This is a genomic window from Actinomadura rupiterrae (assembly GCF_024172125.1).
Taxonomy (GTDB): domain Bacteria; phylum Actinomycetota; class Actinomycetes; order Streptosporangiales; family Streptosporangiaceae; genus Spirillospora; species Spirillospora rupiterrae.
Window position 1 is genome coordinate 1 of record NZ_JAMZEA010000001.1, and the last position, 57,671, is coordinate 57,671.

A 57,671-nucleotide genomic window follows, 5' to 3' on the forward strand; every position below is an offset into this window, starting at 1 on the left:
TGAGTGCCAGCGTCAAGCCCCGGCTTGCTGGCCGGCAACCCTTCGTCCGCGATGGGGTGCCCCGGGTGAGGACCAGGCCGGACGCCACCGCGTTCCGGCAAGCGCGGATCCCGTAGATCCAGGGCACGGCCCTCGGGATCCCTGATCCCGGAGGAGTCCAGTATGTCCGCTATCGCCCTCGCCACCGCCCCGGCCCCGGCCCCGCTTGCCGTCGCCCCCTCGGTCATCGGCTCGGACGCGCCCGTCCCGCTGGAGGACGGACGCCGCGTCCCCTATGCCAACTTCGACTACGCCGCCAGCGCGCCATGTCTGTCGGCGGTGCAGGACGCGATCTCCGCCGCACTGCCCTACTACAGCAGCGTGCACCGGGGCGCGGGCTACGCGTCCCAGGTCACCACCGCCGCGTACGAGAAGGCGCGGGAGACCGTCCGCGAGTTCCTCGGCGCGTGGCGGCGCTCGTCGGTGGTGTTCACCCGCAACACCACCGACGCGATGAACCTGCTCGCGCACTGCGTCCCGTCCGGGACGACGGTCGTGGTCTTCGAGACCGAGCACCACGCGACGCTGCTGCCGTGGCGGCGCGCCGTCCGGCTGCCCGCGCCGTCCTCGCCTCTGGAGGCCGTCGCCGCCGCCGACCGCGCGCTGGCCGAGTGCCCCGGCGGGCCGCGGCTGCTGGTCGTCACCGCCGCGTCCAACGTGACCGGCGAGGTGTGGCCGCTGGCCGAGCTCAGCGCGGTCGCCCGGAAGCACGGCGCGCGGATCGCGGTGGACGCCGCCCAGCTCGTCCCGCACCGGCAGCTGGACATGACCGCGCTCGGCCTCGACTACGTCGCGTTCTCCGGGCACAAGCTGTACGCGCCGTTCGGCGCGGGCGTGCTGGCCGGACGCTCCGACTGGCTCCGCGCCGCCGACCCCTACCTCAAGGGCGGCGGTGCCAGCGCGTCCGTCGAGGACCACGGCAACCGCGCGCACTGGCACGCCGACCCCGAGTCCCGGCACGAGGCGGGCACCCCGAACGTCCTCGGCGTCATCGCGCTCGCCGCCGCCTGCGAGACGCTCGCCGCGACCGGCTGGACCCCGCTCGTCGAGCACGAGGAGCGCCTCCTCGCCCGGCTCCGCTCGGGACTCGCCCGGATCCCCGGTGTGCGCGAACTCACGCTGTGGGCGGACGGCTCGCCGCGCGTCGGCATCGTGTCCTTCGTCGTGGACGGCTGGGAGGCGCGCGACCTGGCCCTCGCGCTCTCCGGCCAGTACGGCATCGGCGTCCGGGACGGGAAGTTCTGCGCGCACCCGTTCGTCCGGCACCTCCTCGGCGCGTCCGACGCCACCGGCGGCACCTGCGCGGACGGGCAGAGCTCGGCCGTCCGCGCCAGCTTCGGCATCGGCACCACCGAAGCCCACGTCGACCGCCTCCTCGACGCCATCGCCCGCCTCGCCCACACCCGTTAATCCGTCCGGACCGGCCCGCTCACGCTGACCCTGCGCAGGACGACCCGCTCCTACCGACCCCCGCGCGGGCGGCCCGCTCCTACCAACTCCGCGCGGGACGGCGCGCTCCTACCAACCCGTCCGAGGCGCGCCCGCTCCCGCTTCCCCGTGCGGGAACGGCCCGCTCCTGCCGACCCCGTGCGGGACGGCCGCTCCTGCCGACCCGTGTGGGACAGCCGCTCCTGCTCCCCCGTCCGGGGCGCGCCCGCTCCTGCTGCTCCGTGCGGGACGGTCGGCTCCTGCTGGCCGTCCGAAGGCAAGACCGTGCGGAGCGGGCGCGCTTCGGCGCTCGACGGGAAGCCTCGTGGCGGGCGGTAAGGTTCTCGCCCGGCCGACCGATGGTGTGGCCGGGCCGGGCGGGAAGGCGCACGTCGGCTTACCGTGGGGAGGTACGGGTCGGGCGCGGGGGTCACGGTTGGTGTTCGGGGGCGGGGGTAGGGGTCCGTCGCTTCGCGAGTGCCGGGGGGTTCCCTGGTCCGGTGGGCTTCGGCGAATGGCGCGGAAGAATGTCACCGACCCGCGCCATACTGGCGTGAGGGTCGTCCGCGGACTGGTCGAGTGGGCGCTTTGGCTCTGTTCGCCCATGTAGCGTAAGCAGGTCCGTAAGGTGCCCGACGGGCCCGCCTCCCGGCGCCGGGGTCGGGCGGGGGATGGTCTTGGGCGGGATGAAACAGGGGGTGGCGACCGTGGCCGACGCCTGGCGGCCCACGTCGGAGCTGGAGCACCGGCTGGGGGACGCGGTGCGGAGCGGGGACCAGGAGGGCTACTTCCGCCTGCTGGCGGAGAGCGAGCTCGTCGTGCCCGTCCCACCGGACGTGATCGATGACGTGCTCGCGAACGAGCGGCAGCCGACCTGGCCGACGCAGGCCGAGGACGACCGCACGTTCGTGCTCGTCTACACCTCCCCCGACGCGATGCGCGCGTGCCTCGGGCCGTCCTACCGGCACTACATGCGGCTGCGCTTCACGGACCTCGCCGCGTCCTGGCCGGACGCGCGCTGGTGGCTCGCCGTGGACGTCCCGTCGTCCGCCGTCCAGGACGTCTCGCTTCCGATCGAGGGACGCCTGCCCGCCTGGTTCGTCCAGCAGCTCGCGCAGGGCGACGCCCGCCCGCCCCTCGCCGGCAACCACCCACCCGCGTCCGCGCCGTCCGACACGACCGCGCCTTCAACCCCGTCCGCGCTGTCGAACCCGGCCGCGCCATCGGATGCGGCCGCCTTTGCGGACCCGGCTGCCTCTGCGGGACCGGCTGGCGTTGCTGGTCCGGCCGGGTTTGCGGGGCCGCCTGCGCCTCCGATGCCGCAGGCCGCGCCGGGCTCCTACCCGCCCGCCGCGCCTGGGCAGGACGCGCCGCACGCGCCGCCGCAGCCTTCCGCCTACCCGCAGGCTTCTGCATATCCGCCCGCCCCTGCCCAGCCTCCCGCAGCGGACGCGCCGCAGGGCGAGGCCGACGCGTCCCGGGTGCAGCGCGAGGGCGACGTGCCCTTCCCGCCGGCCGCGCCGGATCAAGGATTCGCGTCCGGCCATCCAGAAACCGGACGTCCCGGTAGGCATGCGGGAACGCCTCACGCTCCCGAACCGGGGACGGCCGCCGGAGACGCGCGTCCCGCCGGGTCCGGCCCGGCAGACGACGAAGGTTCTCGCGAGGACGATCCGACCGCGACGATCCGCGACCTTTCCATATATACGGACGCGGCGCAGGACCCTCGCGTAACGCAGGCGATGCCGACCGGAGACGTCCCGCCGCCCACGCTCGCGGACGAACCGGGCGCCGGCTTCGACACCGAACGTCCGCTGCCGCCCGGCACGGCGAACATGCCTCCCGTCCCCGAGCCGCACGCCCAGCCCGTCCCTGCAGATCAAACCGCGCAGCATCCGCAGGCCGCTGAGCCCGCGAAGCCCGAAGAACCTGCACCAGGCGCGCCCGACGCGCAAAAGCCGCAAGGTGCGGAAGCCGAGCAGCCTGCGCAGCCCGAACGGCACGTGCAAGACGCGCCGGGTTCGCAGAGCACCCAAGCTGTACCGGACGAGCGGCTAGCGCAGGGCCCGCAGAGCGCGCTGGGCCCGCAGGCCGAGCAACCCTCGCAAGGTGCGCAGGGCGCAGCGGGTGCGCAGGACCAGAAGGGCGCGGCGGACGGGCGAGTTGCACACGGCTCGGAGGCTGCTGGGCGAGGGGCGGACGGGGCGCCTGGGGCTACTTCTGTGGACCCGATTCCGGTCGTCAAGCCGCGTTCGGACGCGGACGCGCCGTGGGAGGAGTTGCAGGGGCAGCACCGTGAGCTGCCGCGTCCCGAGCCGCGTCCGGAGTTCCAGCCCGCCAACGAGGTCGAGCGGTCCCTGATGCGGGCGGCGACCGAGAACGACCACGATCTCTTCCTGCAGACGCTCGCGGACGCCGAGGTGCTGCTTCCGGTCGGTCCGGACACCGACTTCACGCTGCGTCCCGGACGCGCCGGGTTCCAGTGGCAGACGCGCGAGGCGGACGGCGCGACGCTCGTCCAAGTGTTCACCTCGCCCGAGCGGCTGGCGGAGGCGACACGTTCCGGCGGCCTCGGCACGGACTCGATCCGCGTGCCGTTCCCGCTCGTCCTGCGCTACTGGCCGGAGGACGCGAACGCGCTCGCGGTGAACCCCGGTTCCAAGGCGGGCGGGACGATCCTGGCCGAGCAGCTGCCGGGCCTCGCGACCTGGGCCGACCAGCGCGCCGCGCGCCGCATGTCGGAGGAGTTCGAGGCGCAGAACGAGGTCGAGCAGCGGCTGTTCGACGCCGCGCTGCGCCGCGACACCGACGCGTTCTTCAAGGTGCTGCTGGGCGCGCAGGTGCTCGTCCCCGCCGATCCCGAGACGCCGTGGGGCATCACGCCGGACGATCCGGAGTTCCCGTGGCGTCCGGCGCGTGTCCACGGACGCGTCGCGATCCAGCTGTTCACGTCGCTGCGCTGGATGAACGAGGCGGTCGGATCGTCCCGGTTCGTGATGCCGACCTTCCTTGAGGTCGTCGCGGCCTGGCCGGACACCGACTGGACGCTCGTCCTCAACCCGGGCACTCCGGTGGACGCCGCGATCCCGGGCGAGCAGGTCCGCGCCCTCAGCGGTCCGGCCGAGCAGCCGATCGACGAGCCGTCCCCACCGGTCCAGGAGCCGTCCGCCGAGGCGGCACCCGCACCGGCTGCGGCTGCGGCTGCGGCCGAGCCGGAAGCGGAGAGCGGGCCTGAGCCGGAGTTCGAGCCCGGCAACCGGATCGACCAGGAGTTGTTCGAGGCGGCCCTCGCCGGTGACTCCGACGCGTTCCTCCGGGTGCTGCTCGCGGCGAACGTGCTCGTCCCCATCCCGCAGGACGCGCCGCTGGAGGTCACGCCGACGCAGGGCGAGTTCCGCTGGGAGGCGGCGCTGCGCGGCGCGTCCGCTGTCCAAGTGTTCACGTCCCTCGTGCGCCTGCGCGAGGTGCTGCCCGAGTCGCGCTTCGTGTACGCCGACTTCCGCGAGCTGATCGCGGCGTGGCCGCGCGACGACTGGGCCATGCTCCTCAACCCGGGCACCCGCATCGGCGCGTCCCTGCGCGGCGACCAAGTGCGCGCGCTGAGCGAATGGGCGGTCCGCGTCGGCCTGATCCAGCCCGCCGCCGAACCGGACCCGGACCCGTACGCCCCGCCGTCCGCCCCCGAGTCCTTCGCGCACTCCCAGGACGCCGCCGACCCGTCCGCCTACGCCGAAACCCTGAACGCCCCAGGCGGACCCGGCCCGGACGGCCCCGGCACGCACCAGGGCAGCTCTACGCCGAGCGTGGGACTCCCGGGCACGGTTGAGGGCGCACCTCGCGCAACCGCAGGCGGCCCGGGGACGAGTGCGGACGCGCCTGGCGCGAACACGCCTCGGCCCGAGGCCGTCCCCGGAGCAGGCGCAGACCTGCCTGGCACCGGCACGGACGGCTCCGGTGCAAATGTGCCGGACGAGTATCGGGCGCAGGCGCCCGGTGAGTATGCGCCTGGACGCTCAACCCCTGAGACAGGCGACAACGCACCGGACACTTCGGCTGGGCAGGACGCGACCGGCGGATTCCGTGCGGGCGCACCCGACGAGACCGCTGGATACGGCTCCCGCGAGGACGCGCCGCACGCAGCAAGCGAAGGCGGCTCCCAGGCCGTAGACGCATTCGGCAACCCCGTCCCCGCGCAGGACGCGCCTGGCCGGCAGACGCCCGGCGCATACGAACCCGGCCGAAACGCGCCAGGAGAGTACGCGCCTGGCGGACAGGAAGCACCCGCCCAGTACGAGCCCGGAACCCCCGGCCAGTACGAGCCCGGACGCAGAGCACCGGGCCAGTACCAGCCGGGCCAGGACGGCGGCGGTTTCGCGCCTGGTCGAGAGGCACCCGGCGAGTACGCGCCCGGACGGTCCGGCGGATTCGGCGCGAGTGCGCCCGACGGCGCTGCCGAAGAGTTCGGCGCGGGTGCGCCGGGCGTGGCCGGGCAGCGGCCGGGCGTCGGAAGGCAGGAGTTCGCCGCGTCCGGTGACCGGCGGGCGGAACCGGGAGCCGACGGCGAGCCCGGAGCCGAGCCGACGATCATGCAGAAGGTCGTCCCGCACGCGCACGTCGCCTGGTACCTGGAGCAGGGATACGACCGGGTCGGCGGGTTCGTCCACCCGACGGCGGACGTCGCGGAGCTCCAGACGCCCGCGCAGCTGTACGAGGCCCTCGGCCTGCTGTACGAGGACACGCCGTTCTCGACGGCGGACGACTCGGTGCACGTGATCCGCTGGCCCGCGTACTGCCCGGACCTCTACAAGGTGCCGTTCGGCGGGCAGACCGAGGCCGAGGTCGACGCCTGGGGCGAGGCCGGCTGGGTGCTGGAGCGGCCGCCGTTCGGAGGGACGGGGTTCGCGCCGGGCAGCGCCGGCTCGATCCGGGAGTACAAGGTCGACAGCGTCCGGCTGCCGTTCGGCGCGGAGATGTACGCGCTCGGCCGGGACGGCTCGGAGACTTTCGTCGCGGTCTACGATCCCGACCGGCTGGCCTGGCTGCGTCCGGAGGGCGCGACCCCGGCCCGGCGGACGGAGGCGGCGCGGTGAACCGGGACGGGTACGTGGCGCGGTGGCTCGGGCGGGAGTTCGAGGCGGTGCCGGGTGCGGACGGGGAGATCCGGCTGTACACGGCCGAGCCCACGGACGGCTTCGAGGAGCTGCGCCCGGACCGCTACCGCCGGATCGTCCCGGCCTTCGAACTGGAGTCGCTCCGGTACGTCCGCACGGCGTGCCGGTGGCGGGGCGAGCCGTTCGTGATCGTCGGCGAGCACGACGGCTGGACGCGGGTGGAGTACGCGGGCGGCAGGGCGCCGGTGGCCGAGGCGCTCGAACTCGACCGGATCGATCAGGGCGTGTGGCAGGCGTGGGCCCCGACCGGGGAACTCGAGGACGTGCACGAGGAGTTCATCTGACGGTAGTGTCCCGGATGCTGTGCCGAATCGGACACGGGGTTGATTTCCGTTGTAGTTCCGTGTTCGCATGATTTCGGGAACGAGTCCTGGGGTACAGCGGGTCTCGGGCGTTCGATGACGACGCGACGGAGGTGGCTCGGGCGTGGCTTCCCGGCTGGCAGGCGTACCGGCGATCACAGGTCTCGGAGCGGCGGCGGTGGTCGCCGTCGGGGCCTGCACGGTCCTGACGGCCCCGGCCTTCGGCGACGACTCCCCGACGCCCACCCCCACCACGTCCCCCTCCGGCAGCACCCCGGCCGCCCCCACTTTCACCCTCACCGTGTCCCCCACGCAGGACGAGGCGGTCGCGGGCAACACCCTCACGGTCACCGCCGTGGTGACCAGCAGTGACCACACCTATAAAGGTGTCCAGGTACGGCTGACCACAGACGGCAAACCGGCCTCTCTCCTGACGACGACCTGCGCCCAGGGCCATGCCCTGACCTCCTCGCACGGCTGTGACCTGGACGGATTCGAAGGGAAGTCCGCGTCTCTCCGGCAACGCGTCTCGCTCGCGCCGGAGAACGTGAAGAAGACGACGTCCGTGACGCTGAACGTCGCGCTGTACAACGGCGCCAAGCTGATCGACTCGGGCACGAGCAAGCTGGTCTTCGACCCGAAGCCGAAGCCGACGCCGTCCAGCCCGAAGCCGACGACGTCGAAGCCGGCCGATCCGGGGAAGCTCACCGAGCCGCCCGCGTCGCCGAAGCCGACCTCGTCCAGCCCCACGCCCTCCCCGACCAGGTCGTCCAACGGCGGCGGGGGCGGCGGTGACGACAACACGACCGGGAACGGCGGCGGCTACACGCCGCCGAGCACGAACGGCTCCCTGAAGAACCCGCAGGTCGCGCTGCCCCCGATCAGCGGCAACGCGCCGAGCCCCTCGGTCGCCGCGCCGGACGCGGCCGCGACCCCGCAGAGCACGCTGCGCGCCAACAAGCGTCCCGTCGCGCAGGAGATGACCTTCCAGCGCGTCGCCAGCACGCAGGTCGCGTGGCTCGCGGCGCTGCTGGTCGCCTGCTCGCTGCTGCTGACCCAGCTCCGCCTCGGCCGCCGCCCCGCCACCTCGGGCGCCGCGTCCAAGCGCCCCAAGGGCACCCACCGCCGCCCCCGCAACGGCGCCCACGGCAAGTAACCCGTCCCGCCCGAAGCAGTCCGTCCCGGCACGGCGGCTCAGCGGGAGCGGACGAGGTCGTGGCAGGCGATGGCCGCCGCGGCGACGACGTTGAGGGAGTCGACGCCGTTCGCGAGCGCGGCGTCGCTCATCGGGATGCGGACGAGCCGGTCGGCCTCGTCCATCCAGTGGGACGAGAGGCCGTCGCCTTCGGAGCCGAGCATGAGGGCGGCGCGGTCGCCGAACTCCGCCTCGTCCAGCGGGACGGCGGACGCGTCGGGGGTGAGCGCGAACAGCGCGAACCCGGCGGCGCGCAGGACGCCCAGGTCGTCCCGCCAGTTGGTCATCCGCGCGTACGGGACGGCGAACACCGCGCCCATCGAGACCTTGACGGAGCGGCGGTAGAGCGGGTCGGCGCAGCGCGGCGCGAGGACGACCGCGTCCACGCCCAGCGCCGCCGCGCACCGGAAAATCGCACCGACGTTGCCATGATCAACAAGGTCTTCGAGGACCAGGACGCGGCGGGCGGAGGCGACGACGTCCTTCACCGGTGGGAGCGGGAGGCGTTGCAGGGAGGCGAGCGCGCCGCGGTGGACGGGGAAGCCGGCGACGGCCTCGACGACGGCGTCGTCCGCGACGAAGGCGGGGGCGTCGATGCCGTCCAGGACGTCGGCGAGCGGGTCGAGCCAGCGGCGCGCCATCAGCAGCGACCGGACGGGATGCCCGGTGCCGATCGCGCGGCGGATGACCTTCTCGCCTTCGGCGATGAACAGCCCGTGCTCGGCCTCCAGGCTCTTGCGCAGGTTCACGTCGCGCAGCCGGGTGTAGTCGGCGAGGCGCGGGTCGGCGGGGTCGGTGACGGGAACCTGGTGGACCATCCCCCCATTGTGCCTGTTCAGGGAAGTTGCAGGCGGGCGAAGAGGGCGCGGTGGTCGCTGCCCGGCAGGTCGTAGATCTTCACGGCGCGGACGGCGCAGCGCCGGTCGAGCAGGACGTGGTCGATGGTCAGCGGCGGACGCGGCTGACCGAGCCCCCAGGTCGGGACGAGCCCCTCGCCGGCGCGGTCGGCGGCGTCCGCGTAGCCGCGTCCGATCAGGCGGCGGAGGGTGGCGTGGTCGAGCGTGGCGTTGAAGTCCCCGGCGAGGACGCGGGTCACGCCGTTCAGAGAGGCGGCTGACGCGGAACCGGTGCCGGCTGACGCGGAAGAAAAGGTGTTGCCGGACGGGAGTTCGCCCAGGTCGCGTTTCCAGTCGCCGAGGGACTCGGCGTTGATCGGCGGGACGGGGTGGACGGCCGTGATCTGGACGCGGCGTCCTCCCGGCAGGGTGAACTCGGCGGACGGCATCGCCATCTGGGTCTTCGGCAGCGGCGGCAACGCGCGGAGCGGGTACTTCGAATAGAGGCCGGATCCGGCCGCGCCCCACCGCGTGTCGGTCACCTTGTACGGGAGGAGCTTCGCCAATCCGGCGTTCTCGTACCTGGTCACGGCCTCCGGCGTGAGTTCCTGGAGGCTGAGGACGTCGGCGTCCGTCCGCTTCACGAGGTCGACGATCCGCGCCGGGCTGCCCTGGCCGAACATCAGGTTCGCGGTGAGGACACGCAGCTCAGGGCCGTGCGCGGCGGGTTCGCCGCCGGGAACCGCGCGCGGGACGACGGCCGCGAGCAGTCCGGCGGCGACGAGGCCGGCCGCGACCGCCGCGCGGGGACGCCGCAGCACCAGGGCCGCCACGATCGGGATCGGCGCGGTCGCCGCGACGTACGGGGTCACGGCCAGCACGGGCGCCGCGAAGATCCCGAACCCGGGGACGCGGTCGCCGTCCGTCCAGCGCATGAGCGCGTAGGCGCCCCAAGCCGCCGCTCCGCCCCAGGCCACCCACCCGCGCCAGCGCCCGCCCCGCGCGTTTCCGCTGGTCAGGCCCCCTGGCATAGCCCGCGCGGCCTCGTCCCTGATCACAGGTCGCGAACGCCTGCCTTCGCCTCCGGGCGGTCCGCTCCCGCCGCTGGTCTCGCTCACGTCCGCTCCCCCGGTCGCACGGCTCCGCGGAGCCCCGTCCTGTGAGGTCGTTCCGGTCCCCCATCCTCTGGGACGAACGGAACCGGACGGGAGTTGCCGCGCCGCTCGGTCACCCCTTCGGAACCCTTGGTGCACGGGCGCTCCGGGCGTCCGCGGCAGGTCGCCGGGGGGCCGGACCGAGCCATGAATCAATGGGACATATGCTCATGACCTGCGCCGTCGTCAAATTTTGAGGTCTTTGTAACCTCTGAGCCGTACTACTACAGTGCCGGGGAACATTGACGGGTTTCTGGTGAAACGAGGACTGCCGTGAACGGACGTCATCGCGACGACTTCCCGGACGGGACGCCGGGCGACGGCGCCCGGCCGCCCCACGGCCCTGCCGACGAGGGCCGGGCGTCCTCCGAATGGTTCGGTCCTCGGGCCGGTGGGCCGGACGACTCCGGGCAGCAGCCCGGCGAGTCCGGCGGTTACCTCTTCGGGCCGTCCGCGCCGCCGGGTTCGGGTGGGTATCCGGCCCCGCAGCCGGGCCAGGGCGGCTACCCGTCCGACCCGCACGCGAGCTCCGGGTCCCCCGAGTGGTTCGCGCCCCGGCAGTCCGGGCCCCAGCAGACGTTCGGCGGCAGCGGCGCCAGTGCCGGCGGCTTCTCCGGCGCGTCCGACGCCGGCGGTTACGGAGTCGGCCGTCAGTCGGCCGGGGACGCGTACGGCAGCGGCGGCTACGGCTCCGGCGACGGCCGCTACAGCGCGGAGAACGCCCAGTACGGGCAGGACGAGCGGTACGGGCAGGAGGGCGCTCCCCGTCGAGGCCCCCTCCGGTCCGGGTACGGCGACTCCGGCTACGGCGACGAGTACGACGCGATCAGCGGCTCCGACGAGCGTCCGACCGGGTTCTTCGGCGGACGCGCCGGAGGTTCGGGCGAGGGCGGCTCGGGCGGCTACGGCGGCGGATCCGGCGGCTACGGCTCCGGTGAAGGGTCGGGCGGCTACGAGTACGGGCGCCGCAAGCGGCGGCGCAGCCTGTCCTCGCTGATCGGCCCGATGGCGGGCGCGGTCGGCCTGGCGCTGCTGCTCGGCGTCGGCGTGTACGCGTTCGCCGAGAGCGGCGGCGGCTGCTCGGGCAGCAACGCGATCAACCTGAAGGTCGCGGCCGCCCCCGACATCGAGCCCGCCGTGACCAAGGCCGCCGGGCGGTTCAACGACGCCCGGCACAAGGTCGGCGGGAAGTGCGTCAAGGCGACGGTCTCCAGGACCGAGCCGTACCAGGTCGCGGCCGTCCTGTCCGGGACGGCCGTGGACCAGGGCGGCGACCAGCGCCCGGACGTCTGGATCCCCGACTCCTCGCTGTGGAACTCGCTCGTCCGCAGCGGCCCCAAGGGCGGCCCGGCGCTCAAGCAGAGCGGGACGTCCGTCGCGATCAGCCCGCTGGTCGTCGGCCTGCCCGGCTCGCTCGCCTCGCAGCTGCGCCAGCAGGGCATCACCGCGACGCCGTCGTGGGACAACCTGCTCAAGGCGGCCGGCGGCACGCAGGGCGGCGGCGTCACCAAGAACCAGATGATCCCGGCGGGCGCGGTGAAGCTGCTGGTGCCCGACCCGTCCCGGAACTCGGCGGGCATGGCCGGGCTGATGGTCACCAACACGCTGCTGAACAACGACCCGAACAAGGACTCGATCTTCACCGGGATCGTCCGGACCGTCCGGGAGAGCACGGTCCCGACCGTCCAGGACCAGTTCAAGCAGTTCCACAAGGGCCAGCGGTCGCGGCAGCCGGTCGCGCTGTCCTCCGAGCAGGCGCTCTGGAAGTACAACCGGACCGACCCGTCCGAGCCCGCCGTGGCGCTGTACCCGTCCGAGGGCACGCTGACGTTCGACTACCCGTTCACCGTCGCCACCTCCGACGGCAACCGGCAGAAGGCCGCCGGGCTGCTGGAGCAGGCGATGAACACCGAGGCCACCCGGGCGGACGTCCGGGACCTGGGGTTCCGGTCGTCGGACGGGAAGGCGCCGCCGTCGTTCGGGCCGAAGCTCGGCGTGGAGGCGGGCCGGATCCGGCAGCTGCCGCCGCCGAAGACCGCCGACGTCGGCGAGGTCATGCAGGCGTGGTCGAAGCTGTCGCTGGGCCTGCGGATGCTGACGCTGATCGACGTGTCCGGCTCGATGGTGCAGCCGGTCGCGCCGAACACCTCCCGGATGCAGGCGATCGCGCAGGTCGCGCAGGGCGGGCTCAGCATGATGTCGAACGACACCGAGCTCGGCGTGTGGCTGTTCTCGACGAACATGGGCCGCGGCGGCGTCCCGTACAAGGAGGCCGTGCCGGTCGGGCAGCTCGGTGAGCGCGTCGGGTCGAGCACGCGGCGGACGATGATCCTTTCGCAGCTCCAGCAGATGAAGCCGAAGCCCGACGGCGACACCGGCATCTACCGGACCGTCCTCGCCGCGTACAAGTACATGAAGCGCAGCTACAAGCCGGAGTTCGGGCAGTCGATCCTGCTGCTCACCGACGGCACCAACGACGACAAGAACGGCCCGTCGCTCTCGGAGACGATCTCCAAGCTGAAGGCCGAGATGGACCCGAACAAGCCGATCCAGATCAACATGATCGGCTTCGGCCCGGACACCAACCCGGCCGAGCTGAAGCAGATCGCCCGCCTCACCAACGGCGACGTCGAGGTGGCGCGCACGCCGCAGGAGATCAGCAAGATCTTCCTCGCCATGCTCTCCCGCCGCATCAAGCAGTAACCCCACCGAACCAGAAGCGCCGCATCAGGGCCCAAGCCCTGACGCGGCGCTTCTGTTCTCCGTCCATGACGCCACCGGCACCCGGGCGTGGGCTGTGATGCGGCCGGGTGTACCGGTCAGGACGCTTCTCCGGCGCCAGTCAGGACGCGGCCCGGGGGCGGGTGCGCCGGGTGGAGGGCGGGGACGGGGTGGGGTGGCGGAGGCGTTGGAGGGACGGGGATGGCGGAGTTCGCGCGGGGGCCGGGGTGGCGGTGGCCAGCGCGAACACCCGGCGCCTGAAATCACCGAAATTTCTCTGGCAACCCGTGTCAACCGGACGCGGGGGTCGACCGTCTTTCTGGGTGGAGGCCCGACGGGGAGCGGGGCCGTCGGGCCTCCGCACACTCTCTCCGGCGGGCCTTCCCCGGGGGTCGTCCGACCTCCGCCCGCCCGCGGCGGGACCGCACCGCCGAGCGATCCGCGCCCCCTGGCGACACGGCCCGGCCGCGACCGCCGCCGCGCTCCTCCACCCCATCCCCTGTGCCCGGCCCGCGGGAGGACCTCGTGTCTGGTTGGCCCACGCTCGACCGCCTGGACGACGAACGGCTGGCGCGCAGCCTGGCCAGAACCGGGGCGCACGTGCTGTCCGGGCCGCCGCCGGGCGACGCGACGGCACCGCTGCCGCCGCCCGACACCGACGCCCTCGCGCGCCTGGTGGACGCCTATGCCGCGCGCCTCTTCGACTACTGCCACGCCCTGCTGCGCGACCAGGACCAGGCCGCCCGCGCCCTGCACGCGGCGCTGCTCGCCGCCTACGCGCACGCCGGACGGCTGACCGACCCGGCGCGGTTCCGCGCGTGGCTGTACGCGCTCGTCCGGAACGAGTGCCTGCGGCGGCTGCGCGATCCGGAGCGTCCCGCCGAGCGGCACGAGGCCCCCGAGGTCGAGGACCTGTTCCTGGACGAGGCGGAGCGCACCCGCCGCCTCGCCACCCGGCGGCTCGTGCACGCCGCGCTCGGCGACCTGCGCGGCTCCGAGCGCGAGTCGCTGGACCTGCTGCTCCGGCACGGCCTGGACACCGCCGAGGTCGGGGCCGTCCTCGACCTGCCGCCGCAGCGGGCGGCCGAGCTGACCCGGCAGGCCCGCCGCCGCCTGGACGACGCGCTCGCCGTCGCGGTGATCGCCCGCACCGGACGCGACGACTGCCCCGAGGTCGCCGCGCTCGCCGGCGAGCAGCCGGACGGCGACGCGCCGCTGCCTCCGGCGGCCGTGCGGCGGCTGGTCCGGCACATCGAGACGTGCCCGGTCTGCCGCGAGCGCCGCGGCCGGACGGTCTCGACCGCGCGCCTGCTGCAGGTCCTCCCGGTCGCGCTGATGCCCGCGGACCTGCGTCCGGCCGTGCTCACCGCCGTGTCCGACCCGTCCAGGTTCGACCGGCTGCTCGCCGCCGCCGACCGCGCCGAGCCGTTCGACGAGGACGGCTGGCCGCTGCCCCTGGACGAGCGGCGGTCCGGCGAGGACGACCGTCCGCAGCGCCCGTCCCCGAGGTTCTGGCCCGCCGTCGCCGCGGCCGCCGCCGTCATCGCGATCGTGAGCATCGCCTTCTTCCTGATGCCGGGCACGTCCAGCACGAACGCGAGCAGCACGCCGCACCCGTCCGGGAGCGGCGACCCGGAATCGACGGACTCGCCGACCTCGTCATCCGGACCGTCCGAAACCCTCTCGCCGACGCTGAGCACGTCGCCTTCGCCGTCCGCGTCGTCCCCGACGCCGTCGCCGCACTCCCCCTCGCCGTCCCGTCACTCACCGCGTCCGCCGTCGCACTCCGCCCCGCCGTCCGGCCCCTCCCAGACCGTCCCGGCCGGACGCCTCGCGGTCTCGCCGAGGATGTGCACCCTCTCGCCGGAGACCAAGTCCTGCGACATCACCGTCGCGGCGGTCGGCGGCACGGTGACCTGGAGCGTCAGCGCCCGGTCGCCCCTTTCGGCAGGAGGCGGCGGCACCCTCCACGCCGGCGAGACCGCCCACGTGACCATCTCGCTCGGCTCCTGCAGCGAGGCGAGCGACCAGACCGTGCCGTTCAGTCCCGGGAGCAGCGTCACCGTTTCGTGGACGTGCGGCTAGCTCCACGGGCCCTTGGATGATCTCCGTGAGTGATCATGCAGGTCGGTTCAGGTGAGGGAAACGATCACGCTCGGCGCGGCCGTCGCGACGTTCTGTGGGTATTGAAGGGGCGCTTCCCGGAAAAGGAGATTTTCCTCACATCGGGGTAAACGCGATGGTCAGCGGGGACGCGGGGGCGCGGATCGCGCGGTCGGGGCCGTCCGAAATCCGACACCGCGCCAAACCGCGGGCCGACGGTGGCAAGATCGGTCAACCAAGGACGCCGGTCCGACGTCGGACCGGCGCGGGATGTGACCGCCGACCAACCCCGGAGGCTGCAGTTGACCGGTCGGGCCGTGCCCGGTGCGAGCGACGATCCGCGGCTCGTGGAGGCGCTCCGCACGGGTGACGTCATCGCGCTCAGCGAGGTGTACGACGCCTTCGCGCCGCCGCTGTTCGACTACTGCCACGGGCTGCTCCGGGACCGCGTCGAGGCCGCCGGTGCGCTGCGCGGCTGCCTGTTCGCCGCGCGCGAGCACGTCACGGCGCTGCGCGAGCCCGAGCGGCTGCGCGGCTGGCTCTACGCGATCGCGCGCAAGGAGAGCCTGCGCCGCCGGGACGACCCGTCGCGCAGCACCGGCCAGGAGGCCCCCGAGGCCGGGGCGGACGAGATGTCCCGGCAGGAGCGCGGCCGGCTGCTCGAACGGCGCGAGCTGGCGCACGCCGCGCTCGGCGCGCTGGACGGCCGCCAGCGGGAGCTGCTCGACCTGGCCGTCCGGCACGGGCTGCCCGCGCCCGACCTGGGCAAGATCTTCGGCCTGTCGCCCGCCGAGGCGGACGCGGCGCTGGCCGACGCGCGCGCCGGGCTCACCGACGGGCTGCGCGCCGCCCTGGTCACCCGCCGCCACTCCCGGGACTGCCCCGAGCTCGGCGCGATGCTGCCGAAGTCGTGGCCGCCCGCGCCGCCGGAGGCCCGCACGCTCAGCGCGCACGTCGCGTCCTGCCGGATCTGCTCCGCGCACGAGGTGCCGGACGGCCCGGCCGACCAGGTCCTCGGCTACATGCCGGTCGCCGCGATCCCGGCCGACCTGCGCCTGGACCTGCTGAACGGCGCCGCCTCGCCGGGCCGCGCCGAGGCGCGCCGCTCGGCCGCCGCGCTCGTCGAGCCCCTCGACTCGGACGGCTGGCCGACGCCGTACCGGCCGTCCCGCCGCCAGAAGCGCGGCCGCCGCGGACGCGCGAACGAGCCCATGCAGGCCGCCCCCGCGATGCCCGCCTGGGAGGCTTCGGCCGACCCGACCTGGGACGACTCCCCTCGCCCCGCCGACGCGCCCGCAGGAAGCCACGCGGACTCGTACTCCGCACCCGGCCAGGACGACCACACCAGGCACTCCGGCCCTGACGTCCTCGCGGGGCCGGGCGGGTCCGCCCCGAGCAGCCTCCCCGAAAACGGCGATGTCTCCGCGCTCGGCAACCCTCTCGCGGCACACGGGCACAGTCCCGTCCCTGGCACGGGTGGAGGATTCGCGCCGAGCGACCCGAACGCAGCCACCGGCGTGGGCGAAGGTTCCGCGCCCGGTGCCCCTCTCGCAGGCCACGCGTCCAACGGCGGCCCTGGAATGGGCGAAGGCTTCGCGCCAGGCGACCCGCGTGCGGGGAACGGGCAGCACGCGTCCGGTGGCATACCGGGCGCAAGTGGGCAGGCCGCCCCGGGCGGGAACGGGCAGCACGCCCCTGGCGGGCTTGCCGGTGCCACCGCCGCAGCGGACGGGCCTTCCGGTAGTGCTCCGGATACGACGCTCACGTTCGACGTCGTCCCCGGCACCGACGAGACCGGCCGTTCCGGCTCGCGCGGGCGCGGTTCGTCCGGCGGCGGACGGCACTCGCGCGACGCCGACGACGGGGACGTGCTGAAACCGACGCGTTCCGGACGGATCCCCGAGGACGGGGACCGCTGGGTCGCCGGTGAGATGCGCGCCGCGCGCGGACGCAAGCGGGCCCTGCTCGCCGGGACCGGCGGCGTGGCCGCGGTCGCGTTGATCGGGGTCGCGGCGGCGGCGTTCGCCGGTGGCGGCGGCGGGTCCGGGCACGTGGCGAAGGGCGGCGAGCCGGTGTCGCCCAAGCCGTCCGGAAGCGTCGTGGAACCCTCCATGTCCGCGGCGGGGACGCCGTCGGGGTCGCCGACGCTGCGTGCGAAGAAGACGCCGTCGCCGAGCAAGTCCCCGACCGAGACGCCGTCGACGTCGGTCTCGCCCACGCGCTCCCCCGCCCCGCCGCCGTCGCACTCGCACCAGCCGCCGCGCCCGCCTCGTCCGGGGACGCTGTCGGTGGCGGGCTGCGCCATCGGCTACGGCGACGGCTGCACGGTCACCATCACGGCGACGGGCGGCTCGGTGACCTGGCGGGTCGTCGGGGTCTCGGACGGGCTGTCGGCGTCCGGCGGCGGCACGCTGGCGGCAGGCCAGTCCGCGCGGATCCAGGTCTCGCGCGAGGCCATGTGCTGGGGTTCGCGCACCGGGCAGGTCGCGTTCTCCCCGTCCGGCACCGCCGTCGTCACCTACTGCTGACCGCGGGGGCTACCAGGGCGAGCGCGCGTCCAGGACGGTGTGGGCGCGGCCGAGCAGCACCGGCACGGCCGCGCCGATCTGGTCGAAACCCTCACCGACCGTGGCGTTCTGCAGGAAGCGGGCGTGGATGCCCTCCAGGATGACCGCGAGCTTGAAGCACGCGAACGCCACGTAGTAGTCGAGATCGGCCAGGTCGTAGCCGGTGAGCGCGGCGTACCGCTCGGCGAACTCGCGGCGCGTCGCGAAGCCGGGCGCCGTCGTGATCGTCGCGCCGACCGGGAGCAGCACCGGGTCGGACGCCTCGGCCCAGTACACCAGCGTCAGGCCGAGGTCGGAGAGCGGGTCGCCGAGCGTGGACATCTCCCAGTCCACGACGGCCGCGATCTCCGGTTCCGGCTCCAGCCGCGCGAGCGCGTTGTCGAGCCGGAAGTCCCCGTGGACGAGCCGGGCGGGCGCGTCGGCGGGCAGGCGCTCGGCGAGCCGGGCCACGAGCCGGTCGTATTCGGGCAGGTCGCGAACCATCCCGGTGGCGCGGATCGCGTGCTGCGACGCGTCCCACTGCTTGCCCCAGCGGCGCAGCTGCCGCTCCATGTACCCGGACGGGCGGCCGAAGCCGCCGAGGCCCGCCTTCTCGACGTCGACGGTGTGGATCGCGGCGAGCGCGGACGCCAGCTCCTCGCTGAGGCCGCGCGCCTGCTCGGGGGTGAGGTCGGCGGCGTCCTCGCGGGTGCGCAGGACGCGCCCCTCGACGTAGTCCATCAGGTAGAACCGCGCGCCGATGACCGTCTCGTCCTCGCAGAGCGCGAGCGCCGCCGGCACCGGAACCCCGCTCCCGTACGTCCCGAGCGCGGAGAGGACGCGGTACTCGCGGGCCATGTCGTGCGCGGTGGGGAGGACGTGGCCGAGGGGCGGGCGGCGCAGCACGATGCGGTCCCGGTCGCCGCCGGCCAGGGTGATCGCGTAGGTGAGGTTGGACCGTCCGCCCGCGATCAGGTCGATGCCGCCGATCCGCCCGGATCCGGGCAGCTCGCGGGCCAGCCAGGCGGCCAGGCGGGGCACGTCGATGCCGGGGACCCCGGCCGGGAGTTCAGCGTGTGCGGTCATGACGCCCTATTAGAACGCGGCTCGGTTCATCGTGGGAAGCCCACCCCCGGATCGCCGCGACCGGGCGGTCACCCTCCGGCCGGATCCGGCCACGCGGCGCAACATGGTCCCCACCCTTCCCACCAGCCCCTCACCTGCGCGTACGTCGGGCGTGAAGGTGCGCGCCCCGGATTTCGGTCGGTTCGGACGCAGGAAAGTCGCCGTCCCAGGTGAGAGCGGACGCCCGTAGGGGTAGTCATCAGCGACACAAGGCACGAATGCCGAAAAACATCCACACCGGCCCGAGGGCGGGCCGGCCGGGCGGCCTGTTCCGCCTGGTCGGGCCAGAAGGCAAGGACCGGACCGAGCGGGGCCGTGACCGCACGCCCCATTGGGGGGGACGCACCGTGGCCGACGCATGGCTGCCCGAAGCCGTCCGGCTGCCCGCACGACAGGACGGTGGCGCCCTCCGGGGCGGCGCCCCCCGGGCCGTGTGGCTGACCAGCGAGTCCGACCCGCGCGCCGTGTCGGCGTGGTCGGTGGCCGCCGACCTCGCCAAGAGCGGACGGCCCGCGCACCTGGTCTGGAACCCGGTGTCCGGGGAGGCGGTCCAGCTGATCCCGATCGTCCGCGCGGCCCGCGCCCTGGCCGGGGACGCGGGCGGCGACGCGGGCGGAGGCGGCGGAGCGGTCGGCCGGGAAGGACGGGTCTGCGCGCAGATCATGGTCGTCGGGCACGCCCGCGACCCGTTCACCAACACGCTGCTGACCGGGCTCGACCCGATCATGCGCTGGCTGGACGCGTGGGGCGTGGCCCGGCGCTGGCCCGCCGGGCCGCCGCTGCCGATCCCGGCGTCCTACGAGGCCCGCCGGGAGCGCCGGGCGTGGGCTCGCGGCGGGCATTACGGCGCGTCCCAGGTGCCGGGCGAGGTCCGTCCGGATCCGGGCGGCATCGACGTCCGCCGCGTCACCGGCACCGACACCCCGCTGGCGCCGATCCCCCGTCCCCGACCCGCTCCTCCCGAGGAGAGCCCCCTGAGCAACGGCGGCCCGCGCAAGCCGCTCCTCACCCGCAAGCCCGCCACCGCGGCCGCGGTGCCCCAACCCGTCCCGGCGAGCGCCCGCTGACAGACCGCCGTCAGGCCGTTGCCGCCGCCCCTCCGCTATCGGTAGCGGTGATGAGGCGGCGGACGAGGGCGCAGGCGGCGCGGAGTTCGGTGCGGCCGGAGACGGCGCCGTAGCCGATGACCAGGCCGGAGAAGCGGACCGGCCCGGCGTGGTGGCGTTCCAGGGTGTCCAGCAGGACGCCGTGCCGCTCGGCCTCGGCGGCGATCGCCTCGGCGCGTCCGGGCGGCAGGGACACGGCCAGGTGCAGGCCGGCGGTGTCGCCGACCAGCGGAAGCCCGGCCAGCTCCTCGGTGACGACGGCGCGGCGGCGGGCGTACTCGGCGCGCATCCGGCGGACGTGCCGGTCCAGGTCGCCGCGCTCCAGCAGCAGCCGGACGGCCTCCTGGGGCACCGCGGCGGTCCGGTCGGCGAGGTCGCTCCGGCGGCGCGCGACGGCGGCGGCCAGCTCGGGACGGGCGACCAGCCAGCCGACCCCGACGTCCGAGGTGAGGCTCTTGGCGGTGGTGCCGAGGTGCACCACGATCTCCGGATCGAGGTCGAACAGCGCGGGCAGCGGCGCGACGTCGTACCGGAACTCGGCGTCGTAGTCGTCCTCCACGACCAGGGCGCCGGTGCGGCGTGCCCAGGCCAGCAGCGCCTGCCGCCTCGGCACCGGCAGGACGCCGCCGAGCGGGTACTGGTGGGACGGCGTCGTGTAGACCATCCGCAGGCCGGACGGCAGCGCGTCCACGACGAGGCCGTGCTCGTCCACCGGGCACGGGACGGGTGTCATCCCGCGCGCGGACAGAACGGTACGGGCCCGTCCCCACCCCGGATCCTCGACGCCGACGCGGTCGCCGGGCCGCAGCGCGGTCGCGGCGAGCAGGTCCAGCCCGTTGCCGATGCCGCGCGTGACGACGACGGCGTCCGGGGTGCAGGACACGCCGCGGCTGCGCCGCATGTGCTCGGCCAGCACCTCCCGCAGCGCGGGCCGCCCGCGCGGGTCCGGACGCGCCGACGGGACGGCCGAGGCCGCCATCCGCCATGCGCGCCGCCAGGCCGGGCTGTCCAGGCCGCCGATCCACGGCGTGCCGGGACGCAGGTCGACCATGCCGTCCGGCGCGACCGGTTCGTGCGGTTCCGGCCCGTTCCAGGCCGGACGAGGCGCGGGGACGATCTCGGTCACGTACGTCCCGGAGCCGTGCCGTCCCTCCAGCCAGCCCTCCGCGTACAGCTGCTCGTAGGCCTCGGTGACGACCGTCCGGCTGACGCCGAGCGCCGCCGCGAGCGCCCGCCCGGACGGCAACCGCTCGCCCGCGACGAGCAGGCCGTCCCGCAGGGCCGCGCGCAGCTGGGCGGCGAGCTGCGCGCCGAGCGGCTCGTCGCGGGCGCGGTCCACGGTCAGCGGCAGGTCGAACGTCCCCAAAGTGGTCTCCCGGAATCCCCTCGAAGTGGCTCTTCGCACCAGTCCACTCGGCTCCTAGCGTAGGTCGTCATGAGCACCGCGAAGCCGCCGACCTCCGCCGACCCGGATCCGTCCCGCTCCGCTCCGCTGTCCGGGACCGGGCGCACCCGGCTCGGCCGCAAGCGCGAGCGCGCCCGGACCGACCGCGCCGACCTGTACGCCGTCCTGGACGAGGCGTGCGTCTGCCACCTCGGCGTGGTGGTCGACGGGACGCCGCGCGTCCTGCCCACCGCCTACGGACGCGACGGCGACACGCTCTACCTGCACGGATCGACCGGCGCGTCGTCCCTGCTGGCGGCCCCGTCCGGCGAGGTCTGCGTGACCGTCACCCTCGTGGACGGCCTGGTCCTCGCCCGCTCGGTCAACCACCACTCGATCAACTACCGCAGCGCGGTCGTCTACGGCGTCCCGCGCCCGGTCACCGCCGACGCCGAGAAGCTGCGCGGGCTCCGCGCGGTCGTGGAGAACGTGGCGCCCGGCCAGTGGGACGCCGCCCGCGCCCCGTCCCGCAAGGAGCTCGCCTCCACCGCCGTCCTCGCCCTCCCCCTGGACGAGGCGTCGGTCAAGTTCCGCCAGGGCGACCCCGTGGACGAGCCCGAGGACCACGCCCTGGACGTCTGGGCGGGCGTCGTCCCCGTCCGGACGGCCTACGGCGAACCCGTCCCCGACCCCGCCCTGCGCGCCGGCATCCCCGTCCCCGGACACATCCCGGCCACGTTCCAACGCGGTTGACCCACCGCAAGCCCCGGGGTCGTAAGGTGAACCCATGAATGAGCGGCTCGTGTGGGTGGACTGTGAGATGACCGGCCTCGACCTGCGCCACGACGCGCTGATCGAGATAGCCGCCCTGGTCACCGACAGCGAGCTCAACATCCTGGACGAGGGCGTGGACGTGGTGATCAAGCCGCCGCAGGAGTCCCTCACCCAGATGAGCAAGGTGGTGCGCGACATGCACACCGCCTCGGGCCTGCTCGACGTCCTGCCCGGCGGCGTCACCCTCGCCGAGGCCGAGGAGACCGTGCTGGACTACGTCCGGCGGCACGTCAAGGAGCCCAAGAAGGCCCCGCTCTGCGGCAACTCCATCGCCACCGACCGCTCCTTCCTGGCCCGCGACATGCCCGCCCTGGACGGCCACCTGCACTACCGGATGGTCGACGTCTCCTCGATCAAGGAGCTGTCCCGCCGCTGGTACCCGCGCGCCTACTTCGCCAGCCCGGAGAAGAAGGGCGGCCACCGCGCCCTCGCCGACATCACCGAGTCGATCGTGGAGCTGCGCTACTACCGCGCCGCCGTCTTCGTCCCCCAGCCCGGCCCCGACTCCGAGACGGCCCGCGCCCTCGCCGCCAAGGTCATCGCCGAGTCCTGAAAAACCGGGTGCGCGACCACCCCCCTCGAACCGCTACACTGATTCTCGCCGGGCAAGCCCGGCCATGGTGGGTGTAGCTCAGCTGGCAGAGCACTTGGTTGTGGTCCAAGATGTCGGGGGTTCAAGTCCCCTCACTCACCCCAGCAGAGAGGCCGGTTCCGCACAGCGGAACCGGCCTCTTCTCTTTCCCGGACGAGCCGCGTGGCCCGCTGAAGGGGACGGCGGCCGATCCGGCACCCGGACAGCCCCGACCGCAGAACGGTCGGGGCTCCATGCGGGCTCGGGCGGTGGTTCAGGCGGCCTGGTCGGCGGGGCGGCGGGGGCGGGACACGGCGAGGGCGACGATCTTGCGGGCCAGCCATCGGACGAGCTGCGCGGCCAGCAGGGCCAGACCGAGCACGGGCAGCGCCAGCAGCAATATCTGCAGGACGGAGACGACGGTCTCCAGCGGTCCCGCGGTCGCGTTCGCGGCGAGCGTCCGGGTCATCCGCCAGAGATCGACGACCAGTCCCGGGACGCTCAGGAACAGGATGCCGAGTTGGAGCACCAGGACGGGGACGATCGTCACGACCCACGCGGTGACGATCAGCTGCGGCCAGCGCTTGAGCACGTCCAGCCGGACGTCGGCGGGACGGCGCAGCACGGTGCGGCTCAGGATCGGCCCGATGTACTTGAACAGGTCGGGGATGCCGACCAGGTCGGACATGATGTAGTACCCGTCGAACCGCAGCGTCGGCAGCAGCTGCTGCACGATCTCCATGTTCACGTACAGGGCCACCACCAGCAGCGGTGCGAAGCCGGTCTGCAGGTAGGCCAGCGTGAGCGCGACGATGTACAGGCCGTTGAAGTAGACGCCGCCGAGGTCCGTCCGGAGGCGGGCGCCGCGGCCCAGCCGGTACGACTCGGTGATGTCGGTGAAGAACGCCGGCCAGACGAGGTAGATGCCGCAACCCATCACTCCGGGCCGTTCACCGCCATAACGGCAGGCGGCGGCATGGCCGGCCTCGTGGAACAGGCACGAGAACACCGACAGCGCCAGCACGAGCAGGATCGTGACCGGCCGCATGATGACCTGGCGCAGCGCCTCCGCGGGCGAATGCGAGCCCAGCAGCCAGATCTCGCTCGACGCGACCGCTCCCATGGCAAGGACGAGCACGACCGGGTGGAACAGCCACGCGAACATCCCGGCGAGCAGCCAGGTTCCGCGCTCGGGCAGCAGCGTCATCCTGAACCGCAGCCCCAGGAAGGGGTCTGCCTTGACCAGCGGGGGCGGCCTGCCATCGCTGTAGGACGTGATGCCGAGCGGGGCGAGCTTGGTGTCGGCGATGTACGCGACTTGCTCCCCCGTGATCCGCACCCCTGCCCTCCTGCTGACCGTGGCCGCCGCCTCGTCCAACGCCGCCGCCACCTCACCGTCCCGCGCGATGGCCGTGCCTACTGCGGGCGATGCATCACCCGTTGAAACCGCGTCCGCGGAAGACGGCGGACTTGCGGAAGGCGGGGGGCTTGCGGGGGGTGGGGGTAGATCGCGCAGGGCCTCGGCCACCAGGTAGAGGAGGGGCGCGAGGCGGACGAGCTGGCGGTTCGGCAGGCGGACGAGCCGGGGAGGTTCGCGGTAGCCGGAGTTGCGGTACTCCCCGAGCAGCTCGGCGCCCTCGGCGAGGGTCGGCAGGACGCGGCGTCCGGCGACGGCGTGCTCACTCGGGGACGCTGGGGTGTTCATATCCCTCCATCGGACTGGCCGACGCCCGCACGGGTCGGCGCCTGCACAGGTCGGCATCTGGACAGGTCGGCATCTGGACACGCTGACGCCTGCCGGATCCACGCCTGGCGGATCGGCGTCTGGCGGATCGGCGTCTGGCGGATCGGCGTCTGGGCGAGGCGGTCAGTGCGTGACGATGACCGCGGGGATGCACGTGGTCGTGGAGCGCGCGGGCTCGGCGAGCAGGCCGGTGTTCAGGATCCCGGGCGTGCCGCTCGACCAGGTGTGCTGGCAGGCGTAGAAGACCTCGGTGCGGGGCAGGCGGGGGCTCTGCGTCACGACCGACAGCAGCGTCCGGGGCGGCAGGGCCTCGGCGGACAGGGCACCGAGCTCGGCGAAGGTGGCGGCTCGGACTGGTGCACTGGACATGGCACCCTTTCGCGGGTGGTGGGGGGCCGCGGACGGGCGGTGAAAAGGGAGCCGCGGATCCGCGGGTGGCGAGGGGCGAAGGCAGATGGGGAAGGGCCTACTCCCAGCGGCCCTTCCCCACCGAGGCTCCGGCCTCGGTCGGACGCGGGCACGGAGAAGCCCGAGTCCGAAGGGAGGCCGGAGCGGATCAGTTCATCTGGCGGGCACCGGAGCCCGGCGCCGGTTCGAGGGTCCGGCGGGCCGGGCTCCGGAGCCCGGTGTCAGGCGGGGACCGGGGTCATCCCGCCCGCGGCGATGACGATCAGTGGCCCGAGACGGCGGTGCCGGGGGCGCAGGTGAACGAGGACGCGTCGTTCTGCGCGTGCAGGCCGACCAGCTGCAGCAGGCCGCTGTCGGAGCGGGTGATGTTGCTCTGGCAGGCGTTGGTGACGACCGTGGAGCCGCCGCCGTAGCCGAAGCCGCCGGCGTTGTTGTTGTTGTAGGAGTCACCGCCGCCGCTCATCGGCAGGGTGGACAGGACCGCGCGCTCAGGCAGGAGCTCACCGGCGAGCAGGTCGAGGTCGGCGTTGCTGTAGGCCTTCACTGGTTTCCTTTCGGTCTTCTTCTCGGATCGGCGTACCGGAAGTGGCACCCCGTCACGGTCCCCTGCGCCTCGTTCCAAGGAGCAGGCGATCCATTTATACGTTGGATCACGGGGCCCGTAACGTGCATTGACAAAAATACCCTCAAGGATTTTTGGCCAGAGAAACCATCACCAACAACACTTTATGTGGCAACAAACCGGCCAGAGCCAGCATGCGGACCAGGAAGCAGGTCTACCAGGAAGTATCGCCCCACGAGCGAGATGGGCCCGGCATCATCGAATGCCACCCTAAACCCAGACATTGCGCGTCACTACGGATGCCGCAGGAGAGTCAATAGCCGCCGGGTCCGGTTTTTGGTACCGCTTCCGACAGTGGTCCGTCAGGTGCGGACATTTCCGGACTCACTGGCGGGGCCCGCCTTCTCCGGACGCCACTTTGCGTCCCTTTCCACGCCACCTTCCCAGCCCTTGGACCGCCTGGAGACCAGCCACGCCCGGCGAACTCCCCTCGGACGCGTCACGCAGGACGCTCCTGACCACCCGCACCCGTTTTGGACGCGGACTGTCAGCCCCGTCCCCGCACGTTCGGCAGGGGCGGCCGCGCACGTTCGGCAGGGGCGGCCGCGCACGTTCGGCAGGGGCGGCCGCGCACGTTTGGCAGGGGCGGCCGCGCGTGTTTTGGGCCCGGTCGGTCAGGGTCGTCCGCGCGCGTTTGGACTGGGGCGGTCGGGGGCGTCCGCGCGCGTTTTGGGCCGGGCGTGGTGGGAATGTGGGGTCCGGACGTCGAAATCCGCTGGTCTGACGGTGTTCGGTTGAAGGTTGTTGCGTTCGCGTTCGGATGCCGCCGGAACGGGTGCGGAAAGCACGAGGCGTCCGTTGATCAGGGAGGACACCGCCGGACCGGCGGGTTCTCCGGTGCCGGAAAGGACGGTCCGCGTACGGGCGTCCGGTCGACCCCGTGGTATCTGAATGATCGTCGGGTTATGCTCCTCCCCTGCCCACGAACGCGACCGCCGGAGACGGGATGAGCGTGGACGAGACGGCCCCCCTTCGCGTACTGGTGGTGGGCGGTGACGCGTCCGCACGCGCGGACGTCGCCCGCCTGCTGTCGGCGAGCGACGAGCTGAACGTGGTCGCCGAGGCCGGTGAGGCCGCCGCGGCGGTCGAGCTGGCCGGGCGGCTGCGTCCCGACGTCGTCCTGCTGGACGCGTCCGCCGCGCGCGCCGGCCGCACCGCCGAGCTGGCCCGGGCCTCCCGGGTGTTCGTCCTCGCCGGTCCGGACGACTCGGGCGCCGTCGACTCGGCCGTGCGCGGCGGGGCCTGCGGCCACCTGGTCCCGGGCGCGTTCACCGCGCGGGACGTGCTGCGCGGGGTCCGGGACGCCAGCCGGATCAGCATGGGCCTGTCCGCCCGCGAGTCCGAGGTGATGGACCTGATCGCCAGCGGCCGCTCCAACGGCGAGATCGCCCGGCAGCTCTTCCTCAGCGAGAAGACGGTCAAGAACCACGTGAACCGCATCTACGCCAAGCTCGGCGTCAGCTCCCGCGCCACCGCCATCGCCCTCTGGCGCGGCCTGGTCAGCGCCCTCCCCGGCCGCGACTGACCCCGCCCCCTGCCCGGCCGCCGCTGGGCGGGATAACCGATTCGCGCAGGGCTCGGAGCCCTGCTAATCTCTTTCTCGTCGCCAGGGAGGCCACGGAGCCGACCGGGACGACGACGCGCCGTTAGCTCAATTGGCAGAGCAGCGGACTCTTAATCCGCGGGTTCGGGGTTCAAGTCCCTGACGGCGCACCCGCAGCGAAAGCCCCGGGCCGCTTCAGCGCGCCTTCGGGGCTTTCGGCATGTCCGCGCTCGGCCGCAGCCGGTTTTTCTTCGCCGAGCGCATGAACCGGCCGGACCGTTCCTGGTTCACTGGAGGGCACTCCCGCCTCGCAGGGAGGCGACCGCCCGCCCATCGCGGTGAACAGGGGCGAAGCCGATGGACGAATACCAGGCGATCGTGGTCCGCAACCCGGACCACCGGGTCGTCGCCCTGTACGGGGACCTCGACGCGAGCAGCATGCCCGCGCTGGAGGCCGAGCTCTTCTGCCAGCTCACCGAGAGCGACCTCCCGCTCGTGGTGAGCCTGGACGGCGTCGCCTTCTGCGACACCGGCTGCCTGCGGTCGCTGCTCCAGGCCGTCCGGCACGCGGACGCCGTGGGCTGCCGGCTGGCGTTCTGCTGCCAACTCGAAGACCTCCTCCGCGTCCTGCGCGCAGGCCGCCTGACCCAGCACATGTGCATATGGCCGACCGTGGAGGAAGCCGTCCAAGCCGTCCTCCGCCCCTGAACGCACCCGCCCCGGGCCGCCGCACGCCCTTGGCCGCCGCACGCCCTCAGCCGTCGCGCGCGCTTGGCCACCGTGCGCCCTTCGCCGGCGCGCGTTCTCGGCCGCGGCGCGCCCTCGCTCGCGGCGCGTTCTCGGGCGTCGCGCGGGCTCGGCAGCCCCGCATTCTCGCCCGCCGCGCGTTCTCGGCCGCCGCGGCTGGCGGGTTGTGCCGTTCTGGGTCAGGCGGGTTGGGGGGTTAGGCGCGGGAGGATGGTCTGCGGGGTCAGGGGCAGGTCGCGGTAGCGGACGCCGGTGGCGTCGTGGACGGCGTTGGCGATGGCGGCGGCCGTGCCGACGATGCCGATCTCACCGATGCCCTTGGTGCCCATCGGGTTGAGGTTCAGGTCCTGCTCGTCCAGCCAGAAGGCCTCGATGGACGGGACGTCCGCGCAGGCGGGGACGTGGTACTGGGCGAGGTCGGTGTTCACGAAGCCGCCGTCGCGGTCGAGGACGGTGTGCTCGGTGAGCGCCATCCCGATGCCCATCGTCATGCCGCCGATGAACTGCGACCGCGCGAGGACGGGGTCGACGACGCGTCCGACGGCGTACATGCCGAGGAGGCGCGGGACGCGGACCTCACCGGTGGCCGGGTCCACGCTGACCTCGGCGAAGTGGGCGCCGAACGCGTGCCTGGAGTAGTCGGGCGCGTTCTCTACCTCGTCCGCCGTGTCGGCGAGGGCTTCGTGCGCGCCGGGATCGGCCAGGAGCTTCTCGCACGCGCGGACGACGGCTGTCCCCCAACTCGCGGTGCCTTTCGAGCCTCCGGCTAGGGGCGCGGTAGGCAGGGCGCTGTCACCGAGGTCAAGCCTTACGGCGGACGGCTCGACGCCTAGGGTTTCGGCCGCGATCCTAGTGAGGGCGGTGCGCGCGCCTGTGCCGATGTCGATGGCGGCGATGCGGACGCTGTACTTGCCGCCGCCGTGGCGCTGGGCCGATGCCTTGCTGGCCATCCGGAAAACCGGGTAGGTGGACGCCGCGACCCCCAGTCCCGTGTAGGGCGGCATGTCCGCGCCCCAGCCGAAACGGACCGCGCCCTCGCGCAGGCACGCGAGCAGATTGCGCGAACTGAAGGGCTGCCCTGTCGTGGGATCGTTTTCGGGCTCGTTGCGTATGCGGAGCTCGATCGGGTCTATGCCGAGGGTGCGGGCCAGCTCGTCCATGGCGCATTCGAGCGCGTACATGCCCGGGGCTTCGCCGGGGGCGCGCATCCAGGACGTGCTGGGCACGTCCAGGCGCGCGAGACGGCCCGCTATGCGGCGGTTCGCCGCCTGGTACATGACGCGGGACGGGTTGGTGGCCTCCTCGGCGAAGTCGCGGAGCGTCGAGGTCTGCTCGTTCGACTCGTGCGCGAGGACGGTGAGCCGGCCCTCCTGGTCGGCGCCGAGCCTGATCCGCTGGATGGTCGGCGTCCGGTAGCCGGTGATGGCGAACATCTGCCGGCGTGTCACCGCGAACCGGACGGGTCGTCCGACCACGCGGGCGGCCATCGCGGCGAGGACGACGTTCGGACGCGGCGTCCCCTTCGAGCCGAAACCACCGCCGACGTGCGGGGAGATCACGCGGACGTTCGGCCGGTCCAGCCCGAGGAGCCGCGCGAGCGTCGACTGGACGCGGGACGGCCCCTGGTTCGAGTCGTAGACGGTGAGCTGGTTGTCACCCTCCCAGTAGGCGAGAGTGGCGTGCGGTTCCATCGGATTGTTGTGTTCCGGTGGGGTTCGGTAGGTCACGTCCAGCCGGACCGGGGCGACCGCGAACGCGGCATCCGGATCGCCCATTTCCACCGGGTCGCCGTGGGGTTTCTCGTCCTCCGTCTCGTCCGGTGCGCGCAGTTCGATTTCGGGCAGGCGCTCGTCACGATACGTGACGCGCAGGAGGCGAGCGGCCTCGCGCGCCGTCTCGGACGTTTCGGCGATCACCGCGGCGACGAGTTGTCCCCGGTAGGAGACCTTCCGGCTCTGGAACACGTTCAGCTCGCCGTCACGCTCGTCCTGCTTCAGGCGCGGCGCGTTCTCGCAGGACAGCACGGCTATGACGCCCGGCATGGCGCGAACCTCGTCGGCGTGCACCGCCTCGATCTCGCCGCACGCGATCGTGGACGTCACGGCGGCGGCGTACGTGACGGTGTCCGCCGAATACTCGTAGGCATACCGAGCCGCCCCGGTCACCTTGTCGTGCGCTTCGACCCGAGTCACGCCAGCTCCCCTCCGCCGCACCTCACCGGGCCCCTGCCAGCTCGCTCAATGTCCCGACGATCAGGTTGCGGGCGAGATCGACCTTGTAGGCGTTGCCGCGCAGCGGTTCCGCTCCGGCAAGTTCGGCGTCGGCGGCGCGGGAGAACTCTGGGACGGTCGCGGGCGCCTGGCGCAAGGCCGCTTCGGCTCTGCGCGCGCGCCAGGGTTTCGCGGCGACGCCGCCGAGCGCGAGGCGGCAGTCCTGGATGACGCCGTCCTTGACGTCCACTGCGGCGGCCAGCGAGACCAGCGCGAACGCGAACGACGCGCGTTCACGCACCTTCTTGTAGGTGCCGGTCATTCCGTCCAGCGCCGGGATGCGGACGTGCGTGATGAGGTCGCCCGGTTCGAGCGTCGAGTTCCTGACCGGATCGTGGCCGTACAGGCTGTCCAGGGGGATTTCGTCGCGTCCGTGGATCACGACGTTGGCGTCCAGCGCGGCGAGCGCGACGGCCATATCGGACGGGTGCGTCGCGATGCATTCGGGCGTGTTGCCGAAAATGGCGAGGTTGTGGTGGTCGCCCTCGCGCGCCGAGCAGCCCGCGCCGAGTTCGCGCCGGTTGCACGGGCGCGTGACGTCCTGGAAGTACGAGCAGCGCGTGCGTTGCAGCAGGTTTCCGCCGACCGTCGCCAGGTTCCGGATCTGGCCGGACGCGCCGGACAGCACCGCCCGCGCCAATACCGGAAACCGCTCCCGCACAACCGCGTGCGCCGCGAGATCCGAGTTTCGGACGGTTGCGCCGATGAGCAGACCGTCGCCATCGACCTCGATCCGGTCGTAAGGCAGGCGCGTGACGTCCACCAATTGCGAGGGCAGCGCGACGCCCAGGCGCATGAGATCGACCAGGTTCGTCCCGCCGCCGAGGTAGGCGGAACCCTCGCCGTACAGGTCGACGGCCTCGTCCGGCGTCGTGGCCCGCGCATACGTGAAGGGCCTCATTTCGCCACTCTCCGGACGGCCTCGACGATGTTCACGTAAGCGCCGCAACGGCATAGGTTTCCGCTCATACGCTCGCGGATCTCCCGGGCGCTCAGCTCCGGAACCGGACTTTCGGCCAGATCGTCGGTGATGGCGCTGGGCCACCCCGACTTGGCCTCGTCCAGCATCCCGACCGCCGAGCAGAGCTGGCCGGGGGTGCAGTATCCGCACTGGAACGCGTCGCATTCGACGAAGGCGCTCTGGATCGGGGACAGCTCGTCCCCCGAGGCCAGCCCCTCAACCGTGGTGACCTCGGAACCGTCCGCGGCGACGGCCAGGACCAGGCAGGCATTGACGCGCCGCCCGTCCAGCAGGACGGTGCAGGCACCGCACTGGCCGTGGTCGCACCCCTTCTTCGTCCCGGTCAGGTCGAGCCCCTCCCGCAGGAGATCAAGGAGCGACGTGCGCGTGTCCACCTCGACCCGGTACGCCCGCCCGTTCACCCCGATCCTGACCTGCGCTTTCTCCGTCATGATCCGGAACGTACCCACCCGGCCCGGGCAGGAACGCCCTCCACGGCGTCCGAATCGCCGGGCGATCGAACCGGGCGGTCGAACCGGGCGGTCGAACCGGGGGCGATCGAGCCGGCCGAGCCGCGTGGTCGATATCGGACGCTCCGCAACCAGCGGGACGGTCTGTCCCCTGCGAACGCCCCGGGACTCCGCCCCGTCTCATTCGATGGCGCCCGAACACCGGACGGAACGGAGGATCAGGCGATGGGGACCCACCAACCGAACCTGACCGGACTGGGCGCCCACCTCGACCCCCAGACCTGGCGCGAGCTCCTGGATCTCGGGCCGCGGAGCAGGCGCTCCAAGGGGCGCGTCCTCATGCGGCAGGGCGATCCGGGGGACGTCGTCATGGTCCTCGTCCGGGGACGCGTGAAGGTTTCGCGGATCGAGGCCGACGGCGCGGTCTTCCCGCTGGCGATCCGCACCATCGGGGAAGTTCTGGGGGACATCGCGGTGCTCAGCGGCAGCGGCCGCACCGCCACCGTGGAGACCGTCACCGACTGCGAGATCCACTCGATCTCCGGCCGGCGCTTCCTGCGCTTCGTGTCGGACCATGCGCTCCCCGGCAAGATCGTCACGCTGTACCAGACCCGGCTGCAGGAGTCCGAGCGGCGCCGGGCCGAGCTGGCCGGCCTCACCCTGGACCAGCGGGTCTGCCTGACCCTGGACCGGCTCGCCTTCCCCGACGAGCGCGGTGCGCTGCGCGTCGACCTCGGCATGTCCCAGGAGGAGTTCGGCCGGATGGTCGGCGCCTCGCGGAACGCCGTCGGCATGGTCCTGGCGCGGCTGCGGACCCTCGGGATCATCGACACGAGGCCGCGCCTGGTCACGATCCGGAACGCCGAGGCGCTCCGCCGCCGCGCCGAGGAGACCGGCCGCGCCGACACCTGCTGAGCCCCGCCGACACGCGTTGAGATACCGCCCGCGCCGGGCCGGCCGCGCCGACACTGTTGAGCCGCGCCGACACCTTTTGAAAGGCCGCCCGCGCCGGTCCGGGCGCGCCGACACCTGTTGAGAGACGAGTGGGCGCGCTGCCCAATGTTGGGCAGCGGCCTCTCCCGCCCCCGCCGATCCTGAAGGCCCAGCAGACCTTCGAAGTGGGAGCCCCTTATGGCGACAGCGGCCCCCGGGCCTCGTTTCAGCCGCGAACTCTCGCCCTTCCATACCGTGCTCGCCGTGGACCTCGAAGGGTTCACCCGGAACGCCGCCGTCCGCCAGCCGAACCTGAGCGAGGCGGTCCCCCGCGTGCTGGAGACGGCGATGCGCCGCTCCGGCCTCAGCTGGGAGGACCGGCGGTTCCCGCAGTCGACCGGCGACGGGTACATCCTCGGCCTGCCCGTGGAGAGCGTCCCGCTCGTCCTCCACCCGTTCCTCGGGGAGTTGCAGGCGGTCCTGGAGGAGGAGACCAGGGCGCTGCGGGCCCTGGACCCCGCCCTTCGCCTGCGCATGCGGGTGAGCGTGCATCTGGGTCCGCTTCCCTATACCGGCGGCGAGAGCCCGAGCGACGGCATCGGCAAGCCCCTGAACGACGCCTGCCGGCTGCTCGATTCGGATCCGCCCCGGAAAGCCCTCCTCCTGACCGATCCCGAGGTGACGCGCGTGGCGGCGGTCATCTCCAGCCGAGTGCACGAGGACGTCGTGGAGGCGGGCTTCACCGCCCTGCGGCCGAGCGAGCTGATCCCCGTTCATGCCCAGGTCAAGCAGTTCTCCGAGGACGCGTGGCTCTTCATCCCCGCGCCGTCGGGCGTGCTGCTGAGCCAGGGCTTCCCTGACGCCCGAACCGGCGCCGAGCAGGACGCGCCGAGCGCCACGGGCCTCCCTGGCCGTCCCATGGGGCCCGAAACAGGGGACGAGCGGTCCCTTCCCGTGCCCGCCAGGGAACTGAACTCGATCCGGACGCGGTACGTCGCCCCTCCCGGCGCCGCCCGCCTGTACGACCTGCTCCGGACGAGGCACCTCGCCGTCGTGGAGGCCGAACCCGGTGGACGGCGGACGACCGCGCTCCACCAGCTGGACAAGCTGTCGCTCGAAACCGGGATCACGATCCGGGACGTGGTGAAGCGGTGGAGCCGTCCCTCGGTCGGCGACCTTCCCCTGGCCACCGGCTGCGGCTACCTGCTCGATCTGAACGCCCCGGCGACCGACTCACCGGACGAGTCCTTCGCCGAAGACCTGGAGACGCACGCCGAGCGGCTCGTGGATCACGGCTCCTACCTGGTCATCACCGCCCGTCCCGAGCTCTGGCGCGACTGCCGCGCCCTCGCCGGTCCCCTGACCGTGGCGCTGGGCCTGCCGGACCCTGACGCGGTGGCCGACGCGCACTTCCACGCGTTGCTCTCCGAGCGGGCGGGCACCGGCGCGCCTGCGTCGCAGGCGGCGGATCGGCGGCCACGCCTCCGTGCCGTGCCGCCCTTCACGCTCCCCCCTGGCACCCGTCCGAGCGAGGCGGTCGCGGCCGCCGAGCGATTCGTCGCGGGACGGTCCGTCCCGGCGCCGGACGCCTCGTCCCGGGCCGTGTTCCTCAGAGTCCGGACGCCCGAGGACGGCGTCTCGGAGATCGTGCTCACCGGGAACCGGATCCGCCGCGACGAGATCCGCGTCGGCCGGCCCTTCCCCGGCATGGCGCCCGACATCGCCGTGGACTGCGACCTGGTGCACCGCGACCACTGCCGCCTGACGCGCCACGCCGGGCGCTGGTCGCTGGAGCCGCGCGGCCGGAACCTGCCCCTGATCCGCCGCCGCGGCCAGGACGAGCCGGAGCCGGTGGCGGCTCCGACGTGGCTGGAGAACGGTGACGAGGTCCTCATTCGCGTCCGTCCCGGGGACGGGCGTGCCGGGGCCGGGCGTGCCGGGGCCGGGCGTGCCGACCGCTTCTGGGTGCTGGAGTTCCACGACCCCCAGCGGACGGCGGAGACCGGACCCGCCGGGGAAGAGGCCGAATCCGCCTATGAGGGGATCGAACCCGCCTGCGAGGAGACCCGACCCGCTTGTGAGGAGACCGAACCCGCCTGTGAGGAGGAGTCCCGATGACGAACACACCCTCTTACCGAACGATGTCCGCGGACCGGGCGATCCCGGGACGGGAGGACTCGGACAGCGCGCCCGGATTCCTGATCGCGGGAGGCTGCGCGATCGCGATCACGCTGGTCGGGTTCCTCACCCACCTGCTCGGCTGGATCCCCTTCGCCGGACGCCTGCTGCGCGAGGACGGCCCCGTCGGGATCATCGCGGCCCTCATCGTCGCGGCGACGCTCTGGGTGGTGTTCTTCGCCCTCGGACGCCTGTCCTACGTGGCCATCGAGCGGAGCTCGATCGTCGCCGCCGAGCAGGGCCCGTCCATCGGCGCATCCGGCACGCAGCGAAGCCTCGTCGACCGGCGGTTGACGCGGATCCGGCAGGCGGCGGAGAACGCGCACGACGAAGGGCTCCTCGCCACCTACTCCGAACTCGACCACGGGAAGAGCGACATCGCCTACGGCGCGGCGCGCGCGCTCGTATGGGCCATGCCCGCGCTGGGCTTCCTGGGGACCGCGGCGGAGATGTCGGCGTCCGTGCGAGGTCTCGGCGGGAGCATCAGGTCGGCCCAGGACTACTCGGCGCTCAAGAACGCGCTCGTCGTCCAGGTCCTCCCGCACCTGGCGCAGGCCTTCGCCGCCACGCTGCTGGCACTCGGCGCGAGCGTCGTCTGCCACCTCCTGCTGACCTGGACGAACGTCCGCGAGCAGCGGCTCCTGCTGATGGTGGAGGACAGGGTCGTGAAGCGCACCGCCGGGATCTCGCGTGCGGCGCGGCCGTCCGCGGGCGCGCCGCCGGCGTTTCCCATCCCGAACCAGGAGATCCAGGGCCTGGCGGAGGGGCTCGCGCGCGCCGACCAAGCCGCGCAGGAGCTCGCCGAGCGGCTGGACGACGTCCGCTGGGAGGAGCTGAACGCCCAGCTCGTCGCGCTGAACGGCACGCTCCTGCAGATCCACGAATCCATCGGCGCGCCCCTCGTCCTCCAGCGGCAGAACGGGGGGCGGGGAGCATGACCGCCGTCGCCCGCGTCCGCCGGCGGCGCTACGCCGGCCTCGGCGACCAGCCCGTCGAGCTGCGGTTCGTGGACATGCTGCTGATCATCATCGCGACGCTGGTGTTCGTCGCCGTGATGCTCAGCGTGACGAGCGCCTTCAGCGCGGCTCCCCCGGCGGCGGCCGGCCCGCGCATCGCCACGACCGCGCCGCCGACGTCCCTCGTCGGCCGGGACTACCGGCTGACGCTGGCCGTCCTCGGCGGTGCCGGGCCGATCCAGTGGCGGCTGGTCTCGGGGTCCCTGCCCACCGGTCTGCGCCTCGCAGCCGACGGCACGGTGGAGGGAAAACCGCTGCGCCGTGCGGACACCGTGGCAACGGTCGAGGTGACCGACGCCGGCGGCCGGACGGATCGGCGCGTGCTGTCGTTCGGCTCCCGCCGCGTGGCGCCCGACTCGTCCCTTCCGCCGGTCCCACCTCCGCCTCTGCGCATCCCCGCGCCGGTCAGCCTTCTCTACGCGGTCAAGGGCCGGGAGTACCGGCACGCGTTCTCCCCGGACACCGGGACAGCGCCCTTCCAGTGGGAACTGCGCGGCAAGCTTCCCGCCGGTCTGGCGTTCGGCGCCGACGGGATGCTGACCGGCAGGCCGAAGCACGCCGGGTCGAGCCGGTTCGATATGTCGATCACCGACGCGGGCGGCGCGAAAGCGCAGCAGAGCGTGGTCCTGGTCGTCGAGAAGGGGCCCAAGACGAGGGCCGACCGGATCTGGGACTGGGTGAAGCGCATCGTTCGGTACGCCGGCCTGGCGGTCTTCGCCTGGCTCATCCTCTTCGGCTTCGGCGGCGAACGCATCCCGGGGCTGCTCGAACTGCTGTCAACGGTCGCGGGCGGACGCCGCGCGACGAGGAAGTGATCTCATGGGACTCTCCGTCGGCAGGGAGCTGCCCACTGGCGAAACGGTCATCCGGATCCACCACGGCGGCTTCGGCGAGGTCGGCGTCCTCCAGGACGCCTTCGGCGGGCACAAGGTGCTCAAGCGCATCCGGGACGAGGTGCTCCAGCACGTGGGCGAATCGGTCTCCGAGGCGTTCTTCCAGGAGTGCCGCGTGGCGGCGAACCAGCTCTGGGGTGCTCCCTACACGGCGCTGGCCGTCCAGGCGATGATCCGGCTGGAGGACCTCGGGCCCGTCCTCTACATGGACTACGTGGACGGCCCGCCCCTGCACGAGCTGATCGGCGGCGGCCGGCGGCAGTCCCTGTGCCAGTCACTGCGGATGGGCCTCCAGCTGGCGACGGCGATCGAGTTCGCGCACGCCCGCGACGTCCGGCACCGCGACATCAAACCGAGCAACATCCTGCTCACCCGCGGGAACGAGATCCGCCTGATCGACTGGGGGCTTTCCAAGGCGCATGACGAGGCCGGGATCCCGACCCGGGTGGCCGCCTACATGTCTCCGCAGCGGCAGGTCGACAACCGGCTGGACGACCCCGCGGACGACGTGTACGCGCTGGGAGTGATCCTCTTCGAGTGCCTGACCGGCGGCTACCCGCGCGAGACCGCGCAGCCGGACGCGCTGCGGGCGAGGCTGACCGCGCTGCTCCCGGTTCCTCCGGCCACCCTGGTGGACCTCCTGGTCGGGATGCTGGACGGGAGCGCGGAGGCACGTCCTTCGGCCGCCCAGGTCGTCGCGGCGCTGTCCGCCCCCGAGCTGGCGGTGGAAGTGGCCGACAGGGAGAACGAGCTGCCGTTCTGCCGGGTCTGCGAGTACCGGTCCGCCGTGCGGGACGCCCGCTGCCCGGTCTGCGGCGAGCGCATGCGGGAGCGGGTCGCGCGTCCGGAGCTCGCGGGCATGCGCCGCATCCCGACGGGGGTCTTCCACCACGGCCTCTCGCCCAACCAGGTGACGACCGCGGTGAACCTGGTGCGGCCGCAGGGGGAGGTCCAGGAACCCGACTGGCTCTCCCCCGAGAACGACCCACCGCGCAAGATGCACCTCCCCACCTTCGACATCGACGAGACGCCCGTCACCAACGAGCAGTACGCCGAGTTCGTCAAGGCGACGGACTACCCGATGCCCAAGGGGCTGGAAGCCGGCGCCCGCGGGCTGCCGGACCATCCCGTGGTGAACGTCACCTGGAGGGACGCGCTCTGCTACGCCCTGTGGGCGGGTAAGCGCTTGCCGACCCCGCTGGAGTGGGAGAAGGCGGCGCGCGGGGACCAGGATGACCGCGCCTACCCCTGGGGGGACGTGTGGCAGCCGGACCGCTGCAACCACAACATGTTCCTCGGGCGCCAGTTCCGCGAGACCAGCCCCGTCCGGGCCTTCGTCTCAGGAGACTTCGACGGGCGGTCGCCGTTCGGCATCGCGGACATGGCGGGCAACGTCGGCGAATGGGTCTCCGATCCGCGGGCGGCGCTGCGCGGCCACCCCGACATGCGGAAGGTCTGCGGAGGCGGGTGGAGCGATCCGGGTGCGCTGTGCGGCATGGTCTCCATCGTCCGGCCCGCGGAGATGGACTACCAGGGCCCGTCCATCGGGTTCCGGTGCGCGGCCGACCCGATCTACGACGAGCGGCTGATCGAGGAGAACGAGGAAGCAGGGCCGCCCTGAACACGATCGACCGCGGAACCCTCCTGAACGCGATCGACCGCGGAACCGCCCTGACGGGGACCACTGCGGCACGCCCTTCACGATCGCGACAGCCGTCGGACTGATCGGGACGGTCGTCGAACTAGGTCGGGACGGTCGTCGGGCTGATCAGGACGGTCTTCGGGCCGATCAGGACGGTCTTCGGGGCGGTCGGGGCGGTCGTCGGACTTGGTCGGGACGGCCGTCGGACTGATCTCTGCGTTCCTCAGACGACGCAGCGGCAGTAGAGGCGGCGGCGGCATTGGAGGGCCTGGCGGGCGAGGGCGCAGAAGTCCTCAAGGAACACGGCGAGCGCTTCGGTGTCGCTGTGGCCGTCGAACTCGTCCGTTTGCGCCCACTGCTCGGCGATCTTCTCGAACAGTTCGGGCTCTCCGGCGGCGAGTGCCCTGGTCAGGCCGTCCGAGAGGGTGACGACGACGGCCTCGCACTCGGGGGTGGCCGCCACGAGCTTCGCCTGGCGGGCGTCGCCCGTCACCTCGTCGTAGCTGCGCCCGGTCAGCAGCGCCTCCAGCGTCCCCAGCTGGACGGCCGGCTCGATCCCCTTGGCCTCCAGCGTCCCCAGCGCGCACAGCGAGGGAAGCTCCAGGGCCGCCGCGGCCGTCGCATCGTCGTCCGCCGCGAAGTACTCGAACACTGCGCTCACGGGGACAGCCTGGCATCCGGCACCGACATTCTCGTGCCGCTCGGGTTCCCCGGACGTTTCCGCAGCTTGTACGGGGTGTGACGGGAGTTGTCCACAGATCGCCGCTCGGCTTTGCGTTCGATTCGCGGGGTGCCACTCTCGAAGAGCGGCGTCAGGAGGACGGCGGCGAAGGTGACGGTTTGGGGGGAAGGGGGTGGTCAGAGGCGGCCGCGGCGGCGTTTGGGGCGGAGGCGTTCCAGCTGCCACCAGGCCAGCACGGTGAAGACGACGCCGAGGCCGGCGAGTATGCCCATGTCCAGGGACCACGTGTCGAGCTTGGGGAGCCAGATGCGGTCGGGTTCCAGGGACGACGGGATGATGTGGCCGAGGTCGACGGTGGCGGCCGTCGCGGCGAGGCCCCAGCGGGAGGGGGCCAGCCAGGCGACCTGTTCGAGGCCCGGCTTGCCCGCGAGCCGGACCAGCGCCCCGCACAGCACGAGCTGGGCCATCGACAGGACGATCAGCAGCGGCAGCGTCTTCTCGGAGCTGTTCACCGACGCCGAGACGAGCAGCCCGAGGGTCATCGAGACCAGGCCGAGCAGCGCGGTCGCCAGGACCAGTTCCACGAACGCGGACGTGAAGGTGCCGGAGGGGGGCAGCTTCACGCCGAGCAGACCGATGCCCACGAGCACGACGGCCTGAACGGTGGTGATCAGGCCGAGGACCAGGAGTTTGGAGGTGAGGTAGACGCCCGCGGACAGCCCGGCGGCGCGTTCCCTGCGGTAGATCGTGCGTTCCTTGACCAGCTCGCGAACGGCGTTGCCGGTGCCGACGAAGCAGGACGCGAAGATCAGCACCATCAGCTTGGACGCGGCGTCGGCGTTGGTGCCGGGCGGCCCGACCAGGCCCTTCGGGGCGGGGATCGCGGCGATCAGCCCGCCCATGATCAGCGGCATCAGGCCGAGCAGCACCAGGTAGGACCGATCGGAGGTGATCACTGACAGGTAGCGGCGGCACAGCGTGGAGAGCTGGGCGAGCTTGCTCTGCCGGGGCGGCGGCGGAGCGGGCGGCCTGGCGTCCGTGGGGCCGACGGCACCGCCCATGCCGTACCCCACGTACCGGGACCAGCGCGGCGACGTGCGGAACTCGCCCGCCCAGTCGCGGTCCGGCTCGCGGTCGAACGCCTGGAACACCTCGGCCCACGCCTTGGCGCCGAAGTGCCGCAGCCCCTCCTCCGGCGGCCCGTAGTACGCCATGCGCCCGCCGGGGACGAGCACCAGGAGCCGGTCGCACGCGTTCAGGTTCTCGGTGCTGTGGGTGACCACGATGACCGTCCGGCCGTCGTGCGCCAGGTCCTTCAGCAGTTCCATGACCGTCTTGTCCAGGCCGGGGTCGAGGCCCGACGTCGGCTCGTCCAGGAAGAGGAGCGATGGCTTCGTCAGCAGTTCGAGCGCCACCGACACGCGCTTGCGCTGGCCCCCCGACAGCTTGTCGATGCGGGTCCCGGCGTGCGGGGTGAGGCCGAGTTCGGCTATCACCTCGTCCACCCGCCGCTCCCGCTCGTCCTTCCGGGTGTCCCCCGGGAACCGCAGCTCGGCCGCGAACAGCAGCGCCTGCCGCGTCGCCAGCTGCGTGTGCAGGATGTCCTCCTGCGGGACGAGCCCGATGCGGTGCCGCAGCTCGTCATAGTCGGAGTACAGGTCGCGGCTGTCGTACCGGACGGTCCCCTCCGTCGCGGGCCGCGTCCCGGTCACCGCGCCGAGCAGCGTGGACTTCCCCGCGCCCGACGGCCCGATCACCGCGACCAGCGACCGCTCGGGGATCGGGAACCCCACCCGGTCCAGCAGCACCTTGCCCTCGGGCGTCCGCACGGTGAGCTCCTGCACGAGCACGGACACGTCCCCGGTGTCCACGAACTCCCGCAGCTCGGTCCCCACCAACCGGAACGTCGCGTGCCCGACACCGAGCAGGTCCTCCTCGGTCAGCACCGCCCGGTCGATCCGCTCCCCGTTGACGTACGTCCCGTTGTGGCTCCCCAGATCCACGATCTCAGCACGCCCGGGCGCCGCCATCCGCAGCTCGGCGTGGTACCGCGACACCACCAGGTCCGGAACCACGACATCGTTGTCAGGCGCCCGCCCGATCCGCAGCGCCGCTACAGCCCCTTGATCAGCCCCTCGCCCCCGTCCGAACCCCCCGACCCGTCCCGTAGCCCAACCACCAAGCCGCGTCCCCCGCCCACCCGCCGGCGCCTCCCCAACGTCCTGCGCGACCCCACCCTGGCCACCCCAAACCTGCCCCCGCCCCTCCCGATACTCAACCCCCCGCGCAGACTCCGCCCCCGGCACAGACCGCCCACCCTGCGCGTCCCCTCCCCCAAAGCCCCGCCCCGCGACCCCATCTCGACCAGCCCCCAGCCCCAGCCCTGCGCCCTGTGCGTCTCCCGCGCCAAAGCCCCCGCCCGGGCCACCGGCTCGGTCGCCCCCCTGCCCGCGCCCAGCCCCCAGCACGCCCCCTGGACCAAAACCTCCGTCCGCCCCTTGGGCCCGGGCGGCCCCCTGCCCCTGCCCTGGGCGCTGCCCTCGTCCCGCGCCCTGCACGTCCCCTGCACCAAGGCCCCGGCCCGGCCCTTCAGCTCGGGCAGCGCCCTGCCCTTGCCCAGCCCGCTGCCCGCGTCCAGCCCCCCGCGCGTCCCCTGCACCAGGGGCCCGATCAGGGCCGCCGGCTCGGGCGGGGCCCTGTCCCTGCCCGGGGGCCTGACCGTGGCCAGCGCGCTGTGCAGAGTCAGCGCCCTGCGCAGGCTCCGAGCCGCGCGCGCTGCCTCGTCTGCCCTGGTCACCCCCCTGCCCGGGCGCGTAATCAGCAGCTTGGCCCCGCCCTCCGCCCAAGCCTTGGGCGGACGCGGGGCCCTGCCTGGGGTCGGCGGGTCGGTTTGCGGGGGCGTTCTGGGCGGCGGGGTCGCGCGGGGGTGGGACGTTGGGCGGGGGTTGTGCGCTGCGCGGCTGGTTCGGGGGGTGGACGTTGGGCGGGGGGTGGGCGGCGCTCGGAAGGCGCGGGGCCTGGCCTGGTGCAGGTGGTGGGGCTTGGGGGTTAGGGAGCTGGATGATCTGGCTGGGGTTGCGGTCGACGCCGGGGCGGTGGTCGGGGGGACGGACGGCGGAGCAGGCCAGAGGGGCGCCGTCGGTGGCGTGGCCCAGCTGGAAGATGCGTTCGCCGTCGATCTGGATGCGCTGGACGCGGTGGCCGTCGAGGAAGGTTCCGTTTCGGCTGCCCGCGTCCTCGATCATCCACCCGTCCGGCCCCGACCAGAGGACGGCGTGCCGCCAGGACACGCGCCCGTCGGTGAGGACGATCTCGGATTCGGGATCGCGCCCGATCCGATAGGTCGCGCCCGGACGCAGCCGATGTACCCGCTCCCGTGTCCGGACGACCAGGAGCGGCGGTGCCATGGACCCGGCCGAGGGACCCGCCGTCATGTCCGGAGTGTAAGACGTCGAAGTCGCCATTGACAGGATGGATTCGGCGGCTTTGCATGAGTCCATGCCGAGCCGGCGGCCGACGGGCCGCACGGGGGTGTCGGCGCAGGGCGGTGGGGCCGGTGGACGCTGCGGTGACTCGTGAGGACCGGCTGCCCAGGAGGCCGCGCCGCCGGCGCTGGCCGCTCGTCCTCGGAATCGTCCTCGTCGTGCTGGTGTTGCTCGCGATCCTCGCCGACCGCGTGGCCCTCTGGGTGACCGAGGACGCGATGGCCGCCGAGATCAAGAAGGAAGGCTTCCCCAGCAAGCCGGACGTGACCGTCGAGGGCTTCCCGTTCCTGACACAGGTCGCGAAACGGCATTTCGGCGACGTGCGGCTGAAGGCGAAGAACATCCCGGTCGGGCCGCTGAACGTGACGCGTCTCGAAGCCCGCGCCACCGACGTCCGCCTGAATTCCGACTACCAGAGCGGAATCCTCGGCAACGTCAACGGCGACGCCTTCGTCGGCTTCGGCGACCTCGCCAAAGCGGGCGGCAGCGGCCTCTCCTTCGAGGCGGACGGCCCGGACAAGGTCAAAGCCAAGGTCGGCGCCTTCGGCCTGGACGCGACCGCGATCGCCTCCGTGAAAAAGGAAGGCAACAACATCCGCGTCAAGGCCCTCTCCGCCGAGGGCCTCGACCTCAGCGACCTGGGCGACGACCTCGACTTCACCGTCCCCGTCAACGGCCTCCCCCTCGGCATGCGCTTCGACAGCCTCAGCGTGACCGCCTCCGGCGTCCTCCTCCGAGTGAGCGGCACCCACGTCACCTTCAGCCAATAGGCCCGCTCCCTCAAGAAGCCGCCCAGGAGTGGTGAGGGCACGGCGGGCATGGGCGTCCGGCCCTTCGGGACGGGCAAGGCGGCAGGCTTCAGGGGTGGCGGAGGGGGTTAAGGGCTGGTGTCGGGGAGGGGGACGGTCGGGGTGCTGAGCATGGGTGGGGGGCTGCTAAAGTTGAGGCGTTGCCGGGGAGGTCAGGCCTCACTCGGGCGACAACGCGCCGTTAGCTCAATTGGCAGAGCAGCGGACTCTTAATCCGCGGGTTCGGGGTTCAAGTCCCTGACGGCGCACCCGTCAATGAACCGGGCATCTTCAGTTGAAGGTGCCCGGTTTTCTTTGTTTTCGGGCGTTGGCACATGCCTTTCGCGGCGGGTGGGCTCGCTGCCCAGCAGGGGGCGAGCGGGCCCATCGACGTCCGTCCGCGCCGTCCGACCTGCTAGGAGGTTCGGGGGGTTGAGGTCAGATGGTCGCCTACCTGGCGGACCAGGACGGCCATTTCGAAGCTGATCTGGGACGGGTCGACGTCGGCGGTGCTGAGGACGGTGAGGGAGGCGCCCTGGCCGGCGGCGGTGACGAAGAGGAAGGCGTCGCGCATCTCGATGATGGTCTGGTGGACGTCGGTGGCGCCGAAGTGGGCGCGGGCGCCCTGGGCGAGGCTCTGGAGGCCGGCGGCGAGGGCGGAGAGGTAGTTGGCGTCGTCGCGGTCCAGGCCCTCGGAGGCGCCCATCAGGATGCCGTCGGCGGACTGCAGGACGGCGCGGGTGACCTGGGGGACGCGGCGGACCAGGCCGTCGATCAGCCAGTCGAGCCGGTCGGTCGGCGGCGTCACGGGGGTTCCTCTCGTCGGGGCCGGGGGTTACCGAACGCTGTCACATGATCGCATCGGCGGTGGAACAAGATCCACGAAACCAGACAAATGATCAAATCAGCGGCTAGGGTGTCCCGAGTTTTCGTCCCCCGCCCGATACTCCCCGACGCTTGAGAGACGACACCGTGAAGAGCTCTCGTCGACGCTCGATCCGCATCTCGCTCTACAGCATGCTCGTCATCCCGCTGGTCTCCCTGGTCGTGCTCTGGGCGTTCGCCGCGCAGAGCGTCGCGGCGCAGGCGATCGACCAGCGGCACATCGACACCGCCAACAAGATCTACGGCAACGCCGTGCAGCCCATGCTGATCACGCTGGCGCAGGAGCGCCAGGAGTCGGTGGTCTGGATCGCCGCGCACGGCAAACTGCCGCGCGCGTCCATGGACGCCGTCCGGCAGAAGATGGACGGCACGGTCGTCCAGATGAACAGGGCCGCGCGGTCCGGCTCGTTCCAGAACACGCTGACGCCGCTGATGAAGCAGCGGCTCGCGACGCTGATCGACAAGCTCAACCGGCTCAACACGATCCGCGGGCAGGTCGACTCCGGCGCGTTCGACAAGCTGTCGGCGTTCAACGCCTACAACGACGTCCTCGACTCGCACTTCCGGTTCATCTACCTGCTGGTCGCCGAGAACGGGTACCAGCAGGCGTACCACCTGACCGGCATGTCCCGCGCGATGGAGCTGGCCGGGCGCGAGGCCGCGCTGGTCGGCGGCGTCCTGGTCAGCGGCGGCCGGATGAGCGCGGACGAGCGCACCGCGATCGCGCAGCTGGTGTTCGAGCGCCGCTACCTGGAGACGTCCAGCCTGTCGGAGTTCAACGAGGCCAACGGCGCGCCCTACAAGGCGGCGCTCGGGTCGGCCGCGGCCCGGAACTTCGCGGCCGTGGAGAACAGGATCCTCGCCGTCCCGTCGTCGTCGAAGCTGAAGCTGGCGCCGGCGACCTGGCAGGGCGCGGTCGGCGGCTACCTCCAGCAGATGGACGGCGCGCTCGGCAAGTCCCGCGTCACGCTGGCCGCCGACGCCAAGAAGACGTCCGACGACACGCTGCTGCGGCTCGCCCTGATCGGCGCCGTCGGCCTGGCCGCGCTGCTGCTGACCGCGCTGCTGATGCTGCGGTTCGGCCGCCGGATCGTCCGCGACCTGCGGGACCTCCAGGGCGCCGCGCACGATCTCGCCGACCAGCGCCTGCCGGACGTGGTGACGCGGCTCAAGCGCGGCGACGCGGTGGACGTCTCGGTCGAGGCGCCGCCGCTCGTCGTCGGCCGGTCGGCCGAGGTCGGCAGCGTCGCGGACGCGTTCTCGACCGTCCAGCGCACCGCGATCGAGGCCGCCGTCGGCCAGGCGGACCTGCGCAAGGCGGTCAGCGGCGTGTTCCAGAACCTCGCCCGCCGCAACCAGTCGCTGCTGCACCGCCAGCTGTCCATGCTGGACACCCTGGAGCGCAAGGCCGCCGACCCCGACGACCTCGCCGACCTGTTCGCGATCGACCACCTCACCACCCGGATGCGGCGGCACGCGGAGGGTCTGATCATCCTGTCCGGGGCCACGCCGGGCCGCGGCTGGCGGCGTCCGGTCGGCATCCTGGACGCGCTGCGCGGCGCGATCGGCGAGATCGAGGACTACGCGCGCGTCGAGGTCGTCTCCAACGCCGAGGAGGGCATCGACGGCGCGGCCGCGGCCGACGTCGTCCACCTGCTGGCCGAGCTGATCGAGAACGCGGTCACCTTCTCGCCGCCGAACACCCCGGTCGAGGTGGACGCGGGCATGGTCGGGCGCGGCTTCGTCGTGGAGATCCAGGACCGCGGCCTCGGCGTCACCCCGGACAAGCTCGCCGCGCTCAACGAGCGGCTCGGCCGCGAGCCGGAGTTCGACCTGTCCGGCGGCGAGCAGCTCGGCCTGCTCGTCGTCGGGACGCTGGCGCACCGGCACGGCATCCGGGTCGTCCTGGAGCCGAACTCGTACGGCGGCCTGAAGGCGATCGTGCTGCTCCCGCACTCGATCGTCGTCTCCGCCGACCGCATCAACCAGCCCGAACCCCCGGAAGGCGCCCCCGAGGACGACTCGGACGCCGCGCCCATGCCCGTTGGCGCGGACGCGCAGATGACGAGCGACCCAGCCTCGTATGGGACGCCGGGGAGCGCGCCGTTTGCACCGTCCGGAAGCGCGCCGCACGGAACTTCCGGAAACGCGCCGCAGGCACCGTCCGGGGGCGCGCCGTATGGAAACTCTGGGGGCGCGCCGTCCTCCGGAGGCGTTCCGCTTGGGGCGGGTGCGGATCCGCAGGGTTCGGGGCCTGTCGCCATGCCGGTCGGGAGTGCGTCCGCTTTCCCGCATGGGCCGTCCGTGGTCGGTGGCGCGTCCAGGGCGTCTGCCGGACCGTCCGGAATCGAGCGCGGGACGGACAGTGCCGCGCCCAGGATGTCCGGCGGCGGCGCGCACGCGGCTCCGTCTTCGGACGCTCATCGGACGGGCGGTATCGGCGGCTGGGGCGACGGCTCCGAAGCGCCCCACCCGCCCGGAGCCCACACCCCAGACGCGCACACCTCACGCGCCCAAGCACCAGGCGCACACGCGTCGGGCGCGCACGCTTCAGGCGCACACATCTCGGACGCGCACGCCTCGGACGCGCACACCTCGGACGCGCACACCTCGGGCGCGCAGGCACCAGGCGCACACGCTTCCGGCGCACACGCGTCAGGCGCGTACATCTCGGACGCGCACAGCTCGGGTGCACACAGTTCGGGAGCGCACGCCTCGGATGCCCAGGCGTCGGGCGCCCATGGCTCGGGTGCGCATGGCTCGGGTGCGCATGGCTCGGGTGCGAATGCCTCGGGAGCGAATGCCTCGGACGTGCACGGTTCGGATGTGCGGGGGTCGGGGGCGCATGTGGGTGGGATGCATGCGGGGATGCCTCGGCGGGTGCGGCGGGCGAGTCTGGCTCCGGAGTTGCGGAATGCCGAGGGCGAGCAGCAACCCGCGTCGTCCGGCGCGTCCGAGGGGACGGGTGGACGGTCGCCGGAGCGGGCCCGGTCGGTGATGGGCGCCATGCAGAGCGGCTGGCGCCGGGGCCGGGCGGAGCCGCCCGTGCCGCGGCGGCCGGAGCGGTGGAACGACGGCGAGGTGGAACGATGAGTCAAGCGGCGATGACCGCCGACCAGGTGCGCGTCCTGCTGGACGGCCTGGTGGCGCGCGCGGCGGGCGGCGGCGGGGGCGCGGTGCTGCTGTCCAGCGACGGGCTGGTGGTCGCGTCGTCCGCGGGGCTGGACCGGGAGGACGCCGAGCACCTGGCGGCGCTGGTCGCGGGCGTGCAGGGCCTCGCGCGGGGCGCGTGCCGGCGGTTCTCCGGCGGCGAGGTGCTGCAGAGCGTCATCGAGCTGGACTCGATGCTGGTGTTCATGGTTCCGGCCGGTCCGCACGCCGTCCTCGCGGCGCTGTGCCCCGCCGAGTCCGACGCGGGCGCGGTCGCGTACGCGATGGCCGAGCTCGCCGAGGGGCTCGCCGAGCGTCCCCCGGTCATCCCCCGGCTCTCGGGCTTCGGCGTGAGGTGAGCACGGGTGAGCAATGACCGCTGGCTCGACGAGGACGCGGGGCCGATCTTCCGCCCGTACACCGTCACGCGCGGGCGGACGAGGCCGCGCGACGACACCCTCGACCTGATCTCCCTGCTGGAGGCGACCGGGCTGCCCGTCCCGCGGCGGACCCGGCTGGACCCCGAGCACCGCCGGGTGCTGGCGGTCTGCGCGCGGCCGGTCACCTTCGCCGACCTGTCGTCCGAGATCGACCTGCCCGTGGGCGTGGTGCGCGTCCTGGTGGACGACCTGCGCGACGAGAACCTGCTCAGGGTGCTCCGGCCCACCCCGACCGGCGACGTCCCGGACGAGCTCGTACTAAGGAAGCTGCTGCATGGACTACGCGCACTCTGACACCGCCGTCCGGAGGCCCGCGGGCGGCCCGCCGATCGCGGCGAAGATCCTCGTCGCGGGCGGGTTCGGCGTCGGCAAGACCACGATGGTGGGCGCGATCAGCGAGATCCGCCCGCTGCGGACCGAGGAGCTGCTCAGCGAGCGCGGCACCGGCGTGGACGACACGACCGGCGTCGCGGGCAAGACCAGCACGACCGTGGCCATGGACTTCGGCCGGATCACGATGGGCGACGGCCTCGTCCTGTACCTGTTCGGGACGCCCGGCCAGCAGCGGTTCTGGTTCATGTGGGACGAGCTGGCGGTCGGCGCGGTCGGCGCCGTGGTGCTCGCCGACGTCCGCCGCCTCGCCGACTGCTTCGCCGCCGTCGACTACTTCGAGGACCGCGGCACGCCGTTCCTCGTCGCGGTGAACTGCTTCGACGGCGCCGAGCGCAAGGACCCGGCGGACGTCCGGATCGCGCTGGACCTCGATCCGGACGTCCCCCTGGTGATGTGCGACGTGCGCAGCCGCGAGTCCGCCAAGCAGGTGCTGATCGGCATGGTCGAGCACGTCCTGGCCCGCACGACCGCCGCCGCAGCCGGGGGCTGATCCGCGCCTCCGCCCGAAACCGCCCGGTCCGGTGCCTTCCGCTGCCCTCGGACACCGCCTGGCCGGACGCCGCCGCCACCGCCGCAGCCAAACGGCAGCGCCGTTCCGCGGTGCCGTTTCCCTGACCCCGCAACATCCCCGCCGAGAAGGAGACAAGCGTGAGCGGAAAGCTCGCAGGCAAGGCCGTCCTCATCACCGGAGCCTCGCAGGGCATCGGCGCGGCGACGGCCCGCGTGTTCGCCGGGTACGGCGCGCGCGTCGTGATCGCCGACATCAACGAGGAGGCCGGGCGCGAGACCGCGGCCCAGATCGGGAAGGACGGCGGCGAGGCGCTGTTCGTCCGCGCGGACGTGACCTCCGGCGCGGACGTCGAGGCCGCCGTCGCCGCGACCGTCGCCGCCTACGGACGCCTCGACGCCGCCGTGAACAACGCGGGCATCGAGGAGCAGGGCTCGGCCCTGCACGAGGTCACCGAGGACGCCTGGGACAAGCTGGTCGCGGTGAACCTCAAGGGCGTCTGGCTGTCCATGAAGTACGAGATCCGGCAGATGCTCGCGCAGGGCGGCGGCACGATCGCCAACATGGCGTCCGTCGCGGGCCTGGTCGGGCTGCCGCTCGGCATCTCGGACTACTCCGCGACCAAGGGCGGTGTGATCGCGATGACCCGCACGGCCGCGATCGAGTACGTCCGGCAGGGCATCCGCGTGAACGCGGTCTGCCCCGGCGTCGTCCGCACCGCCCTGCTGGACGCGGCGATCCAGGGCGGCATGTTCACCGAGGAGCAGGCCGCCGCGCTGCACCCGTCCGGCGTCCTCATGGACCCGGAGGACGTCGCCGAGACCTTCGCCTTCCTCTGCTCGGACGAGTCGAAGCACATCACCGGCCAGTCCATCGCCATCGACGCCGGCATGTCCGCCGCCTGACCCGGACACCGACCGGAAGGCCCCTCGCGGCTCCGGCCGCGGGGGGCCTTCCCGCTTGCCCTCCCTTTAAGCAACCTCAGTTGACAAATGGCGGCAAGCAACCTAGGTTGCTTATATGGGCAGGGAGGATGGCTCGGCGCAGGATCCGGGCGAGGAGCTGGCGGCGGTGGTCGCCATGCGGAGGCTCGCCGACCGGCTGGAGGACGCGGCAGTCGAGAAGGCCATGCGCGCCGGCTGGAGCTGGTCGGACGTGGCGCAGGCGCTCGGGGTGACCCGGCAGGCCGTGCACAAGAAGCACGTGAAGCGGCTCATCGAGGCCGGGGTGCAGTTGCGGAGGAGGAAGTGATGGGCCGGGTGTACGTGGACGCGCTGCTCGTGCGGGCGTCCGAGGAGGCTCGGCGGGCCGGGGCGCGGCTGACCGAGGCCGAGCATCTGCTGCTGGCCCTCGCGGGCGGACCCGAGGGCGGCGAGGTGCGCGGGCTGCTCGATGCCGCGGGCCTGGACCACCAGGGCGTCCAGGACGCGCTCCAGCGGGAGTTCGAGCACGGCCTCAAGACGGCCGGGGTTTCGGGCCTCGATGACGAGGTGTTGCGGCCTCGCGAGGCGGGACGGATGCCGTCCGACATCGGGGAGTCGGGACGGCGCGTCATGGAGCAGGCGATGGCGACGGCGCGGAAGAAGGACCTGCGCGCGCCCCACATCCTGCTCGGGATTCTGGGGCTGAAGGTCGGAACCGTTCCGAGGGCGCTCAAGCTCGCCGAAGTGGACGTCGATGACCTGAGAACGCGAACGCGGGCACTCCTGTAAGGCGCCGACACGAGCGCTGCTGCAAGACGCCGACACGAGCGCTGTAAGACGCCGACACGAGCGCTGCTGCAAGACGCCGACGCGAGGCGGTCGGGCCCTGCGGGGTGTAGGGTCCGACCGCCTCGCGCGGTCAGGCGTTCAGGTGTTCACATCAGGTGATCAGAAGGCGCCGGTGCCGTTCGGGGTGCCGAGGCCGGTCGGGCCGTCCCAGCCGGTGCGGGCGGTGCACAGCTGCGACGGCGAGCACGAGCCGTTGCTGCCGGTGGTGACGTCGAACAGGGACGTCTTGTGGCTGTACGGGTAGTTGTTGTCCACCGAGGACGCGTTGCCCGCGAGGGCGTAGACGGCCGCGATGAGCGGGGCGGACGCGCTGGTGCCGCCGAAGACCATCCAGCCGCTCTGGCCCTGGTAGGCGGTGCTGTCGTAGACGGCCACGCCGGTCGCCGGGTCGGCGACGGCGGAGACGTCCGCGACGGCGCGCTTGGAGCAGCCCGTGCTCGCGCCGGCCTGGCCGGACAGCGCGGTGTTGAGGGACGAGCAGCCGCTGCCCGCGCCGTTCCAGGCGCTCTCGGTCCAGCCGCGGGTGTTGCTCGCCGTCCGCAGCGAGGTGCCGCCGACCGCGGTCACGTAGTGGGACGAGGCCGGGTACTCGACGCCGTAGCCGCCGTCACCGGAGCTGACGGTGATCGCGACGCCCGGGTGGTTGTAGTACTTGCCGTAGGAGGAGTCCGAGGCGTCCGAGCCGCCGTAGCTGTTGCTCACCACGTGCGCCAGCTTGGCGGCCGTGTTCTCGGCGGTGCCGAGGTTGGCGAACGACGGGGTCTTGGCCTCGACCAGGACGATCTTGCAGTTCGGGCAGGCCGCGGAGACCATGTCGAGGTCGAGCGAGATCTCCTGCGCCCAGCCGCCGTCGACGCGCGGGTAGCTGGTGCCGCCGGTCTGGTTCACCTTCTTGAAGCAGCCGTTGGCCGTGGTGCAGGCGGGCAGCCCGTACTGCTGGCGGTAGACGTTCATGTCGGCCTCGGCCGTCGGGTCGTCGTAGGCGTCGACGATCGCGACGGTCTGGCCGGAGCCCGCCGTGCCGGACGGCAGCTTGTAGGCCGCCTGCAGGTTGGCGGGGCTCAGGCCGCTCGGGGCCGCGGCGGCGGCCTTGAGGGTCTTGCTCGACACCGCGACGTCGTTGCGCACGATCGCGTTGCAGTGCGCCTTGCCGGCGGTCGCGTTCGCGCACGCGTGGTGCGTGCCGGCGGGGGCGGCCGGGATCGCGGGGCTCGCCGACGCCGTTCCGAACGGGGTGCCGAGCACGGACGCCGCGGCCAGGATCATTCCGGCCATGGTGGTCCGCATGGGGGGTCGCCGCATGGGCTCTCCTTGGGAAGCGGGGGGACAAGGGCGGCGCGCGTGGATGGCGTGCCGCCCTGGAGGATCACATGCGGGGACGGTGCGCGAATAGCCGGGAAACGCACCTTTAATCACTTCTGTCACAGGTCGCCAGCGCCGCGTCCGGCCGGGTGTGGCAAGCCGCCAAACTTGCACGCTTGAGCAACCGCTAGGGATTCCCCTCTTGCCGCGGAAGGGGCAGCATGTTCGGGTGTCCACCCTCGACGACCTGCGCCGCCTGCCCCCCGAGGAACGCGCCGAGCTGCTGCGGGAGCTGATCCGGCTCGCCGACGACGACCCCCTCGCGATGCCGGGGTTCCGGCTGCGCCGCCGCTTCGCGCTCGCCCTGCTCGTCGCCTGCTGCGTCTGGCTCGTCCCCTGGACGGTGATGCTCGCCTACACGCTCCCCGCGCACTACGAGGCGGGCCAGTGGCGGCTCGCCTGGATCGGCTTCGACATCGCGCTGACCCTCGCGATCGGCGCGACGGCCCTGGCCGGGTTCCGCCGGCTCCAGGTCGTCGTGTTCGGCCAGATCGTCTGCGGGACGCTGCTGATCTGCGACGCCTGGTTCGACACGATGCTGTCCTGGGGGACCCGCGACTTCCCGCTGAGCCTGGCGACCGCCCTGCTCGGCGAGCTGCCCCTCGCGGGGCTGCTCTTCTTCGCCGCGCGCCGGGTGGTGATGGAGACCGTCCACAGCATGTGGAAGCGGGAGGGCCGGATCGGCCCGGAGCCGAGGTTCCGGCAGATCCGCATCTTCACCATCGAGAACCGGCGCTCCCGCCGCGACTGACGCCGGGAGCGAACGCAGCGAATCGAGAGCCCCGCGGGCCGCCGGGAGCGCGGTCCGTCCGGGCCGCCGGGAGCGCGGCCCGAGTCAGCCGCCGGGCCGCCGGGAGCGCGGCCCGGGCGAGGGGGTCAGCCGCGCTGGTCGGCGACGGCCTTGGCGACGGCGTGGAAGGCCGGGAGCGTGTCGCCGTCGTTCACCGAGTACAGCGTCGAGCGGACGATGACGACCTTGCGCGCCGGGTCGACGTAGATGAGCTGGCCGCCGAGCCCGCTCGCGTAGTAGCCGTCGTTGCCGTCGATCCACCAGTGCAGGCCGTAGACCGGGCTGACGCCGGACGGCTTGTGCACCGCGTCCACCCAGGACGCCGGGACGACCGTCCGCCCCGCGACCTGGCCGCCGTCCAGCATCATCTTGCCGAAGCGGGCGAAGTCGCGGTCGGTGGAGTAGATGCAGCAGTAGCCGAGCGCGTGCCCGTGCGAGTCGGTGCCGACGTAGTCGGTGTCGGCCATGCCGGTCGGGCCCCAGATCCGGTCCTGGAGGAACTTGGAGAACGGAATGCCGTAGGCGTTCGCGACGACCTGGGCGAGGACGGCGCTGTTCAGGCTCGTGTAGTTGAACTTGCTGCCCTGCGGCCAGCCGGTGTGCCGTCCCGCGGCCCACTGGACGGGCGTGGACAGGCCGAGGCTGAACGCCGGGTGCATGAAGATGTCGTCGGTCGTCTCGTTCCAGTCGATACCGGACGACATCCGCAGCATGTTGTAGAGCGTGACCTTGCCGTAGTCGGTGCTCGCCAGCTCCGGGACGTACTGGCCGACGGTGTCGTCCAGCGAGTGGATCTTGCCCTCGGAGAGCGCGATGCCGACCGCGTCACCGGTGAACGACTTGGCCATCGACCAGGACTGGAAGCGGCTGTCCTTGCCGTAGCCGGGCGCGTACCACTCGGTCACGATCTTGCTGCCGTCCAGCACCAGGAAGCCCTGCGTGCCGGACGAGGTCAGGTAGTCGTTCAGCGTCTTGGTCTGCCCGCCCGACTGGTAGGTGACGTGCAGGTCGCGCTGCGCGTCGTCGAGCTTGACCGGGTCGCTGGACGGCTTGAGCGGGTCGAACCCCGGCAGCATCGACATGATGTCCGGGACGGCGGGCGGGCCCGGCGGCGCGGTGTCGGCGCGCGCCGCGGACGGCACCGCCAGCACGGCGGCGGTCAGGGCGGAGGCGGTGGCGAGGGACAGCATCCTGCGGCGGCGCATGGCAGCTCCCGGGGGGTGGGCCGCTGACTGATCAACGGGGACGCTAGACCCGGGACCTATTGGACGACAAGTACATCAAGTGACAAGACGAGCCCCCGGCGCCACTCAAACGAACATAAACGTTCTTCTACCGGCGCCTCAGCCGCGACCGGCCGCGCCGCCGCTGACCGGAAACGGACGGCGGCGCGCCCCTTGACCGGCTGATCAACAGCGTCTTAGATGCATCTGCGGTGCACGCGGCCTCGCGCACTGGGCGGTGCGCGGGCCACCAGCGGCTCCGGGGACACTGCCCGCACGGCGACCGCCGCGCGGACGCACCACCCTGTCCGGAGTGTGTCCCTTTGTCCCCACTCTCCACCGCGTTCCGGAGCGCCCCGACCGGGCGGCGCCGGTCCACCCCCCTGCTGGCGGCGCTCGCGCTCACCGGGGCCGCGCTGTCGGCGCTGCCGGTCGCGCAGGCCGCCCGCGACGGCGGCGCGCTGCCCGTCCCGCGCCCGCACGCCACCGACTTCGCCTACGTCGGCGCGTCCGAGACACCGCCGGACCAGGCGCAGTGCGCGTCGGTCGGCCGCCGCTGCTTCGGCCCGCAGGCGCTGCAGAACGCCTACAACCTCGGTCCGCTGCACGCCAAGGGCCAGGACGGCCGCGGACGCACCATCGCGATCGTCGACGCGTTCGGCTACGACCAGGCCGAGGCCGACCTGAAGGTCTACAGCCAGCAGTTCGGCCTGCCGCTGATGTGCGGGATGCCGGGTGTCGCCTGCAAGCCGGGCATGCCGACGTTCAGCCGGCTCAAGCTCGGCGACCGCCCGGTGACCGAGCCGCCGTCGGGCAGCAACGGCACCGGCCAGGAGGACAGCAACGGCTGGGCGCTGGAGGTCGCGCTCGACGTGGACATGGCGCACGCCATGGCGCCCGGCGCGAACATCGTGCTGGTCAGCACGCCGACCGCGGAGACCCTCGGCACGCAGGGCTTCCCGCAGTTCATGGACCTGGAGCAGCAGGTCGTGGACGGCGGCATGGCCGACGTGATCTCGCAGAGCTTCGGCTCCGGCGAGGAGGCGTTCCACTCCACCGCGTCCCTGGAGAACCTGCGGCACGCGTTCAAGGCGGCGGCCGCCAAGGGCGTGACCGTCCTCGCCAGCTCCGGTGACGACGGCAGCGAGAACGGCTTCAAGACGCCGGTGAAGAACCCGGCCGAGATCCCGTACGCGTCCGTCGGCTGGCCCGCGTCCGACCCGCTGGTCACCGGCGTCGGCGGCACCTACCTGTGCCTGGACGGCGCGACCGGCACGCACGTGGACAGCACCAGCGCGCCCGCGTCCTGCGGGAGGTTCCCGGGCCAGCGCGAGATCGGCTGGACGTTCGCCGGCGGCGGCTTCAGCCACGTCTTCAGCAAGCCCGCCTACCAGAACACCCTGCCCGCGGGCTCGACCCCGATCGGCTCGATGCGCGGCGTCCCGGACATCGCGGCCCAGGCCAGCTCCGCGACCGGCGTCCTCGTCCGCGACACCGCGCCCGGCGCGACCGGCATCAAGTGCCCGAGCGGCGACCCGTGCAGCTCCGGCTGGTACGTCGTCGGCGGCACCTCCTCGTCCGCCCCGCAGTGGGCGGGCATGGTCGCGGTCGCCGACCAGATCGCCGGGCACCGCCTCGGCCAGATCAACCAGTCGCTCTACGACCTGTCGAACGGCCCGAATTACGGGGCGTACTTCTTCGACGTGACGACCGGCAACAACTCCAACCCCGACTACCCGAACATCCCGGGCTACCCGGCGACCCAGGGCTGGGACCCGATCACGGGCCTTGGCACCCCGAACGCCGCCGCCCTCCTCCCGGCCCTAGCGGCCCATTCCTGACCCTCCCCTAAACGGTCCCGGCGCGGAACCTCCCAGCTCCGCGCCGGGACCTCCCCTTTCCTGACCGGATACGGTCAGGGCCGTCCGTTCATGCGTGGCGTAGGACTCGGAGATTGTCAGGGGGGTGTGTCAGGGTGGCGGCAGGCCGCTCACCCCCGGAGGTTGCCTGTGGATGCTCCGCTGCCTGCCGAATCCGCTGCTGGACGACGGTCCGTCGGGATCGTCGGGGTCGCTCTCGGCGGGCTGGCCGCCGGGGTCGCGGTTCCGGCGCTGGGCTTCCTGGTGTGGTTCTACTGGCGGGAGGTCCTGGGGCTGCTCGTCGTCGCGGCGCTGGTCTCGGGCGTCGCGTTCCTCACGGTGACGAACCGGCGGCGCGTCGAGCGGGAGCGGGCGGCGGAGCTGCGCGGGCTCGCGCGGCTCGAACGGGTGGACGTGATGTCCGGCGACCAGTTCGAGGAGCTCACGGCGCGGCTGCTGGAGCGGGACGACTTCCGGCGCGTCGAGGTCGTGGGGCGGGCGGGCGACCGGGGTGTGGACGTGCTCGCGCTCGCCCCGGACGGGCGGGAGCTGGCCGTCCAGTGCAAGCGGCAGGCGCGCGCGGTGACCGCCGACCGCGTCCGCAACCTGATCGGCGCGGTGCACTCCACCTACGCGGGACGCGTCGGGGTGCTGGTCACCAACAACCACTTCACCGCGCAGGCCAGGGACGAGGCGCGCGGACGCCTGGTCCTGGTCGACCGGGACGACCTCGCCCGTTGGATGGACGGCGAGCCCCTCGCGTTCTAGCGCCGCCCGTTCGCCTACTCGGACATGCGGATCAGGCGGCGGTCGGCGGCGGCGCGGACGGCGGCCGTGCGGGAGTCGACGCCCAGCTTGCCGAAGATGTGCACCAGGTGGGTCTTGACCGTGGCCTCGCTGATGAACAGCGCGCGGGCGATCTGGCGGTTCGACATGCCCTGCGCGAGGTGTTCGAGGATCTCGACCTCGCGGGGGCTGAGCGCCGGGGCCGGGTCGCGGACGCGGTTGACCAGGCGGGTCGCGACGGCCGGGGACAGCGCGGTCTCGCCGCGGGCCGCCGTCCGGACGCCCTGGAACAGCTCGTCCGGCGGGCCCGCCTTGAGCAGGTAGCCGGACGCGCCGACGTCCAGCGCGCGGGCGATGTCGGCGTCGGAGTCGTAGGTGGTCAGCACGAGGACGCGCGGCGGGTCCGGCAGGGCGAGGACGCGGCGGGTGGCCTCCACGCCGTCGATGCCCTCGCCGAGCCGCAGGTCCATCAGGACCAGGTCGGGGCGCAGCAGGCCCGCCTGCCGGACGGCCTCCTCGCCCGTCCCGGCCTCGCCGGCGACCTCGATGGCGTCCTCGCCGGAGAGCAGGGCGCGCAGCCCGGCCCGGACGACCGGGTGGTCGTCGGCGATCAGCACGCGGATCGGCTCCTCGGCGCTCACGGGCGGCTCCTCGGCGCTCACGGGCGGCTCCTCGGCGCTCACGGGCGGCTCCTCGGCGCTCACGGGCGGCTCCTGGGCAGGCGGGCGGCGACGACGGTGCCCTCGCCGGGTTCGCTCTCGACGACGAGGGTGCCGCCGAGCGGGACGACCCGGTCCCGCATGGCGGGCAGGCCGTAGCCGCGGTCCGGGGCGGCGGCCCGGGGCGCGGACGGGTCGAAGCCGCGGCCGTCGTCGGCGACGTCCAGCGCGACCTCGCCGTCCAGGTAGGACAGGGTGATCACGATGGTGTCCGCGCCGGCGTGCTCGCGGGCGTTGGCGAGCGCGGCCTGCGCGACCCGGTGCAGCGCGGCCTGCTCCTCGGCGGCGAGCGGGTACTCGTGGCCCTCGATCCGCAGCACCGCGCCCTCCCGGTCGGCGAGCGAGCGCAGCGCGTGCGGCAGCGACCCGGCGGCGAGGTCGGACGGCGCGAGCGCGCGGACGAACCGGCGCGCCTCGTCCAGGTTCCCGGCCGCCTCCCCCGCCGCCCGCCGGACCAGCTCGCGGGCGGACGCCGGGTCGGTCTCGAACGACCGGTCGGCGGCCTGCAGGAGCATCCCCATGCTGGTCAGGCCCTGCGCGAGGGTGTCGTGGATCTCCCGGGAGAGCCGCTGCCGCTCGCCGAGGATCCCGGCGGTGCGCTGCGTCTCGGCGAGGGCGCCGGCCATCCGGTTGAACTCCAGGAAGATCACCAGGATCATCGCCGACACCGCGACGGGCGCGAGCACGAGGCTGAGGTCGACCGTCGGGGCCAGCCTGAGCTGGGAGAACACCACCGCGACCGTGACCACGACCGCGCCGAGCACGGCCGTCCGGCGGGTCAGCAGGCGCAGCGCGGCGAAGTACAGCGGCGGCGAGCACCAGGCGAAGCTCGGCGCGAGCACCACCAGCGACAGCCAGACGGCCATGACGACGACCAGCCAGACCAG

The 57,671-nt window shown here is 72.9% G+C and carries 45 protein-coding genes, 3 tRNA genes and 1 riboswitch (1 of these 49 running past the window's edge); of the genes, 31 read left to right on the plus strand and 17 right to left on the minus strand.

Annotated elements, in window-relative coordinates; translation table 11 throughout:
* Nucleotides 1–110: riboswitch (SAM riboswitch) on the plus strand. This riboswitch is flagged as partial in the annotation.
* 52 nt (nt 111–162) lie between these two features.
* The 4 genes from FHU30_RS00005 (at nt 163) to FHU30_RS00020 (ending at nt 8,096) form a co-directional block, all read left to right on the plus strand.
* Complete coding sequence (locus tag FHU30_RS00005) at nt 163–1,449, plus strand: aminotransferase class V-fold PLP-dependent enzyme (RefSeq protein WP_253869749.1); 1,287 nt, start codon at nt 163–165, stop codon at nt 1,447–1,449.
* Between the two features lie 716 nt (nt 1,450–2,165).
* Nucleotides 2,166–6,557 carry an SseB family protein gene (locus FHU30_RS00010; RefSeq protein ID WP_253869752.1) on the plus strand — a complete coding sequence of 1,464 codons (4,392 nt, stop codon included), beginning with the start codon at nt 2,166–2,168 and terminating at the stop codon, nt 6,555–6,557.
* Entirely contained in the window at nt 6,554–6,922 is a 369-nt protein-coding gene (locus tag FHU30_RS00015; protein WP_253869755.1) for a UCP033725 family protein, read from the plus strand. Before FHU30_RS00010 ends, FHU30_RS00015 begins: the two co-directional genes overlap by 4 nt.
* A gap of 142 nt (nt 6,923–7,064) precedes the next feature.
* Entirely contained in the window at nt 7,065–8,096 is a 1,032-nt protein-coding gene (locus FHU30_RS00020; protein WP_253869759.1) for a hypothetical protein, read from the plus strand.
* Nucleotides 8,097–8,134: 38 nt separating this feature from the next.
* On the opposite strand, the gene FHU30_RS00025 is transcribed toward FHU30_RS00020, so the two are convergent.
* Nucleotides 8,135–8,953: a TrmH family RNA methyltransferase gene (locus FHU30_RS00025; protein WP_253869762.1), complete on the minus strand. Its 819-nt coding sequence runs from the start codon at nt 8,951–8,953 to the stop codon at nt 8,135–8,137.
* Between the two features lie 17 nt (nt 8,954–8,970).
* On the minus strand, nt 8,971–10,089 hold the full coding sequence (locus FHU30_RS00030) for an endonuclease/exonuclease/phosphatase family protein (RefSeq protein WP_253869765.1): 1,119 nt from the start codon (nt 10,087–10,089) through the stop codon (nt 8,971–8,973).
* A 309-nt stretch (nt 10,090–10,398) separates the two neighbouring features.
* Between FHU30_RS00030 and FHU30_RS00035 the strand changes: the two genes are divergently transcribed.
* The 3 genes from FHU30_RS00035 (at nt 10,399) to FHU30_RS00045 (ending at nt 17,477) form a co-directional block, all read left to right on the plus strand.
* Nucleotides 10,399–12,828, plus strand: coding sequence for a substrate-binding domain-containing protein (locus tag FHU30_RS00035; protein ID WP_253869768.1), 2,430 nt, complete (start codon nt 10,399–10,401; stop codon nt 12,826–12,828).
* 543 nt (nt 12,829–13,371) lie between these two features.
* Nucleotides 13,372–14,931, plus strand: coding sequence for a sigma-70 family RNA polymerase sigma factor (locus FHU30_RS00040; protein WP_253869770.1), 1,560 nt, complete (start codon nt 13,372–13,374; stop codon nt 14,929–14,931).
* A 320-nt stretch (nt 14,932–15,251) separates the two neighbouring features.
* Nucleotides 15,252–17,477: a hypothetical protein gene (locus FHU30_RS00045; protein WP_253869772.1), complete on the plus strand. Its 2,226-nt coding sequence runs from the start codon at nt 15,252–15,254 to the stop codon at nt 17,475–17,477.
* A 9-nt stretch (nt 17,478–17,486) separates the two neighbouring features.
* Here the strand turns inward: FHU30_RS00045 and FHU30_RS00050 are convergent, their stop codons facing one another.
* Nucleotides 17,487–18,581: a phosphotransferase family protein gene (locus tag FHU30_RS00050; RefSeq protein WP_253869774.1), complete on the minus strand. Its 1,095-nt coding sequence runs from the start codon at nt 18,579–18,581 to the stop codon at nt 17,487–17,489.
* A 386-nt stretch (nt 18,582–18,967) separates the two neighbouring features.
* Between FHU30_RS00050 and FHU30_RS00055 the strand changes: the two genes are divergently transcribed.
* Nucleotides 18,968–19,687, plus strand: a complete 720-nt coding sequence (locus FHU30_RS00055) for a hypothetical protein (protein ID WP_253869777.1) — start codon at nt 18,968–18,970, stop codon at nt 19,685–19,687.
* 10 nt (nt 19,688–19,697) lie between these two features.
* Here FHU30_RS00055 and pdxR read toward each other — a convergent pair whose 3' ends face one another.
* Nucleotides 19,698–21,092, minus strand: coding sequence for a MocR-like pyridoxine biosynthesis transcription factor PdxR (pdxR, locus tag FHU30_RS00060; protein WP_253869780.1), 1,395 nt, complete (start codon nt 21,090–21,092; stop codon nt 19,698–19,700).
* Between the two features lie 69 nt (nt 21,093–21,161).
* On the opposite strand from pdxR, the gene FHU30_RS00065 reads away from it, so the two are divergent.
* The 3 genes from FHU30_RS00065 to FHU30_RS00075 all read left to right on the plus strand — a co-directional run bounded on the left by FHU30_RS00065 (nt 21,162) and on the right by FHU30_RS00075 (nt 22,640).
* Nucleotides 21,162–21,863, plus strand: a complete 702-nt coding sequence (locus tag FHU30_RS00065; protein WP_253869783.1) for a pyridoxamine 5'-phosphate oxidase family protein — start codon at nt 21,162–21,164, stop codon at nt 21,861–21,863.
* A 34-nt stretch (nt 21,864–21,897) separates the two neighbouring features.
* Complete coding sequence (orn, locus tag FHU30_RS00070; protein WP_253869785.1) at nt 21,898–22,497, plus strand: oligoribonuclease; 600 nt, start codon at nt 21,898–21,900, stop codon at nt 22,495–22,497.
* A 67-nt stretch (nt 22,498–22,564) separates the two neighbouring features.
* Nucleotides 22,565–22,640 (plus strand) — tRNA-His (locus tag FHU30_RS00075).
* Nucleotides 22,641–22,789: 149 nt separating this feature from the next.
* Here the strand turns inward: FHU30_RS00075 and FHU30_RS00080 are convergent.
* The 3 genes from FHU30_RS00080 to FHU30_RS00090 all read right to left on the minus strand — a co-directional run bounded on the left by FHU30_RS00080 (nt 22,790) and on the right by FHU30_RS00090 (nt 25,211).
* The gene (locus tag FHU30_RS00080) at nt 22,790–24,220 is read right to left on the minus strand and encodes a hypothetical protein (RefSeq protein ID WP_253869788.1); all 1,431 of its coding nucleotides are present in this window, start codon (nt 24,218–24,220) and stop codon (nt 22,790–22,792) included.
* 162 nt (nt 24,221–24,382) lie between these two features.
* Nucleotides 24,383–24,628 carry a hypothetical protein gene (locus tag FHU30_RS00085; RefSeq protein WP_253869791.1) on the minus strand — a complete coding sequence of 82 codons (246 nt, stop codon included), beginning with the start codon at nt 24,626–24,628 and terminating at the stop codon, nt 24,383–24,385.
* Nucleotides 24,629–24,929: 301 nt separating this feature from the next.
* Nucleotides 24,930–25,211, minus strand: a complete 282-nt coding sequence (locus FHU30_RS00090; protein ID WP_253869794.1) for a hypothetical protein — start codon at nt 25,209–25,211, stop codon at nt 24,930–24,932.
* Between the two features lie 1,024 nt (nt 25,212–26,235).
* Here FHU30_RS00090 and FHU30_RS00095 point away from each other — a divergent pair.
* From FHU30_RS00095 to FHU30_RS00105, 3 genes are all read left to right on the plus strand, one after another.
* Nucleotides 26,236–26,814 (plus strand): response regulator transcription factor, encoded by a 579-nt coding sequence (locus FHU30_RS00095; protein WP_253869796.1) that lies wholly within the window; start codon nt 26,236–26,238, stop codon nt 26,812–26,814.
* A gap of 115 nt (nt 26,815–26,929) precedes the next feature.
* A tRNA-Lys gene (locus FHU30_RS00100) sits at nt 26,930–27,002 on the plus strand.
* A gap of 187 nt (nt 27,003–27,189) precedes the next feature.
* Nucleotides 27,190–27,540: an STAS domain-containing protein gene (locus FHU30_RS00105; protein ID WP_253869798.1), complete on the plus strand. Its 351-nt coding sequence runs from the start codon at nt 27,190–27,192 to the stop codon at nt 27,538–27,540.
* A gap of 218 nt (nt 27,541–27,758) precedes the next feature.
* Here the strand turns inward: FHU30_RS00105 and FHU30_RS00110 are convergent, their stop codons facing one another.
* The 3 genes from FHU30_RS00110 to FHU30_RS00120 are packed head-to-tail and all read right to left on the minus strand — an operon-like array spanning nt 27,759 to nt 31,262.
* Entirely contained in the window at nt 27,759–29,771 is a 2,013-nt protein-coding gene (locus FHU30_RS00110; protein ID WP_253869801.1) for a xanthine dehydrogenase family protein molybdopterin-binding subunit, read from the minus strand.
* Nucleotides 29,772–29,793: 22 nt separating this feature from the next.
* The gene (locus tag FHU30_RS00115; RefSeq protein ID WP_253869803.1) at nt 29,794–30,750 is read right to left on the minus strand and encodes an FAD binding domain-containing protein; all 957 of its coding nucleotides are present in this window, start codon (nt 30,748–30,750) and stop codon (nt 29,794–29,796) included.
* A complete protein-coding gene (locus tag FHU30_RS00120; RefSeq protein ID WP_253869806.1) occupies nt 30,747–31,262 on the minus strand; it encodes a (2Fe-2S)-binding protein in 516 nt (171 codons plus the stop codon). Before FHU30_RS00120 ends, FHU30_RS00115 begins: the two co-directional genes overlap by 4 nt.
* A 243-nt stretch (nt 31,263–31,505) precedes the next feature.
* Here FHU30_RS00120 and FHU30_RS00125 point away from each other — a divergent pair, with 243 nt between their 5' ends.
* The 5 genes from FHU30_RS00125 (at nt 31,506) to FHU30_RS00145 (ending at nt 37,921) form a co-directional block, all read left to right on the plus strand.
* Nucleotides 31,506–32,195 (plus strand): Crp/Fnr family transcriptional regulator, encoded by a 690-nt coding sequence (locus FHU30_RS00125; RefSeq protein ID WP_253869809.1) that lies wholly within the window; start codon nt 31,506–31,508, stop codon nt 32,193–32,195.
* Nucleotides 32,196–32,477: 282 nt separating this feature from the next.
* The gene (locus tag FHU30_RS00130) at nt 32,478–34,331 is read left to right on the plus strand and encodes an FHA domain-containing protein (protein WP_253869811.1); all 1,854 of its coding nucleotides are present in this window, start codon (nt 32,478–32,480) and stop codon (nt 34,329–34,331) included.
* Nucleotides 34,328–35,329 carry a MotA/TolQ/ExbB proton channel family protein gene (locus FHU30_RS00135; protein ID WP_253869813.1) on the plus strand — a complete coding sequence of 334 codons (1,002 nt, stop codon included), beginning with the start codon at nt 34,328–34,330 and terminating at the stop codon, nt 35,327–35,329. Before FHU30_RS00130 ends, FHU30_RS00135 begins: the two co-directional genes overlap by 4 nt.
* Nucleotides 35,326–36,222 carry a putative Ig domain-containing protein gene (locus FHU30_RS00140; protein WP_253869815.1) on the plus strand — a complete coding sequence of 299 codons (897 nt, stop codon included), beginning with the start codon at nt 35,326–35,328 and terminating at the stop codon, nt 36,220–36,222. Before FHU30_RS00135 ends, FHU30_RS00140 begins: the two co-directional genes overlap by 4 nt.
* A 4-nt stretch (nt 36,223–36,226) precedes the next feature.
* Nucleotides 36,227–37,921 (plus strand): bifunctional serine/threonine-protein kinase/formylglycine-generating enzyme family protein, encoded by a 1,695-nt coding sequence (locus FHU30_RS00145; protein WP_253869817.1) that lies wholly within the window; start codon nt 36,227–36,229, stop codon nt 37,919–37,921.
* Between the two features lie 244 nt (nt 37,922–38,165).
* Here the strand turns inward: FHU30_RS00145 and FHU30_RS00150 are convergent, their stop codons facing one another.
* Both FHU30_RS00150 and FHU30_RS45700 read right to left on the minus strand, forming a co-directional pair.
* Complete coding sequence (locus FHU30_RS00150) at nt 38,166–38,603, minus strand: hypothetical protein (RefSeq protein ID WP_253869820.1); 438 nt, start codon at nt 38,601–38,603, stop codon at nt 38,166–38,168.
* A gap of 197 nt (nt 38,604–38,800) precedes the next feature.
* A complete protein-coding gene (locus FHU30_RS45700; RefSeq protein ID WP_308211128.1) occupies nt 38,801–42,124 on the minus strand; it encodes an FHA domain-containing protein in 3,324 nt (1,107 codons plus the stop codon).
* A 68-nt stretch (nt 42,125–42,192) separates the two neighbouring features.
* On the opposite strand from FHU30_RS45700, the gene FHU30_RS00160 reads away from it, so the two are divergent.
* Together FHU30_RS00160 and FHU30_RS00165 are read left to right on the plus strand one after the other, a co-directional pair.
* The gene (locus tag FHU30_RS00160; protein ID WP_253869825.1) at nt 42,193–42,879 is read left to right on the plus strand and encodes an LmeA family phospholipid-binding protein; all 687 of its coding nucleotides are present in this window, start codon (nt 42,193–42,195) and stop codon (nt 42,877–42,879) included.
* A 214-nt stretch (nt 42,880–43,093) separates the two neighbouring features.
* Nucleotides 43,094–43,166, plus strand: a tRNA-Lys gene (locus tag FHU30_RS00165).
* 146 nt (nt 43,167–43,312) lie between these two features.
* Here FHU30_RS00165 and FHU30_RS00170 read toward each other — a convergent pair.
* Complete coding sequence (locus FHU30_RS00170) at nt 43,313–43,705, minus strand: roadblock/LC7 domain-containing protein (protein WP_253869827.1); 393 nt, start codon at nt 43,703–43,705, stop codon at nt 43,313–43,315.
* A 149-nt stretch (nt 43,706–43,854) separates the two neighbouring features.
* On the opposite strand from FHU30_RS00170, the gene FHU30_RS00175 reads away from it, so the two are divergent.
* From FHU30_RS00175 to FHU30_RS00205, 7 genes are all read left to right on the plus strand, one after another.
* A complete protein-coding gene (locus FHU30_RS00175) occupies nt 43,855–46,875 on the plus strand; it encodes a sensor histidine kinase (RefSeq protein WP_253869831.1) in 3,021 nt (1,006 codons plus the stop codon).
* Nucleotides 46,872–47,291: a roadblock/LC7 domain-containing protein gene (locus FHU30_RS00180; RefSeq protein ID WP_253869834.1), complete on the plus strand. Its 420-nt coding sequence runs from the start codon at nt 46,872–46,874 to the stop codon at nt 47,289–47,291. Before FHU30_RS00175 ends, FHU30_RS00180 begins: the two co-directional genes overlap by 4 nt.
* Before the next feature lie 6 nt (nt 47,292–47,297).
* Nucleotides 47,298–47,666, plus strand: a complete 369-nt coding sequence (locus FHU30_RS00185) for a DUF742 domain-containing protein (protein ID WP_253869836.1) — start codon at nt 47,298–47,300, stop codon at nt 47,664–47,666.
* Nucleotides 47,647–48,255, plus strand: a complete 609-nt coding sequence (locus FHU30_RS00190) for a GTP-binding protein (protein ID WP_253869838.1) — start codon at nt 47,647–47,649, stop codon at nt 48,253–48,255. The genes FHU30_RS00185 and FHU30_RS00190 overlap by 20 nt, the downstream gene beginning before the upstream one ends.
* Nucleotides 48,256–48,413: 158 nt before the next feature.
* A complete protein-coding gene (locus FHU30_RS00195; RefSeq protein ID WP_253869841.1) occupies nt 48,414–49,178 on the plus strand; it encodes a glucose 1-dehydrogenase in 765 nt (254 codons plus the stop codon).
* 115 nt (nt 49,179–49,293) lie between these two features.
* The gene (locus FHU30_RS00200) at nt 49,294–49,524 is read left to right on the plus strand and encodes a winged helix-turn-helix domain-containing protein (protein ID WP_253869844.1); all 231 of its coding nucleotides are present in this window, start codon (nt 49,294–49,296) and stop codon (nt 49,522–49,524) included.
* Nucleotides 49,524–49,985 (plus strand): Clp protease N-terminal domain-containing protein, encoded by a 462-nt coding sequence (locus FHU30_RS00205; protein ID WP_253869847.1) that lies wholly within the window; start codon nt 49,524–49,526, stop codon nt 49,983–49,985. The genes FHU30_RS00200 and FHU30_RS00205 overlap by 1 nt, the downstream gene beginning before the upstream one ends.
* Nucleotides 49,986–50,144: 159 nt before the next feature.
* Here the strand turns inward: FHU30_RS00205 and FHU30_RS00210 are convergent, their stop codons facing one another.
* The gene (locus tag FHU30_RS00210) at nt 50,145–51,347 is read right to left on the minus strand and encodes a S53 family peptidase (RefSeq protein WP_253869850.1); all 1,203 of its coding nucleotides are present in this window, start codon (nt 51,345–51,347) and stop codon (nt 50,145–50,147) included.
* A 229-nt stretch (nt 51,348–51,576) separates the two neighbouring features.
* Here FHU30_RS00210 and FHU30_RS00215 point away from each other — a divergent pair, with 229 nt between their 5' ends.
* A complete protein-coding gene (locus FHU30_RS00215; protein WP_253869853.1) occupies nt 51,577–52,158 on the plus strand; it encodes a hypothetical protein in 582 nt (193 codons plus the stop codon).
* A 125-nt stretch (nt 52,159–52,283) separates the two neighbouring features.
* Here the strand turns inward: FHU30_RS00215 and FHU30_RS00220 are convergent, their stop codons facing one another.
* Entirely contained in the window at nt 52,284–53,402 is a 1,119-nt protein-coding gene (locus tag FHU30_RS00220; protein ID WP_253869856.1) for a serine hydrolase domain-containing protein, read from the minus strand.
* 341 nt (nt 53,403–53,743) lie between these two features.
* Here FHU30_RS00220 and FHU30_RS00225 point away from each other — a divergent pair, with 341 nt between their 5' ends.
* Together FHU30_RS00225 and FHU30_RS46815 are read left to right on the plus strand one after the other, a co-directional pair.
* Nucleotides 53,744–55,261 (plus strand): S53 family peptidase, encoded by a 1,518-nt coding sequence (locus FHU30_RS00225; protein WP_253869859.1) that lies wholly within the window; start codon nt 53,744–53,746, stop codon nt 55,259–55,261.
* Between the two features lie 168 nt (nt 55,262–55,429).
* The gene (locus FHU30_RS46815) at nt 55,430–56,047 is read left to right on the plus strand and encodes a restriction endonuclease (RefSeq protein ID WP_253869862.1); all 618 of its coding nucleotides are present in this window, start codon (nt 55,430–55,432) and stop codon (nt 56,045–56,047) included.
* Nucleotides 56,048–56,061: 14 nt separating this feature from the next.
* Here the strand turns inward: FHU30_RS46815 and FHU30_RS00235 are convergent, their stop codons facing one another.
* Both FHU30_RS00235 and FHU30_RS46820 read right to left on the minus strand, forming a co-directional pair.
* Complete coding sequence (locus tag FHU30_RS00235) at nt 56,062–56,706, minus strand: response regulator (RefSeq protein ID WP_372503840.1); 645 nt, start codon at nt 56,704–56,706, stop codon at nt 56,062–56,064.
* A 59-nt stretch (nt 56,707–56,765) separates the two neighbouring features.
* On the minus strand, nt 56,766–57,671 hold the 3' portion of the coding sequence (locus tag FHU30_RS46820; RefSeq protein ID WP_253869864.1) for a sensor histidine kinase. 261 nt of this gene lie beyond the right edge of the window; the window shows 906 of its 1,167 coding nt (coding positions 262–1,167); its start codon lies beyond the right edge, outside the window — the gene reads right to left on this strand; its stop codon occupies nt 56,766–56,768.

Coding starts and splice junctions, on each gene's coding strand:
- FHU30_RS00005 (WP_253869749.1), top strand. CDS start 163: ATGTCCGCTATCGCCCTCGCCACCGCCCCGGCCCCGGCCCCGCTTGCC.
- FHU30_RS00025 (WP_253869762.1), bottom strand. CDS start 8,953: ATGGTCCACCAGGTTCCCGTCACCGACCCCGCCGACCCGCGCCTCGCC.
- FHU30_RS00050 (WP_253869774.1), bottom strand. CDS start 18,581: ATGACCGCACACGCTGAACTCCCGGCCGGGGTCCCCGGCATCGACGTG.
- FHU30_RS00065 (WP_253869783.1), top strand. CDS start 21,162: ATGAGCACCGCGAAGCCGCCGACCTCCGCCGACCCGGATCCGTCCCGC.
- orn (WP_253869785.1), top strand. CDS start 21,898: ATGAATGAGCGGCTCGTGTGGGTGGACTGTGAGATGACCGGCCTCGAC.
- FHU30_RS00080 (WP_253869788.1), bottom strand. CDS start 24,220: ATGAACACCCCAGCGTCCCCGAGTGAGCACGCCGTCGCCGGACGCCGC.
- FHU30_RS00085 (WP_253869791.1), bottom strand. CDS start 24,628: ATGTCCAGTGCACCAGTCCGAGCCGCCACCTTCGCCGAGCTCGGTGCC.
- FHU30_RS00095 (WP_253869796.1), top strand. CDS start 26,236: ATGAGCGTGGACGAGACGGCCCCCCTTCGCGTACTGGTGGTGGGCGGT.
- FHU30_RS00105 (WP_253869798.1), top strand. CDS start 27,190: ATGGACGAATACCAGGCGATCGTGGTCCGCAACCCGGACCACCGGGTC.
- FHU30_RS00115 (WP_253869803.1), bottom strand. CDS start 30,750: ATGAGGCCCTTCACGTATGCGCGGGCCACGACGCCGGACGAGGCCGTC.
- FHU30_RS00120 (WP_253869806.1), bottom strand. CDS start 31,262: ATGACGGAGAAAGCGCAGGTCAGGATCGGGGTGAACGGGCGGGCGTAC.
- FHU30_RS00125 (WP_253869809.1), top strand. CDS start 31,506: ATGGGGACCCACCAACCGAACCTGACCGGACTGGGCGCCCACCTCGAC.
- FHU30_RS00135 (WP_253869813.1), top strand. CDS start 34,328: ATGACGAACACACCCTCTTACCGAACGATGTCCGCGGACCGGGCGATC.
- FHU30_RS00140 (WP_253869815.1), top strand. CDS start 35,326: ATGACCGCCGTCGCCCGCGTCCGCCGGCGGCGCTACGCCGGCCTCGGC.
- FHU30_RS00145 (WP_253869817.1), top strand. CDS start 36,227: ATGGGACTCTCCGTCGGCAGGGAGCTGCCCACTGGCGAAACGGTCATC.
- FHU30_RS45700 (WP_308211128.1), bottom strand. CDS start 42,124: ATGGACTCATGCAAAGCCGCCGAATCCATCCTGTCAATGGCGACTTCG.
- FHU30_RS00180 (WP_253869834.1), top strand. CDS start 46,872: ATGAGTCAAGCGGCGATGACCGCCGACCAGGTGCGCGTCCTGCTGGAC.
- FHU30_RS00190 (WP_253869838.1), top strand. CDS start 47,647: ATGGACTACGCGCACTCTGACACCGCCGTCCGGAGGCCCGCGGGCGGC.
- FHU30_RS00200 (WP_253869844.1), top strand. CDS start 49,294: ATGGGCAGGGAGGATGGCTCGGCGCAGGATCCGGGCGAGGAGCTGGCG.
- FHU30_RS00205 (WP_253869847.1), top strand. CDS start 49,524: ATGGGCCGGGTGTACGTGGACGCGCTGCTCGTGCGGGCGTCCGAGGAG.
- FHU30_RS00210 (WP_253869850.1), bottom strand. CDS start 51,347: ATGCGGCGACCCCCCATGCGGACCACCATGGCCGGAATGATCCTGGCC.
- FHU30_RS00220 (WP_253869856.1), bottom strand. CDS start 53,402: ATGCGCCGCCGCAGGATGCTGTCCCTCGCCACCGCCTCCGCCCTGACC.